Origin of the sequence: Curtobacterium sp. Curtsp57, from assembly GCF_047324335.1 — a bacterium.
Lineage (GTDB): Bacteria > Actinomycetota > Actinomycetes > Actinomycetales > Microbacteriaceae > Curtobacterium.
Genome location: NZ_CP168511.1, coordinates 230,687 through 288,357, shown reverse-complemented (window position 1 = coordinate 288,357; position 57,671 = coordinate 230,687). Strand labels below are relative to the sequence as shown.

Sequence of the window (57,671 nt, the reverse complement as noted above, 5' to 3'; positions counted from 1 at the left end):
GGACACCGGCACGGGAGGCTCGGCACCGTCCGCGTCGTCGGCCTCCGGTTCGTCCGTGGCCGGTTCCACCGCGGTGGTCGCGGTGGCGAGGTCGTCCTCCGTCGCGAGACCGGGCAGCGCAGCGAGCTGCACACGGGGGGCGACGTCGTCCGCCGCGAGCAACGCCACGAGTTCGTCGCGGGAGCGCTCGGCGGCGAGGGCGTCGCGGAGCGCCGACACGACCCAGGTCGGGTGCGACCACCTGGTCGCGAGGAGGGCGTCCCCGGACAGCCCGCGGGTGATCTCGGCGTCCCACTCGTCCGGCGTCTTCGCGGCGACCTTGCGCAGGACGGCGTTCACGAAGCCCGTGGCACGGCGGGCACCGACCTCGCGGGCGAGCTCGACCGTCGCGGACACCGCGGCGTGCACCGGGGTGCGCATCGCGAGGAGCTGGTGGACACCGAGGCGCATGACGTCGAGCACGTCCGCCTCGATGTTCGCGACCCGCCGTGCTGAAGCCGCTTCCACGATGGCGTCGTACCGGCCGATCATCCGGATCGTGCCGTACGTCAGCTCGGTGGCGAACCCGGCGTCGCGAGCGGAGAGCGCGGCTCGACGGATGCGGGTCGGGAGGAGCAGGTTCGCGTACGCGTCGTCGACCTGCACGGCGCGGATGACGTCGAACGCGACGCGACGTGCACTCGGTCCGCGGACGGTGCGCGCCGGCTGCTGGTGCTGCTGGTGGGGGCTCATGCGAGGGTCTTCCCGTCGAGTTCGCCGAGGCCGCGGGCCCAAGCGGCGGCGTCCATCGCCTTCTTGCCCGCCGGCTGCACCTCGGTGAGCACCAGCGGACCGTCACCGGTCCCGACGAACAGCCGACCGCCCTGGACGGCCAACGCGCCGGGGGCGAGCGACGGGGCGGGGTCTCCCGAGCCTCCCGACCGTGCCACGCGGAGCAGCTTGACGCGCGTCTCCCCCAGGTGCGCGAACGCTCCTGGTTCCGGCGTCACGCCGCGGATGCGGGCCTGCACGGCGGAGGCGGGCTCGGCGAAGTCGATCCGGCCGTCCTCGATGGTGGTCTTCGGGGCGACGGTCGGCTCGCCGACCTGCTCGGTGGCGGTGGCGGTCCCGGCGGCGATGCCGTCGACGACGCGGGCGACGACCTCTGCGCCCGTCTCCGCCATCGCGGCGAGGACCTCGCCCGACGTGGCCTCCGGTCCGATGACGAAGGGTTCGGCGGCGAAGACCGGCCCGGCGTCGAGCGCCTCGACGAGCTGGAACACGGTCGCGGCGGTCGTCGTGTCCCCCGCCATGACGGCACGCTGCACGGGGGCCGCGCCGCGGTACGCCGGCAGGTCGGAGAAGTGCAGGTTGATCCAGCCGTGCCGCGGCGCGTCGAGCGCCGGACGGCGGAGCAGCGCGCCGTAGGCGACGATGACGCCGAGGTCGACGTCGAGGCCGACGAGCTGCCGGGTGACGTCGTCGTCGACGCGGGACGCCTCGATGACGGGGAGGCCGAGCTCCTCGGCGACCCGCGCCACCGGGGTCGGGGTGAGCACGCGCTTCCGGCCCTGCGGCGTCGGCGGACGCGTCAGCACCGCGGCGATCTCGTGGTCGGAGGCCGCGAGCCGGCGGAGGGTGGGGACGGCCGCAGCGGGGCTGCCGGCGACGACGAGACGCATGGGTTCGATCCTCCCATGCCTCAGGTCGTCGTCGCCGCGTCCCGCGACTCGGTGAACGCCTGCACGCACGCCTCGATCTGCTCCTCGGTGTGCGCGGCGGAGAGCTGCACGCGAATGCGGGCACGCCCCTTCGGCACCACGGGGTAGCTGAACGCGGTGACGTAGACTCCTCTGCTCTGCATCTCGTCGGCGATCCGTGCCGTCAGGGCCGCGTCGTGGAACATGACCGGCACGATCGGGTGCTCACCGGGGAGCAGGTCGAACCCGGCGTCGGTCATCCGCGTCCGGAACAGCTCGGCGTTCCGCACCAGGCGGGCCCTGGCGTCGTCGGAGCGTTCGATCAGGTCCAGCGCCGCCACCGTCCCCGCTGCGATGACCGGCGCGAGCGAGTTCGAGAAGAGGTAGGGACGGGAGCGCTGCCGGAGCAGGTCGACGATCTCCTTCCTGCTCGACACGTACCCGCCGGACGCGCCGCCGAGTGCCTTGCCGAAGGTGCCGGTGTAGACGTCGACCCGGTCCGTGACCCCGCAGTGCTCCGGCGTTCCGCGACCGTGCTCCCCGATGAAGCCGACGGCGTGCGAGTCGTCCACGATGACCAGGGCGTCGTAGCGGTCCGCGAGGTCGCAGATCTCCGCGAGCGGTGCGATGAAGCCGTCCATCGAGAACACGCCGTCCGTGACGATCGCCCGGAAGCGCGCGTCCCCCGCGGCGACGAGCTGCGCCTCGAGGTCCTGCATGTCCCGGTTCCGGTAGCGGTAGCGCTGCGCCTTGCAGAGTCGGACGCCGTCGATGATCGAGGCGTGGTTCAGCTCGTCGGAGATGATCGCGTCCTCGGGACCGAGCAGCACCTCGAACAGCCCGCCGTTCGCGTCGAAGCACGACGAGTACAGGATCGTCGCCTCGGTGCCGAGGAACGACGACACCCGGCGTTCGAGGTCGAGGTGCAGGTCCTGCGTCCCGCAGATGAACCGGACGCTCGCCATCCCGTAGCCCCAGCGGTCGAGCGCGTCCTTCGCGGCGCCGACCAGGTCCGTCGAGTCGGCGAGCCCGAGGTAGTTGTTCGCGCAGAAGTTGAGGAGCTCGCGCCCGTCCGCGTCGATCGCGGCGCGCTGGGGACCAGCGATCCCCCGTTCGTGCTTGGTGAGGCCAGCCTCCTCGATGCCCGCGAGTTCGCTCGCCAGGTGGTCCTTGATCGCGCCGTACATCAGTGCTCCGTCCAGTCGATGACGACCTTGCCGCCGTCTGCGGTCGCTGCCGCGTCGAATGCCTGCTCCCACGCGCTCGCGGGGAACCGTGCCGTCACGAGTGAGCCGATGCGGTCCCGCAGCACCGTGCTCGTCTGCAGCATCGAGCTCATGGCCTGCCAGGTCTCGAACATCTCGCGGCCGTAGATGCCCTTCACGGTGAGCATGTGCGTCACGACGAGTCCCCAGTCGACGGCGATCGTGCTCGACGGCAGGCCGAGCATCGCGATCCGACCGCCGTGGTTCATGTTCGCGACCATCGAGGGCAGTGCGTCCGGCGCTCCGGACATCTCGAAGCCGACGTCGAACCCCTCGCGCATGCCGAGGTCGTGCTGCGCCGCTCGGATCGCCTCGGCACCGCCGGCCCGGACGTCGACCGCGGCGTCGGCGCCCATCTCCGTCGCCATCGCCAGGCGGTTCGCGCTGACGTCGGTCCCCACCACGAACCGGGCTCCGGCGTGGCGGGCGACCGCGATCGCCATGAGGCCGATCGGTCCGCACCCCGTCACGAGCACGTCCTCGCCGATGACCGGGAAGGCCAGCGCGGTGTGCACGGCGTTCCCGAGCGGGTCGAACAGCGCGCCGACCTCCGGCTCGATCGTCTCGTGGTGGACCCAGACGTTCGCGCCGGGGAGCGTCAGGTACTCGGCGAAGGCGCCGTCCCGCTGCACGCCGAGCCCCTTCGTGCGGATGCACATCTGACGGCGACCGGCGCGGCAGTTCCGGCAGGTGCCGCACACGATGTGCCCCTCGCCGGAGACCTGGTCCCCGACCGAGACGTCCCGGACGGCGGCGCCCACCTCGACGACCTCGCCGAAGAACTCGTGCCCGGGGACCAGCGGCGCGGTGACGGCGGAGGCTGCCCAGTCGTCCCATCGTCTGATGTGCAGGTCGGTGCCGCAGATGCCGGTCCGGAGCACCCGGATCAGGACCTCGTCCTCGGTGGGGACCGGCACGGGACGGTCGACCATGACCAGTCCCGGGGCGGCATCGGGCTTGTACAGCGCTCGCATGGCGTTCACCTCGTCGTGAATGTCGTCTGGCGGCGACTCGTGGTCACCACCCTCCACCCTGGCACAGGTCGCGGCAGGGGCGGGACGCGGGCGCGGGCTGTCGCGGGCTGTCGCGGGCTGTCGCGGGCTGTCGACTCGGAACGACACGACCGCTGTCGTACGACAGCGAGGTCGTCGCTCGTTGCACACGCGCACAGTTCTTCCCTGCAAGCAGCGACACGAGCGTTGTCGTACGACAGCGGCGTCGTCGTACGGGGTCGGCGCGAGAAGTCGTCGCGCGAGGGCGCGGGCGCGACCAGCCGCCGCGCGTCAGACCTCGGAGAAGGGCTCGGCGTCGTCGAGCCGCGCACGGAGCGCAGGAGCCGCACGCCGCTTCTCGCCGCCGGGGAGCACCCGGCGGGTCGAGGAACGCCGGATGACCTCGGCCTTGAGCGTCGCCGCGACCTCGGTACCGTGCGCGTACGGGAAGCGCACGATCGCGCGGACCGTGCCGGGGACCGGGTCGTCGACGGGCACGGGACCGAGCACGGGGCCGACCGGGGCGTCCCCGAGCGCCTCGACCGCCGCGGTCACCGCCTGCTCGGTCCCGGTCAGCGTCGCCACCCGGACGGCCGGCGGGAAGAGCAGCTCGCGGCGGTCGACGAGCTCGTCGTGCGCGGGACCGTCGAGCTGCCACAGGGCCATCGCGGTCGCGAGACGGCCACCGATGCCGACCAGGTAGACCTCGGTACCAGGAGCACCCTTCGCGGCGGCGTTCGTCCAGAAGCGCAGCACTTCCTCCTGCACGCGGAGCCCCTCCCGCGCGAGCATGCGTTCGCCGTCGAGCAGCAGCACGCAGGCGTACCCACCCGGTGTCGACGGTTCCGCTCCCCGCGTCGCGACGACCACCGCGGGTCTCGCGGGGACCTCGTCGATCGGCCGTGACCCGTCCGCGACGATGATCCGGGTGCCGGGGAACGCCCGACCGAGCTCGTCCGCGGTGCGCTGGGCACCCTGACCGACGGGCTTCAACTTGCCCCCACCGCACGTCGGGCAGCGGTACCCGACCGCGAGGGCGCCGCAGAACCGACACTGCGGGACGGCACCGTGCGTGGGGCTGCCGAGCGGCCCGCCGCACACCCGGCAGTGCGCCCGCTCGCCGCAGTCGGCGCAGACGAGCCCGGTGCCGAACCCCGGGTTCGCGACCTGCACGAGCACCGGGCCCGTCCGGCTGGCCTCTCGCGCGGCACGCCACGCGCTGCTCGGGATCCGGGCCTGGGCGGCCGGACCGTCGGCGTTCACCTGCTGTGCGGTCGGGATGACGTTCGGCACGGGCTGGCGGTACGGCACGACGTCCTCGAGCCACTGCAGCTCGACGAGCCGCTGGACGTCGGTGCTCCTGGCGTGTGCGGCGAGCAGCAGCGCGGCGCCGGACTGCGCTGCCCGGACGAGGGCGACGTCGCGCGTGTGCACGTAGGGCGCTCGCGGCTCGATGAACGACTGGTCGCCGTCGTCCCACATCGCGATCAGCCCGAGGTCGTCGGCGGGCGCGTACATCGCCGTCCGGTTCCCGATCGCCACCACCGGGTGCGTCCGCGCCTGCAAGAGCGCCTTCGCGCGCTGACCGTTCGTCTGCTTGGCGTCGAACCGGACCACCCGTTCGACGGGGACGAGCGCGTGCAGCGCCCGTTCCAGGTCCATCACGTCGCGGAAGTCCGGGACCGCGATCACCGCAGACCGCTCGGTGGCGAGGGTCCGCGCGGCGGCCTGCGCGAGCGTCGCGGCCCAGCCGGGGACCCAGACCGGTTCATCGGCGGACCCCAGGTCGACGGGGTGAGGGACCGCTGCGACCGCCGCACGGCCGTCCTTCGCCAGGACGCCCTCCAGCACGCCGTCCCCGTAGCCCGTCACGGTCGGGGCGACGACCACGGGTGGCACCGCAGACGTGTCCCGCGCGAGCCAGGCCTTCTCGGCCCGGACCTGCCGCGTCGGCACGGCCAGGCGCAACACGTCCGATGCCACCCCTGCTGCCCGGTCGGACACCGCGCGCGCGAGCTTCCAGATCTCCGGCGCGAGCACCGGCACCGGGCTGACGAGCGTCTCGATCGCGCTGAGCTCTCCCGGGTAGCCGCCCTCGTGCAGCACCTCGACGACGTACGCGTCGGACATCCGTGCCCCGGTGCGCAGTGGCACCTTCACGCGGACCCCCGGCACGCAGTCGTCCTCGAGCTCAGCCGGCACCCGGTAGTCGAACAGACGGTCGAGCTGCGGGAGCGGCGAGTCGAGGACGACGCGCGCGACGGTGGTCACGCGTGCCCTCAGACGGCGACGGAGACGAGTCCTGCCGCCTGGCGGAGTTCCTCGACGCGGTCGAGCTGCTCCCAGGTGAACCCGGGGAGCTCCCGGCCGAAGTGGCCGTACGTCGCGGTCTGCGCGTAGCGCGGCTTGAGCAGGTCGAGGTCCCGGATGATCGCGGCCGGACGGAGGTCGAAGACCTGTCGGATGGCGGCTTCGATCGTGGCGTCGTCGACGTGCCCGGTGCCGAACGTCTCCACGTAGAGCCCGACGGGCTTCGCGCGGCCGATCGCGTAGGCGACCTGGACCTCGAGCCGGTCGGCGAGGCCGGCGGCGACGGCGTTCTTCGCGACCCAGCGCAGGGCGTAGGCGGCGGAGCGGTCGACCTTCGACGGGTCCTTGCCGCTGAACGCGCCACCACCGTGCCGGGAGGCACCGCCGTACGTGTCCACGATCACCTTGCGGCCGGTGAGTCCGGCGTCGCCCTGGGGACCGCCGATCTCGAAGCGACCGGTCGGGTTCACGATGACCTCGACGCCGGACGAGTCCAGTTCCGACAGGGCCAGGACCGGTCGGATGACGTGCTCGGTGATCGCCGCGGTCAGTTCGTCGAGCGTGACGCTCGGCGAGTGCTGCGTCGACACGACGACGGTCTCGACGGTCTTCGGGACGACGCCGTCGTACCCGACGGTGACCTGGGTCTTGCCGTCGGGACGCAGGAACGGCAGTTCACCGGACTTGCGTACGGCGGCGAGACGCTCGGCCAGCCGGTGCGCGAGCCAGATCGCGACGGGCATGTACTCGGGCGTCTCGTTCGTCGCGAAGCCGAACATGATGCCCTGGTCACCGGCGCCCTGGCGGTCGAGCGGGTCGACGCCCGCACCCGAGCGGGCGTCGAGCGACTCGTCGACGCCCTGCGCGATGTCCGGGGACTGCGCGCCGATGGAGACCTCGACACCACAGGTGTGGCCGTCGAAGCTCACCTCTGACGAGTTGTACCCGATGCCCGTGATGACGTCACGGACGATCTTCGGGATCTCGACGTAGCCCGACGTCGTGACCTCGCCCGCGACGTGCACGAGCCCGGTCGTCACCATCGTCTCGACGGCGACGCGCGCGTGCGGGTCCACCGCGAGGAGGGCGTCGAGGATGCTGTCCGATATCTGGTCGCAGATCTTGTCTGGATGCCCCTCGGTGACCGACTCGGACGTGAAGAGGCGCAGGGTGCTGGACGTCACCGGGGTCAGACGGTGGGCTGCGGCTGCTGCTTGGTGGCGGTGAGCTTGTCCTCGTTGATCTCGTGGAGGGCCACCGACAGCGGCTTGTCGTCGATCGTGGAGTCGACGAGCGGACCGACGTTGTCGAAGAGCGAGCCCTCGTGCAGGTCGGCGTAGTAGTCGTTGATCTGGCGCGCGCGCTTCGACGCGAAGATGACGAGCGCGTACTTCGACTCGACCTTGGACAGCAGGTCGTCGATGGGCGGGTCGATGATGCCCTGGGGGTTGGCCATGGTGTCTCCTGTCGACGGAAGTTCGGTCGCACCCGGCGGGGCGCAGTCGCGCCCGAGCGGGCGCAGTGGCACCCGGCTAGGGCGCAGTGAACAAGTCTACGACTTCCTGTGCCGCGGTGCTGACATCGGAGTTCACGATGCGCACGTCGAACTCGTCCTGCGCGGCGAGTTCGACCTTCGCGGTCTCGAGCCGACGGGCCTGTTCCTCTGCGGATTCCGTGCCGCGACCGATCAGCCGGCGGACGAGTTCGTCCCACGTCGGCGGCAGCAGGAACACGAGCACCGCCTCGGGCATGGCGTCACGGACCTGCCGAGCGCCCTGCAGGTCGATCTCGAGCATCACCTTGTCGCCGGCGTCGAGCGCGCGGTCGATCGGCGGACGCGGGGTGCCGTAGCGGTACGAGTTGTGCACGGTCGCCCACTCGAGGAGCTCGCGGTCCCGGATCATCCGGTCGAACTCGGCGTCGTCGACGAAGTAGTAGTGCACGCCGTCGACCTCGCCGGGACGGGGCTTCCTCGTCGTCGCGGACACGCTGAGGTTCACCTCGGGGTACTGCTCGCGGATGTACGCGCTCACGGTGCCCTTGCCGACGGCGGTCGGACCCGCGAGCACGACGAGCTTCGACACGCCACGCTTGCGGCCACGTGCGACGAGCCAGTCCGACAGCGCGGTCCGCTGCCGGGTCCCGAGCCCGCCGAGCCGCTTCGACGGGGCGATCCGGAGCGTTCCCATGATCCCCTCGGCCCGCGCCGGACCGATCCCGCTCAGGCTGGTGAGGAGGTCACGGACGCGCAGGGACTTCTCGGCCGGTGCGTCCTCGTCGCTCCATGCGGTGCGCGCGACGTCGAGTGCCGACCGCTCCCCCGACGCGACGGCGGCCTTCACCGCGGCCCGGGCGCGACGCGCGGCGACCGCCGCACGTGCGGCCGCGACCCGGTCCACCTCCGGTGGATTGCGGTGCGCGGGCAGCTGGCTGCGGTCGTCGGTCATGCCCCTGCCCCCACCAGCGCCGCCGCGATCCGGTCGGCACGGTCGGTGACGAGTGCGGCGACGCCGTCCGGCCCGTCGGTGAGCAGCCCGCGGGACTCGCTCACGAGTACCTGCTCGGCGCGGGAGCCGTACAGGGACCTGAGGTCCTCGATGCGAGCGCCCTGCGCACCGAACCCCGGAGCCAGGATCGGCGAGGTGCCGATCTCGTCCGCGCCGATGCCGAAGTCCTGCAGGGAGAGGGTCGCGCCGAGCACGAGCCCGACGTCGCCGATGGCCTGGTCGCCCACGGCCGGGTTGTCGTCTGCCACGTCGAGAACGATACCGGCAGCGACGGAGCGCCCCGCACGCGGGCCCTCCGCCAGCACTGCGGTCTGCAGGACGCGGGCCTCGGGGTTGCTCGTCGCCGCGAGCACGAACACGCCGGCGCCGTTCCGGCGCGCGACGTCGACCGTGCCGGCGAGCGAGCCGTAGCCGAGGTAGGGCGAGACCGTCATCGCGTCGGCGGCGAACGGCCCGTCGCGGTCCAGCCACGCGAGTGCGTAGTCGTCCCCGGTGGATCCGATGTCGCCGCGCTTCACGTCGGCGACGACCAGGAGGCCCGCATCGCGTGCCCGGCGGATCGTCGCGTCGAGTGCACGGTACCCGTCCACCCCCGCGGCCTCGAAGAAGGCGATCTGCGGCTTCACGACCGCGGCGCGGCCGGCGGCCGCGTCCACCAGGACGCGGCCGAACTCGGTCAGACCCGCTTCGTCACGACCGAGCCCCCACGCCGCCAGGGTGGCGGCATGAGGGTCGATCCCGACGCACAGCGCGGACCGCGACCCGATGGCGGCCGCGAGCCGGACGCCGAACGGCTCCGGGCCTCCCGACCGGTCTGCGGCGTCGGAGCGGTCCGTCACCAGCCCGCCCGCTCGAGCGCGTAGTCCTGCAGGCTGCGGACGCTGTGCTGCGTGCCGATCGTCTCGATCGCCGCGACGGCCGCACCGAGCTGCGCGATCGTGGTGAACAGCGGCTTGTCCGCGGCGACGGTGGCCGCGCGGATCTCGTAGCCGTCCGCGCGACCCGACGCGCCCGACGGGGTGTTGATCACGATGTCGACCTCGTCGCGGGCGAGCATCTCCACGACGCTGTCGCCGCCCTGGCTGTACTTGCCGACGACCGACACCTGGATGCCGTTGCGGCGGAGCACCTCGGCGGTGCCCTCGGTCGCGGTGATCGTGAAGCCGAGCTGCTGGAGGCGGTGCACCGGCAGCACGATCGCGCGCTTGTCGGTGTCGGCGACGCTCACGAAGACCGTGCCGGAGGTCGGCAGTCCGCCGTACGCGGCTTCCTGCGACTTGAGGAACGCCCGCGGGAAGTCGCGGTCGATGCCCATGACCTCGCCCGTGGAGCGCATCTCCGGGCTGAGGACCGAGTCGACGACCTGGCCGTCCGCGGTGCGGAACCTGCGGAAGGGCAGCACGGCCTCCTTGACCGCGACCGGCGCCTGCGCGGGGACGAACGCGCCGTCCCGCTCGGGCAGCAGTCCCTCGGCGACGAGCCCGTCGACGGTGGTCCCGGTCATGATGCGGGCAGCGGCCTTCGCCAGCGCGATGCCGAGCGCCTTGGAGACGAACGGGACGGTGCGGCTGGCACGCGGGTTCGCCTCGAGCACGTAGAGCACGCCGGCACCGATCGCGAACTGCACGTTGAGCAGCCCTCGGACGCCGATGCCGCGCGCGATCTTCTCGGTCGCGTCGACGACGGCCTGGATCTCGCCGCGGCCGAGCCCGACCGGCGGGAGCGTGCAGGACGAGTCGCCGGAGTGGATCCCGGCTTCCTCGATGTGCTCCATGATGCCGCCGATGTAGAGCCGCTCACCGTCGAAGAGCGCGTCGACGTCGATCTCCACGGCGTCGTCGAGGAACCGGTCCACCAGGAGCGGCAGATCGGGGCCGATGATCGCCTGGTCGGCCATCCGGTCGAAGTAGTCGGCCATCGCGGTGGAGTCGTAGACGATCTCCATGCCGCGGCCACCAAGGACGAACGACGGGCGGACGAGTACCGGGTACCCGATCTCCTCGGCCACCGCGGTCGCGCTGGCGAGATCGTGCGCGGTGCCGTTGCGCGGGGCGAGCAGCCCGGCCTCGTCGAGGATCGCGGAGAACTGGCCGCGCTCCTCGGCGGAGTCGATCGCCGTCGGGCTGGTGCCGAGGATCGGGATGCCGGCTGCCTCGAGCGGCTTCGCGAGCCCCAGGGCCGTCTGGCCGCCGAGCTGCACGACGACGCCGACCAACTCGCCGGACGCCGCCTCGGCCTCGATGACCTCGAGGACGTCCTCGGTGGTCAGCGGCTCGAAGTACAGGCGGTCGGAGGTGTCGTAGTCGGTGGAGACCGTCTCCGGGTTGCAGTTGATCATGATCGTCTCGAACCCGGCGTCCGAGAGCGCGAAGGACGCGTGCACGCAGGAGTAGTCGAACTCCACGCCCTGGCCGATGCGGTTCGGGCCGGAGCCGAGGATGACGACCTTCTTGCGGTCGCTGGGTGCGACCTCGGTCTCGGTGTCGTAGGACGAGTAGTGGTACGGCGTGAGTGCCGGGAACTCGCCGGCGCAGGTGTCCACCGTCTTGAACACCGGACGGATGCCCAGCGCGTGACGCACGTCGCGGACGTCCTGCTCGGTGGTGCCACGCAGCGCCGCGATCTGGATGTCGCTGAAGCCGTGCTCCTTGGCCCACCGGATCGTGTCGGCATCGAGCTCCGCTGCCGCGGCGACCTCGGCGGCGACCTCGTTGATGAGCACGATCTGGTCGATGAACCACGGGTCGATCTTCGTGGCGTCGAAGACCTCTTCCGCGGTGGCGCCGGCGACCAGGGCCTGCTGCACCGTGACGATGCGGCCGTCGGTCGGGATCGCCGACTTCGCCAGCAGTGCGTCCTTGTCGAGCTCGGCGGCCGGGGTGTCCCAGTGGAAGCTCGAGCCACGCTTCTCCAGCGAGCGGAGCGACTTCTGCAGGGCGGTGGCGTAGTTCCGGCCGATGGCCATCGCCTCGCCGACGCTCTTCATCGTCGTGGTCAGCGTGGCGTCGGCGGCCGGGAACTTCTCGAACGCGAAGCGCGGGGTCTTCACCACGACGTAGTCGAGCGTCGGCTCGAAGCTCGCCGGGGTGACCCGCGTGATGTCGTTCTGGATCTCGTCGAGGCGGTACCCGATGGCGAGCTTCGCGGCGATCTTGGCGATCGGGAAGCCCGTCGCCTTCGACGCGAGGGCGCTCGAGCGGGACACACGCGGGTTCATCTCGATCACGATGACGCGGCCGTTGGACGGGTCGATCGCGAACTGGATGTTGCAGCCGCCGGTGTCGACGCCGACGCGACGGATGATGTCGATGCCGATGTCGCGGAGGTTCTGGTACTCGCGGTCGGTGAGCGTCAGCGCCGGGGCGACCGTGATCGAGTCGCCGGTGTGCACGCCGACCGGGTCGACGTTCTCGATGGAGCAGACCACGACGGTGTTGTCGTAGTTGTCCCGCATGAGCTCGAGCTCGTACTCCTTCCAGCCGAGGATCGACTCCTCGAGCAGGACCTCGGTCGTCGGGCTGGACTGCAGCCCGTCGCCGACGAAGCGGACGAGCTCGTCCTCGTTGTACGCGAAGCCGGAGCCGAGGCCGCCCATGGTGAAGGACGGACGGACGACGAGCGGGTAGCCGAGGTCGGCCGCGAACGCCTTCGCCTCCTCCAGGGTGTGCGCGATGTGGCTGCGGGCCACGTCGGCGCCGGACTCGAGCACGAGCTCCTTGAAGAGCCACCGGTCCTCGCCGCGCTGGATCGCGTCGACCTTGGCACCGATCAGCTCGACGCCGTGCTTCTCGAGGATCCCGGCCTCGTCGAGCGCGATCGCCGCGTTCAGGGCGGTCTGGCCGCCGAGCGTCGGCAGGACGGCGTCCGGCTGCTCGATGCGGATGATCTCCTCGAGCGAGGCGTTCGTGATCGGCTCGATGTACGTCGCGTCGGCGAAGTCGGGGTCGGTCATGATCGTGGCCGGGTTCGGGTTCACGAGGATGACGCGGATGCCCTCTGCACGGAGGACACGGCAGGCCTGGGTGCCGGAGTAGTCGAACTCGGCGGCCTGGCCGATGACGATCGGACCCGAGCCGATGACGAGGACGGAGTTGATGTCGGAGCGCTTGGGCATCAGTTCGCTTCCTTGGTGATGTCTGCTGCGGGAGTCGTCGCGTCGGCGGTGGCGGCGTCCAGCGGACGGCCTTCCGCACGCGCCACGACCATGTCCCGGAAGCGGTCGAAGAGGTACATGCTGTCGTGCGGTCCCGCGGCGGCCTCCGGGTGGTACTGCACGCTGAACGCGGGGATGTCGAGCGCACGGAGGCCCTCGACCACGTTGTCGTTGAGGGAGTAGTGCGAGACCTCGACGCGGCCGAAACCGGCGGGCGACTCGAGGACCTCGCCGACGGGGGCGTCGACCGCGAAGCCGTGGTTCTGGCTCGTGATCTCGACCTTGCCCGTCGTGGTGTCGAGGACCGGCTGGTTGATCCCGCGGTGGCCGAACGGCAGCTTGTACGTGCCGAAGCCGAGCGCGCGGCCGAGGAGCTGGTTGCCGAAGCAGATCCCGAAGAACGGGCGGCCGTCGTGCAGGCTCTCCTGCAGGAGCGTCACCTGGGCGTCGGACGCAGCGGGGTCGCCAGGGCCGTTCGAGTAGAACAGGGCGTCGGGGGCGAGCGCTCGGAGCGCCTCGATCGTGACGTCCTGGGGCAGGACGTGCACCTCGAAGCCCCGCTCGGCGAGGTAGCGCGTGGTCGACGCCTTGACGCCGAGGTCGAGCACCGCGAGGGTGCCGATCTGCTCGCCGACGGCGGGCACGACGTAGGTCTCTGGGGTGGACACCGTCGCGGAGAAGCTCGCGCCGGCCATGTCGGCCTGCTCGCGGACGAGGCGCGCCTGCTCCTCGGGCGCCAGCGCGGCGTCCTGGCCGCTGAACACGCCGCCCTTCATCGCGCCGGCGTCCCGGATGCGCCGGGTGAGCGCGCGGGTGTCGATGCCGGAGATGCCGACGATGCCGTCCCGCTCGAGGTGGTCGTCGAGCGACGCGTTCGCGCGGTGGTTCGACACGACGCGGCTGGGGTCGCGGACGACGTACCCGGCGACCCAGATGCGGCGGGACTCCGGGTCCTCGTCGTTGACCCCGGTGTTGCCGATGTGCGGCGCGGTCTGCACCACGATCTGCCCGGCGTACGAGGGGTCGGTCAGGGTCTCCTGGTAGCCGGTCATCCCGGTCGCGAAGACCACCTCGCCGAGTGTGCGCCCGCGGGCGCCGTAGGCCCATCCGTCGTACCGGGTGCCGTCCTCGAGGACCAGCACGGCCCGTTCGCGTGTCATCAGTTCGTCCCTTCGCCCGCGTGGTGCGGGTGGTTGTGCTTCGTCGCCAGCTCCTGGAGCGCGTGCAGCACTGCTGCGTCGCCCTCCGGGAACCGGAAGTAGGTGTCGAGGTCCGTCGCACCCGCGGCGCCGGTCGCCGTCCATCGCAGACGGACCAGTCCCCCGGGTTCGACCACGCGGTCGATGGCCCAGGTGGCGCGGTCGGCGCCACGGACGGCGTCCCGGGCGACCCAGCGGTCGTCGGCTCCGGCGAGGTGCAGGACCACGCCGTCACGGTGGACGGTCACGCCGCCGCGGCCGCGGAAGCCGAGTCCGCCTGCGGTGATGCGTTCGAGCGGGGTGTCGGCCCGGGTCGTCGCGACGGTGAACCCGTCCCACGACCCGGCTTCCGGCCCGGGGTCGGCCGGCACGCTGACGGGAGGCACGGATTCCGCCTGCTTGCGGGCCCGCGTCCGCCAGGTGCGTGCCATGGCGACGAACAGCGCGGCCACGGCGAGCAGGATCACCCCGCCCAGCAGCCAGCGTGCGGCGTCACCGCTCATGCGGTCGCCGCCGTCCCGGCCGTCGCCGCCGCTGCGGCTGCGGCGGCGACGGTCTCGGTGTCGACCAGGACGCCGTCGAGGAGCGTCGGGTAGCCCTGGTGGAAGGTCGCGACGACCCGCCCCGGGAGCCGCATGCCGAGGTACGGCGAGTTCTGCGACTGTCCGGCGAGGTCGGTCACCGCGAACTCGCGGACCGCGCTCGGGTCGTACAGCGTGATCTCCGCGGGGGCACCGGCAGCGATCGCGTGCCCGTGACCGGCGACCTGCCCGATCCGGGCAGGGGCGCTGGAGAGCACGCGGGCGACGTCCGCCCAGTCCAGTCGGCCGTCCTCGACCACCGCGGCGTGCACGACGCTCAGCGCGGACTCGAGGCCGACCATGCCGTTGGCGGCCGCCGGCCACTCGCAGCACTTGGCCTCTGCCGTGTGCGGCGCGTGGTCCGTCGCGACGATGTCGATCGTCCCGTCGGCCAGTGCGGCACGCAGGGCGTCGACGTCCTCGCGGGAGCGGAGCGGGGGGTTCACCTTGTACTTGGCGTCGTACCCCGGTGCACCGTCGACCCCGGCGATGAGGTCCTCGGTGAGCACGAGGTGGTGCGGTGTGACCTCCGCGGTGACGTCGATCCCGCGGGACTTCGCCCAGCGGATGACCTCCACGCTGCCGGCGGTCGAGACGTGGCACACGTGCAGCCGCGCACCGACGTGGTCCGCGAGCAGGACGTCGCGGGCGATGATCGCCTCTTCCGCCACGGACGGCCAGCCGGCGAGCCCGAGTTCCGACGACAGCCGCCCCTCGTTCATCTGCGCGCCGATCGTCAGGCGGGGTTCCTGCGCGTGCTGCGCCAGGACACCGCCGAAGCCCTTGATGTACTCGAGCGCGCGCCGCATCAGCAGCGGGTCGGACACACACGAGCCGTCGTCCGAGAACACCCGGACCTTCGCCCTGGACGTCGCCATCGCGCCGATCTCGGACAGGTGCGTGCCCTGCAGCCCCTGCGAGACGGCGCCGATCGGACGGACCGTGACGTAGCCGGCGTCGTCGCCGAGGGCCTGGACCTGCTCGACGACCCCTGCCGTGTCGGCCACCGGGCTCGAGTTCGCCATCGCGTTGACGGCGGTGAAGCCGCCGGCGGCCGCGGCGCGCGAGCCGGACAGGACCGTCTCTGACTCCTCGAAGCCGGGCTCGCGGAGGTGGGTGTGCAGGTCCACGAGACCGGGCATGGCGATCAGGCCGTCCGCGTCCACGGCCGTGGCACCGGCCGCGTCGAGACCGGACCCGACCGCGGTGATGCGCCCGGCCTCCAGTCGGATGTCGGCACGGGTGCCGTCGACCAGCTGCGCGCCGCGGATGAGGTGGGCGGTCATGCGATGGTCTCCTTCGCTTCGTTTCCGGTCAGTGCCAGGTACAGCACCGCCATGCGGACGCTCACGCCGTTGGCGACCTGCTCGACGACGGTCGAGCGGGCGTCGTCCGCGGCGACCCCGGCGATCTCGAGCCCGCGGTTCATCGGGCCGGGGTGCATCACGAGCGTGCGCTCGGACAGCCGCTGGAACCGGGCCGCGGTGAGCCCCCAGTGCCGGGTGTACTCGCGGGGGTTCGGGAAGAACGCGTCGTTCATCCGCTCCTGCTGGATGCGCAGCGTCATCACGACGTCAGGGTCCTCGGCGAGGGCTGCGTCGAGGTCGTGGTGCACGGCGGCCCCGAACGGGGTCGTGGTGGCGGGCAGCAGCGTCGGCGGCGCCGCGAACGTGACGCTGGCACCGAGCGTGCGGAGGAGCCACGCGTTGGACCGTGCGACGCGACTGTGCAGCACGTCGCCGACGATCAGCACGCGCACACCGTCGAGGCCCTGGCCGCGTGAGGCACTGCCGTGCAGGCGGCGGCGCATCGTGAAGGCGTCGAGCAGGGCCTGGGTCGGGTGCTCGTGCGTCCCGTCGCCGGCGTTCACCACCGGGACGTCGATCCAGTCCGCGTCGGCGAGCACCCTCGGGGCGCCGGACGCGCCGTGTCGCATGACGATGCCGTCGATGCCCATCGCGCCGAGTGTCTGCACGGTGTCCTTGAGCGACTCGCCCTTGGAGACGCTGGAGCCCTTCGCGGCGAAGTTGATGACGTCGGCGGACAGGCGCTTCGCGGCGGCCTCGAACGAGATGCGGGTGCGCGTGGAGTCCTCGAAGAAGAGGTTCACGACGGTCTTGCCGCGGAGGGCAGGCAGCCGCTTGACCTCTCGCGTGTTGACCTCGGCCATCTCCTCGGCGACGTCGAGGATGTGGATCGCCTCGGCGCGGGAGAGGTCCGCGGTGGAGAGGAGGTGCTTCACGAGGCGGCCCCCGGCGTCTCGCCCTGCTGCTCGCTCTGTTCGATGACGACCTCGTCGGTGCCGTCCGTCTCCGTCAGCCGGAGCGTCACGCGCTCGTCGGACGCCGTCGGCAGGTTCTTGCCGACGTGGTCGGCACGGATCGGGAGCTCGCGGTGCCCCCGGTCCACGAGCACGGCGAGCCGGACGGCGCGCGGCCGGCCGATCCCCTGCAGCGCGTCGAGCGCCGCGCGGACCGTGCGGCCCGAGTACAGCACGTCGTCGACGAGCACGACGACCTTGCCGTCGATGCCGGTCGTCGGGATCGTCGTGCGGTGCGGCGCACGACCGATGCCGTGGCCGAGGTCGTCGCGGTGCATCGTGACGTCGAGCGTGCCGACGCGCTGGTCGCGCTGATCCGCCCAGTCGGGCTCGATGCCGGCCAGGATCGTCGCGAGACGATCGGCGAGCACGGCTCCGCGCGTCGGGATGCCCAGGAGCACGAGATCCGAGCCGCCGTGGTTGGCCTCGAGGATCTCGTGGCCGATGCGTGTCAGAGCACGCGAGATGTCGGGGTGCTGCAGGACCGTTCTGGTACCCACGCCGACCTCCTTCCCCGCCTCTCAGGACGGCATTTAAAGGATGCTGACGTGGTCAACCCTACCGGGACTCCTGGTCCCCTGCGACCGTCCGGCCGGACGGTGCACGGCCCCCGGCGACGGCCCCCAGGACGCCGTTGACGAACCCGGCCGACTCCTCGGTCGAGAGCGACTGCGCGAGCTCGACCGCCTCGGCGATGGCGACGCCGTCGGGCACGTCGGCGTTGAACCGGATCTCCCAGACGCCCATGCGCAGGATGCACCGGTCGAGGACCGGCATCCGCGCGATCGACCAGCCCTGGGCGTGGTCGACGATCACGGCGTCGATCTCGGCGCGCGCTTCCTCGACGCCGGTGACGACCTGCCTGGCGTAGTCCCAGCTGGACGCACGCTCGGGCTGGTCCAGGTGCCGGACGGTCTCCGTGGCGAGGACGTCCGCGATCGGGAGATCGCGGACCTCCGCCACGTACAACATGTCGAGGGCGCGCTTGCGGGCCTTGGAACGAGCGCTCATTCGTTGACGCGGCCGAGGTAGTTGCCGTCGCGCGTGTCGATCTTCACCTTGGTGTCGGTCTCCAGGTACAGCGGCACCTGGATCTGGTAGCCGGTGGCCTTGATCGTCGCGGGCTTGGTGCCGCCGGACGAGCGGTCGCCCTGCAGGCCGGGCTCGGTCTCGATCTCGGTGACGATCGAGGTCGGGAGCTCGATGTAGAGCGGGTTGCCCTCGTTCATCGCGATGGTGACCATCGCGGACTCGAGCAGGAAGTTCTTCGCGTCGCCGACGACCGTCGCGGGGACCGGGATCTGGTCGTAGGTGTCGGTGTCCATGAACACGTACGAGTCGCCGTCCTCGTAGAGGAACTGGTAGTCGCGACGGTCGACCGTCGCGGTCTCGATCTTGGCGCCCGCGTTGAACGTGCGGTCGACGACCTTGCCGGAGACGACGTTCTTCAGCTTGGTGCGCACGAACGCACCGCCCTTGCCGGGCTTGACGTGCTGGAACTCGACGACCGACCAGAGCTGCCCGTCGATGATGAGAACGGCGCCGTTCTTGATGTCAGTGGTACTGGCCATGAGTCTTCGATGTCCCGTTCGTATTGATGAGTGAAGTGTTCGGGCGGCTGGCGCCCGGTGTCGGGCGCGCGCCCCGGTCGAGTGTAGCCGACGGCGTCACTCCCGCCGTCGTGCCCGCCACGCGTCGATCGCCGCCCAGACCAGCAGCACCACCGCGGCGCCGCCGAGCAGGCCACCGGCCGCTGCGGTGCTCAACGCCGCAGTCGGCCGCGCGGGCGACGCCAGGTAGACGATGGCGAGCACGCCCGCTCCTGCGCCGAGCAGCACGAGGAGCACCCGGCGGATCAGACCGGACAGCGTCCGGCGGTCCCGCTGGTCCGCGAAGAGCCGGATGTTGACGGTCAGCTTCCCGGTCTCGATCGCCTCGCCGATCCGGTCGACGCGGCGCGGCAGGCGCCGTGCGGTGGACACGAGCCCGAAGAGCTCCTTCAGCGCGACGTCCCGCAGCTTGCCGGGGCGCAGCTGGTCGCGGATCTGCTCACGAGCGAGGTTTCGCGATTCGTCGAGCAGGTCGAAGCTCGGCACCAGGGTCCGGAGCGTTCCCTCGAAGATCGCGAGCGCCCTGGCCGCGGCCACGAAGTCCGGCGGGGCCTTCAGCCGGTACTGCCCGAACACCTCGACCGCACGGTCGACGGTCTCGACGCCGATGCGCGCGCCCGGCCCGAGCTCCTCGGCCACGAACCGGGCGATGTCCCGTCGGAAGTCCGGCTCGTCCTGCGCCCGCCGAACCGGGGCCATCCGCAGTACCGCGTCCGCGATCCGGGAGGTGTCGTCCTGCAGGTAGGACGCGAGCAGTTCCTGCACGATGTCGCGGAGCCCCGGGTCGAGCCGTCCGACCGACCCGAAGTCGATCAGTGCCGGCCGACCGTCGGGGAGCAGGAGCACGTTCCCCGGGTGCATGTCGGCGTGGTAGATGCCGTCGAAGACCACCTGCCGGAGGAACACACGCAGGATCGCCCGCATCGGCTCGTCCAGGTCGCGGTCGGACCTGGCGGCCCGGATCGCGCTCAGGGTGTCGCCCTCGAGGAACTCCATCACGAGCACGCGGCGGCCGGACAGCTCCGGGTACGAGTCGGGGAGGCGCACCTCGTCCGGACGCGCGCTCCGTGCCTGCGCCGCGCGGAGTGCCTCGAGGTTGCGGAGCTCCGACGTGAAGTCGACCTGTCTGACGAGGTCGGCCGCGTACTGCGCCGCGACGTCCTGCACGCCGATCTGCCGGGCTTCGGTCGAGGTGCGGGCCATGAACCGCACGACCCGGAGCGCGATGTCCACGTCGCGTCGGACGGCGTCGTCGATGCCGGGTCGCTGGACCTTCACGGCGACCGCCGTGCCGTCGTGCAGTCGGGCACGGTGGACCTGCGCGATCGACGCGGCCGCGACGGGTGTCGTGTCGAACGACTGGAAGACCTCGTCGAGGGGCGCGTGCAGATCGGTGGCGAGCAGCGCAGCGACGGCAGCGGGGTCCGCCGGCGTCACGTTGCGCTGCAGGTGCGCGAGGCCCTCCGTCCACTCGTCGGGCAACAGGTCGTCCCTGGTCGACAGCAGCTGCCCCATCTTCACGAACCCGCCGCCGGCTTCTTCGAGCGCGCGGCGGAGGTGCTCCGCCTGATCGCGGCGTTTGTCGGACGTCTCCGGGTCGCGTGAGAAGTCGAGCCGCCGGAACGGCACCAGGCCGTGTCGACGGGCGATGGACAGGAGCTCGGCGAACCGGCGCGCACGGGTGCGGAGCGTTCCGGGCTCCGCCGCCGGCCCGGCGCCGAGGTCGCTCAGGCGGGGTGGGTTGGGCACTCGGCCAGCATGCTCCCCCGGGCTGGGCTTCCGCAGACGGCCCCTCCACAGCCGGGAGGCTCGGCGCGCGTCCCACAGATCGGCCGACCGCCGCCTGGTGGCTCGGTCCGCCGCACCCGTCCAGACCGCCGGCGGGCATTCGCCAACGGCGCCACGCCCGAGGAATGGGCCGAGTTCCACCGCACCAACATCATCACGGTGTCGATGCGCGTGAAGTGGTGGTGGCGGAGGACGCTCCACGTCCTCCGATGAGCTCGGGCTAGACGCCGACCTCCTGGTAGGCGGTGAAGAGCAGGTGGTCCTCCGGCCCCTCGAGCGTGACGGGCTTGCCGACCCCGTCGAGGATGATGAAGCGCAACATCCCGGCACGTGCCTTCTTGTCGCGGCGCATCGTGGCGAGGAGCCCCTCCCACCGGCCGAGCGGGTACGTGGTGGGGAGCGACAGCGAATCGAGGACGGCACGGTGCCGGTCCACCGTCGCGTCGTCGAGGTGCCCGGTCAACCGGGCGAGTTCCGCAGCGAACACCATGCCGACCGAGACCGCCGCACCGTGCCGCCACTGGTACCGCTCGGCGTGCTCGATCGCGTGCCCGAGCGTGTGCCCGTAGTTGAGGATCTCGCGGCGGCCCTGCTCGGTGAAGTCGTCCGACACCACCTGCGCCTTCAGTTCGATGGCGAGCTCGACCACTCGGCGGAACTCCGGCGTCGTGGGATCGGTCGCGCGGTCGACGTCGGCTTCGACGATGTCGAGGATCTCCGGCACGGCGATGAACCCGGCCTTCACGATCTCCGCGAACCCGGTGAGCACGTCGTTGCGCGGCAGCGTCAGCACGAGGTCGATGTCCGCGACGACCGCCTTCGGCGGATAGAACGCGCCGACGAGGTTCTTGCCCTCGTTCGTGTTGATGCCGGTCTTGCCGCCGACACTCGCGTCCACCATGCCGAGCACGCTCGTCGGGATCGCGATGTACGGCACTCCGCGGAGCCACGTCGCAGCGACGAACCCGGCGAGGTCGGTGACGGCTCCCCCACCGAGCCCGATCACGGCGTCGGTCCTGGTGAAGTCCGACTGCCCCATGATCTGCCAGCAGAACGCCGCGACCTCGATGCGCTTGGCGGCCTCGGCGTCCGGGACCTCGGCGATGAGCGCCTCGAGGCCGGCGTCGACCAGTTGCACGCGGAGCTCCTCAGCGCGTGCACCGAGGGTCGGCGCGTGCACGATGAGCACCTTGGCGACCCGCGGTCCGAGGAGCGCAGGCACGGAGCCGAGCAAGCCGTTGCCGACCGCCACGACGTACCCGTCGTCGCCCCCGACGCGGATCTCGGTGGTGCCCTCTGGCAGGATCGACTCGGTCACGGTGTTCCTCCTGTTGTCCCCCGCACCCACGCGACGACGTCGTCGACGACGTGCGACATCGGGCGGCGGGAGGTGTCGACGACGATGTGCGCCAGCTCCGCGTAGGTCGCGGCGCGCTCGTCCATGATGGTCTGCCAGGCGTCGATGCCGCCGGACGCCAGCAACGGCCGGTCCGAGCCGTTGATCCGCTCGGCGACGGCTTCGGGTGAGACGGTGAGGAGGACGACGCGCGCCCCGGCCATCGCGTCACGGGTGGCCGCGTGGGTCACGGCTCCCCCACCCACGGCGATCACGCCACCCGACGCCATCGCCGCGGCCACCGCATCGGCCTCGAGCGCCCGGAACGCCGGTTCGCCGCGGTCCGCGAAGATCCCGGGGATCGGTCCGTGCTCTCGGACGATCACCCGGTCGGTGTCGGTGAACGGCACGCCGAGCTGCTTCGCGACGCGCTTGCCGACGCTCGACTTGCCGGCGCCCATCGGTCCGATGATGACGACGGGAGCCGCGGCGTGCTCGTCGCTCACCAGGTGCTGGACGGCTCAGCCGGCTCGGTGCGGCGTGAACGCAGGGTCTCCGGGATCGACGCGAGGTACGACTCGAGGTTGCGCTTGGTCTCCACGACGTTGTCGCCACCGAACTTCTCGAGCACGGCGTCGGCGAGCACGAGCGCGACCATGGCCTCGGCGACCACACCGGCGGCCGGGACGGCGCAGACGTCCGAGCGCTGGTGGTGCGCGGAGGCGTCCTCACCCGTGGCGACGTCGATGGTGTGCAGCGCGTGCGGGACCGTGGCGATCGGCTTCATCCCCGCGCGGACGCGCAGCACGGTCCCGGTGGACATGCCGCCCTCGGTCCCACCGGCGCGGTCGCTCGTGCGGATGATCTCGCCGTCCTCGCGGAACAGCTCGTCGTGCGCCTCGGAACCGCGGCGGGCAGCCGTCTGGAACCCGTCGCCGATCTCGACGCCCTTGATCGCCTGGATGCCCATGATCGCGGCGGCGAGACGCGCGTCGAGACGACGGTCCCACTGCACGTGCGAGCCGAGCCCCGGCGGGACGCCGTAGAACAGCACCTCGACGACACCGCCGAGGGTGTCGCCGTCCTTCTTCGCCGCCTCGACCTCGGTGACCATGCGGGCAGAGGTGTCGGCGTCGAAGCAGCGCAGCTGGTCCTCGTCGAGCCGGTCGACGTCGTCGGGCTGGGGCAGTGCGGTGCCGTCGGGAACGCGGACGGTCCCGACCTGCAGCGTGTGCGCGACCGACCGGATGCCGAGTTCGGCGAGGAACGACTTCGCGACGGCACCGAGGGCGACGCGCGCCGCGGTCTCGCGAGCCGAGGCACGTTCGAGGATCGGGCGGGACTCGTCGAACCCGTACTTCTGCATGCCGACCAGATCGGCGTGCCCCGGACGCGGGCGGGTCAGCGGGGCGCTGCGACCACGCGAGAGCTCGGTCTGCTCGACCGGCTCCGGGTTCATCACCTCGACCCACTTCGGCCACTCGGTGTTGCCGATGCGGATCGCGATCGGGCTGCCGAGGGAGTACCCGTGCCGGACGCCACCGGACACGTGCAGCTCGTCCTGCTCGAACTTCATGCGCGAGCCGCGGCCGTAGCCGAGCTTGCGCCGTGCGAGGTCGGTACGGATGGACTCGAACGACACCGGGACGCCGGCGGGCAGGCCCTCGAGCATCGCGATCAGTTCGGGTCCGTGGGACTCACCAGCGGTCAACCAACGAAGCATGGTGTCCATCCTCCCACAGCGCCGGGGCCCGAGTCGTTACTGGTACGAGGGGTTCGCGCGGAGCCACGCCTGGAACTGCTTCACCGCCTGCTGGTGCTCGGCGTAGGTGTCCGAGAAGACCGTCTCGCCCGTCTCGAGGTTCACCGTGACGAAGTACAGCCAGTTGCCGGTGGCCTCTTGGGTGACCGCCTTGATGGCGATGTCACCGGGGTTCGAGATCGGCGCGGGCGGCAGTCCCTCGTGCTGGTAGGTGTTGTACGGGTTCGAGGCGTCGTTCCGCTCGGCGTCGGTGGTGGTCACCCGGTGGGTGTTCCCCGTGCCGTACGCGACGGTCGCGTCCGACTGCAGCTTCATGCCCTGGTCGAGGCGGTTCTGGAACACGCGCGCGACCTTCGGGTAATCGGCTGCCAGGCCGGCTTCCTTCTGCACGAGGGACGCGAACACGATGACGTGCTCCTGGTCCGCCTCGGCCACGCCGGCGTCCTTCAGGTGCTGCTTCATCGTGTCGACCATGGACTGGAAGTACTGCTTCGCGGTCCAGCCCGGGTTGATCGGGTACGTCGCCGGGAAGAGCCAGCCCTCGAGGGTGGTCACGCCGCTCGGCAGCCCGTAGGCGGAGACGTCCTTCGCGGCCGACGACACCTCGGCTTCGCTCAGCCCGGCCTTCGAGACCATGCCGGCCTCGATGTCCTTGAGCGCGGTGCCCTCCGGGATCACGATGGACGCGGTGACCTTGTTGTCCTTGTCCTGCAGCGCCGCGAGCGCGGCCTTCGAGCTCATGTGCTTCTTCAGCGCGTAGGAACCCGGCTGGAACTGGACGTCGCCGGATGCCAGCAGGAGCTTGTAGAACGCGGTCGACGTCTTCACGACGCCGCTCCGCTGCAGGGTCTTCGCGACGTCCTCGCCGATGTCGCCCTGTTTGATGGTGATGGTGACCTTCGAGGTCCCGTTCCCGGTGTAGTCGTCGGTCTCCTTCGCGCCGGTGAGCGCTCCGATGACCTGCTGCACCTTCGGCGCAGCGAACGTGTACGCGCCGATGCCGGCCGCCAGCACGACGGCGACGATGACGATGCCGGCGATCAGTGCGCCGCGCGACCGACGACGCGGCTCACGGGGCGGCCTGGAGGCTCCACCGCGTCCGCCTCGACGCCCACGTCCGCGGCCTCCCGCCGATCCGCCACCGGTGCTGCCGCCACCGGTGCTGCCGGCACCGTCGCCGTCGCCTGGCGCAGGCGCTGCCGCCCCCTCGGTGAGCAGGCCGTGCACCTCCGGGTGGAGCTCGTCGACGGACCGTGCCACCGGAGCGTCGGCCGGTGAGACCGGCCGCTCCGCGTCGTCCCGGGGCGACCCGGCGGCCGCGCGAGCCGACGTCGCTTCCCGGGCACGAGCCTCCCGTCTAGACAGCGGGCGCGCTGCGGCACCGTCGGCGGAGCGGACGTCGTCGCGTCCATCGGGTGCACCGTCGGCGGGCTTCGCCCGCCGCTCGGCGTCGTTGCCGGGCGCGATGATCGCGTTCCAGTCCAGGTCGTCTGCCAACGGTCCTCGGTCTCTCGGTCGGGAAGACTCCGCGGGGGCTCCGTCGCTGCGGTGGCGACGGGAGGGCAGCCCTACTCGGGGAGCGTGGCCCCGGGTGGGGCGCCGGACGCGCGCTCGTGGTCGAGCGCATGTTGCAGAATGATAACAGCGGCCGCTTGGTCGATGACGGACCGCGACTTCTTGGCGTTGCGTCCCGCCTGCCGCATCCCCCGCTGGGCGGTCACCGTCGACAGTCGCTCGTCGACCAGACGGACGGGTCGGTGCTCGGCGATCCTGGCCGCGAACCCCCGTGCGTCCGTCGTGGACGGCGTGTCCGCGCCGGACATCGACAGCGGCAGCCCGACGACGATCTCGAGCACGTCGTACTCCTCGGCGATCGTCAGGATCCGCCGCAGATCAGCGTCGTCGTCGCGCGCGACGGTCTCCACCGGCGTGGCGAGGAGTCCGTCGCGGTCGCAGACGGCGACACCGATCCGGGCGCGTCCGACGTCGACGCCGAGCCGGCGTCCGGATCGGATCGTCATGGTCAGGCCGACAACCGCGCGGTCACCGCACGGAGCGCTTCTGGCAGTGCCGCGGCGTTCGTGCCGCCACCCTGTGCGAGGTCGGGCTTCCCGCCACCCCCACCGCCGAGGACACCGGCGGCTTCCTTGGCGAGGGGTCCGGCCTGGATCCCGGCCGCACGGGCGGCGTCGTTCGTCGCGACGATGACGGCCGGCTTGTCGTTGACCACGGCGCCGAGGACGACCACCGCCGCGCCGTCGCCGAGCTGGGCGCGGACACCGGTGGCGAGCGACCGCAGGTCGTCCGCGGACCCGAGGTTCTCGACCGACTCGGCGACCACGGTGGTCCCGCCGATCGTCGTCGCCTGACGGGCGATCGCCGGTACCCGCTGCTGGAGCCCGGCCGACTCGAACTCCGCGATGCGCTTCTGCGCGACACGGAGGTCCTCCATCAGGGACTGGACACGGGTGGGGAGGTCGGCGCGGGGGGCCTTCAGCGCGCTCGAGAGCTGCGACACGATCGTGCGCTCGACCGCGAGGTCGCGGAAGCCCTCGAGTCCGACGAGGGCCTCGACACGACGGTTGGTGGAACCGACGCTGGATTCGCCGACCAGGTTCACGAGACCGACCTGCGAGCTGGACGCGACGTGCGTCCCACCGCAGAGCTCACGCGACCACGGGCCACCGATGTCGACCATGCGGACCTCGGCGCCGTACTTCTCGCCGAACAGCGCCTGCGCACCGAGTTCCTTCGCCTGGTCGAGCGGCATGATCCTGGTCGAGACCTCGAGGTCGGAGCGGATCGCGGTGTTCACGACCTCTTCGATCTCGGAACGGGTCTCGAGCGAGACGGGCTGGCTCCACGAGAAGTCAAGGCGCATGTAGCCGGACTTGTTGTACGAACCGGCCTGCAGCGCTTCCGGCCCGAGGATGTCGCGGAGCGCCGCGTTCACGAGGTGGGTGGCGGAGTGGGCCTGGGTCGCGCCCCTGCGGTACTCGGCGTCGACCACGGTGGTGGCTGCGTCGCCGACGCCGACCTCACCGGAGCGGACCTGCACCTTGTGGCTCCACAGTCCGGACACCGGTCGCTGCACGTCGAGGACCTCGAGGTCGAAGCCGTTGCCGACGATCGAGCCCTGGTCGGCGTCCTGCCCGCCGGACTCCGCGTACAGCGTCGTCTCGCTGAGGACGACCTCGGCGATGTCGCCGGCGACCGCACGGTCGACGCTCTGGCCGTCGACGATGAGGCCGAGCACGCGGGACTCGGCTTCGAGGGCGTCGTACCCGAGGAACGTGGTCTCGCCGGAAGCACGGAACGCGCTATAGACACTGAGGTCGGCCAGCGCGGTCTTCTTGCTCTTGGCGTCCGCCTTGGCACGCGCACGCTGCTCCGACATCAGGGTGTCGAACGCGGTGCGGTCGACGTGGACGCCGGCTTCCTCGGCCATCTCCATCGTCAGGTCGATCGGGAAGCCGAACGTGTCGTGCAGCAGGAACGCGGTGTCCCCGCCGATCGACGGCTGGTTGTCCTGCTTCGCACGGTCCACCGCGACGTCGAGGATCGTCGTCCCCTGTGCCAGGGTGCGGAGGAAGGTCTCTTCCTCCGCGTAGGCGATGCGCGAGATGCGGTCGTAGTCGGACGCGACCTCGGGGTAGGCGTCACGCATGGCGTCACGCGACGCAGGGAACAGCTCGGGGAACGTCGCGCCCTCGACGCCGAGCAGACGCATCGCCCGGACCGTGCGGCGCAGCAGACGGCGGAGGATGTAGCCGCGTCCCTCGTTCGACGGCGTGACGCCGTCGGCGATGAGCATGAGCGAGGACCGCACGTGGTCGGCGATGACGCGCATGCGGACGTCGTCCTCGTGCACCGCGCCGTAACGACGACCGGAGACCTCAGCCGCCTTGTCGAGGACCGGGCGAACCTGGTCGATCTCGTACATGTTGTCGACGCCCTGCTTGATGAAGGCGACGCGCTCGAGCCCCATGCCGGTGTCGATGTTCTTGTTCGGCAGCTCGCCGGTGATCTCGAAGTCGTACTTCGACCGCACGTCGGCGATCTGGTACTGCATGAACACGAGGTTCCAGATCTCGACGTAGCGGTCGTCGTCCGTCGCCGGACCACCGTCGATGCCGTACTCCGGGCCGCGGTCGAAGAAGATCTCCGAGCAGGGGCCGGCTGGGCCGGGCTGGCCGGTCGACCAGTAGTTGGTGTCCTTGCCGAGTCGCTGGATGCGTTCGTCGGGCAGGGACGAGTGCTGCTTCCAGAACGCGATCGCCTCGTCGTCGTCCTCGTACACCGTGACCCACAGGTCGTCAGGCGAGAAACCGAGCCCTCCGTCGGGCTCCGGCGAGGTGAGGAACTCCCAGGCGTACTGGATCGCCTGCTCCTTGAAGTAGTCGCCGAAGGAGAAGTTGCCGTTCATCTGGAAGAACGTGCCGTGCCGCGGGGTCTTGCCGACCTCTTCGATGTCGTTGGTGCGGATGCACTTCTGCACGCTCGTCGCGCGGGGGTACGGCGCGGGGATGAGTCCGGTCAGGTACGGGATGAACGGGACCATGCCGGCCACCGTGAACAGCAGCGACGGGTCGTCCGAGACGAGCGAGGCGGACGGGACGACGGTGTGGCCGCGGTCACCGAAGTACTGGAGCCAACGGCGGCGGATCTCTGCGGTCTGCATGGTGCTTCCTGATGACGTGGAACGGGTACGGGCGCTGGGGCTGTGCGGTGCGACGGTGTCGCCGCGTGTCGGTGCGACGGTCAGTCGTCGGTGCGGAGCTCGGCTTCACGGGAGCGGTACCCGTCGGCCACGGCACCGGTGAAGGCCTTCGTGCGGGCATCGACCTCGGCGAAGAACTTCGCGCCCGACGAGGTCCTGCTGACCCTGTGGGCGACGAGGAACCCGATGACGACGCCAACGGCGACGGCGAACAGCTGCTTCACGGTGCCTCCCTCTCGCACGCGCCGTGGCGCGCGTCCGACCAGCTTAGTCGTCGCTCCGGGAACGCAGAACGGCGGGCCGTCCGATGTGGACGACCCGCCGTTCAGGCGGTGCAGTGGATCAGCGAGCCGCGTAGTACTCGACGACCAGCTGGACCTCGCAGGTCACGGGGACCTCGGCGCGCTTCGGGCGACGCACGAGGCGGGCCTGGAGCTTGTCGATCTCGACCTCGAGGTAACCAGGGACCTTCGGGAGGACTTCCTGGTGGCCACCGGCAGCGGCGACCTGGAAGGGCTCGAGCGACTCGGAGCGCTGCTTGACGTGGATCAGCTGGCCCTCCTTGACGCGGAAGGAGGGGCGGTCGACGAGCTTGCCGTCGACGAGGATGTGGCGGTGCACGATCAGCTGACGGGCCTGCGCGGTGGTGCGGGCGAAGCCGGCACGCAGCACGAGGGCGTCGAGGCGCTGCTCGAGCAGCTCGACCAGGTTCTCACCGGTCAGGCCGTTGGTCTTGCGGGCCTCTTCGAAGACGATGCGCAGCTGCTTCTCGCGGATGCCGTACTGGGCGCGCAGACGCTGCTTCTCACGGAGGCGGACGGCGTAGTCGCTGTCGGCACGACGACGCGTGCGGCCATGCTCACCGGGGCCGTAGGGGCGCTTCTCGAGGTACCGGGCCGCCTTCGGCGTCAGCGGGATGCCGAGCGCGCGAGACAGGCGGGTCTTGCTGCGGGTACGTGACTTGGTAGACACAGGGTCCTTTTCTCTGTTGTTGCTGAACTGAACACGGGTCCCGGCACGCGCACGTGCCGACGAACCCCGTGAAGGGATCCAGAGGGATGAGCCTGTGGGATCGGACGGCTACAGTCCGAACCTCTGCCCCCGTGCCGACACAACGCTCTGCGCTGCGTGGCACTCTGTCCCCGACGCAGCCGCACGCGGGGACCAGGACGTAGGCCCGTCAACGATAGCAGGCTTCAGGCGTCCCCAGAAGTGCCGCGCGTGATCTTCCGGAGCCGGTCGAGCCGCGGCCCGACTTCTCGCTCGTAGCCGTTCGCGGTCGGCGTGTAGTACTCGGTGCCCTCGAGCGCGTCGGGGAGGTACTGCTGCTCCGCCACACCGTGCTCGGCGTCGTGGGAGTAGATGTAGCCCTTGCCGTGCCCGAGCCGCTTCGCACCGGCGTAGTGGGCGTCCCGGAGGTGGTTCGGCACGACGCCCATCCGGCCGGCCTTGACGTCGGCCATCGCCGCGTTGACGCCGTTGTACGCGGCGTTCGACTTCGGCGCCGTCGCCAGGTACACGACCGCTTCTGCCAGGGGGATCCGTCCCTCCGGCATGCCGATCAGCTGCACCGCCTGTGCCGCGGCGACGGCGATCGGGAGCGCCTGGGGGTCTGCCATGCCGATGTCCTCGGACGCGGAGATGATGATGCGCCTGGCGATGAACCGGGAGTCCTCTCCTGCCTCGATCATCCGGGCCAGGTAGTGCAGCGCGGCGTCGACGTCGCTCCCCCGCACCGACTTGATGAACGCGCTGATGACGTCGTAGTGCTCGTCGCCCTGCCGGTCGTAGCGGAGCAGCGCGCGGTCGACGGCGGCCGCGACCGTGTCGGCGTCGACCACCGGCACACTGTCGTCGTCGTCGTCCTGTGCAGCCCCGGCCGAGGCGGCGGCGGCTTCCAGCGCCGTGAGCGCACGACGGGCGTCGCCGGATGCGAGCCGCACGATGGCGGAGCGTGCTTCGTCGCCGAGGACGACGGACCCACCGAGGCCACGGGGGTCCTCCACCGCACGGTCGACGAGCATGCCGAGGTCGGCGTCGGTGAGCGGCTTCAGGGTGAGCAGGAGCGACCGGGACAGCAGCGGCGAGATGACCGAGAACGACGGGTTCTCGGTCGTGGCCGCGATGAGGATCACCCAGCCGTTCTCGACCCCGGGGAGCAGCGCGTCCTGCTGCGCCTTGCTGAAGCGGTGGATCTCGTCGAGGAACAGCACCGTGGTCGAGCCGTAGAGGTCACGGTGCGTGAGGGCCTTCTCCATCACCTCTCGCACGTCCTTGACGCCGGCGGTCACCGCGGAGAGCTCGACGAACTCGCGTCCGGACTGGCGGGCGATCGCCTGCGCCAGGGTGGTCTTGCCGGTGCCGGGGGGTCCCCAGAGGATCACGGAGACACCGCCGGGGTTCTCACGCGTGCCGGTCGCGAGCTGCACGAGCGGTGAACCGCGCCCGAGGAGGTGCTGCTGACCGGCGACTTCGTCGAGGCTGGTCGGACGCATCCGGACGGCGAGCGGCACGGAGCCCTGCGCCAGACCGACACGCCCACCGGTCGTGGGCGCGGTCATGCCCGATCGATCCGATGCCATGCCCCCAATCGTAGGTGGAACCACTGACAGCCGACTCATGGGAGCGGGTCCGATACGCTCGCAAGCACACTGCGACGAGAGGGCAGACCAGCACCGTGGCACCGAAGAACCAGGCGCGTGACAACCGTGAGGCGCGCGAGCGGCTCCGTCTCTACGAGGCTCGACAGGGCCTCCACGACCGGCAACGCCGCCGACGTGTGCGGGACAACGTCATCGGGATCAGCGCGCTCGTGGCCGTCGCGGCACTCGCGACGGGGTCCCAGCTCGCCTTCGCCGGCTCGCGGCCCGACGCGAAGCCGAGTGCGAGCGCCAGCGCCAGCGCCAGCAGCACGCCGACTCCCTCGGCCAGCGCCACCCCCGCGAACACCGGGGACGTCCCGAGCAAGTCCATCGCGAAGGACTCGACGTGGACGGGGTCGCTCACGCTGAACAAGGACGTGAAGCTCGGGATCGAACTCGACGGGAAGAAGGCGCCGCAGGCCACGAGCGTCGAGATCGACCTGATCCGCAAGCAGTTCTACGAGGGCACGACCTGCCACCGGCTCGCCGACAGCGACGGGTTCGAGTTCCTGCAGTGCGGTTCGGCGAACGGCGACGGCACGGGCGACGCTGGATTCCAGTACGGACCGATCGAGAACACGCCGAGCGACGACGTCTACGACAAGGGCACGATCGCGATCGCCCGCAGCTCGTCCACGTACTCCCAGTCGACGCAGTTCTTCATCGTCTACGGCGACACCACGCTCGACGGCTCGACCGGCGGCTACACCGTGGTCGGCAAGGTCACCAGCGGCCTGTCGGACCTGGTGTCGAAGATCACGTCGAAGGGCATCTCGGACGCCGGTTCTGACGGCACCGGGGAGCCGAAGGTGAAGACCACGATCACCGGCGCGACGATCAAGCAGGAGCAGTAGTCCACAGACCAGCACACTGGCGGGTCGCGGGGCTCGCCAGTGCAATAGGGTGGCTTCCTGACCGTACCGACGGTGACGTCGGTGATGCACGACCACGATCGAGGCGAGACCTGTGGGATCTGACGAAGCAACGACCTGGGGGCGGGTCGACGATGACGGCACCGTGTACGTCCGGTACCAGGACACCGAGCGTGTCGTGGGTGAGTACCCGGACGCCACCCCCGAAGAAGCACTCGCCTACTTCGCGCGCAAGTACGCCGACCTCGAAGGTCAGGTGAAGATCGCGGAGCAGCGCGTGCAGCGCGGCGCGTCCGCGAACGACGTCGCCAGGACGGTCGAGCACCTGACCGCGCTCGTCGGCGAAGCCCGCGTCGTCGGCGACGTCAAGTCCCTCGAAGACCGCGTCGCAGCGCTCTCCGAGCAGCTGGGGTCGCTGACCAAGGAGCAGGCGGAGCAGGCCCAGCAGGCCCTCGCCGAGGCACTCGCGTTCCGCACCGCCCTCGTCGAGGAAGCCGAGGCACTCGCAGCGGTCGACCCGGCACGCGCGCAGTGGAAGCAGATCACCGCGCAGCTCGACGACGTGTTCGCGCGGTGGCAGCAGCACCAGCACGACGGGCCGCGGATCCCCAAGAACGAAGCGAACGAGCTGTGGAAGCGGTTCCGTGCCGCACGGTCCACGGTGGACCAGCACCGTCGCGCGTTCTACTCCGAACTCGACGCGCAGCACCGGGACGCCCGCACCCGCAAGCAGGAGCTCGTCCAGCAGGCCGAAGCGCTCGCGCCCCGTGGTTCGGACGCCATCCCGACCTACCGCCAGCTCCTCGACGACTGGAAGCGCGCCGGGCGTGCGGGCAAGCGCCACGACGACGCGCTCTGGGCACGGTTCAAGGCCGCGGGTGACGTGCTGTTCGAACAGCGTCACGCCGAGAGCGCCGCGGAGAACGAGGAGTACTCCGCCAACCTCGAAGCGAAGCTCGCCGTCCTGACCGAGGCCGAGCCGCTCCTCCAGCAGAACGACCGGGTCGCGGCCCGCAAGACCCTCACGGACATCCAGCGCCGGTGGGACGAGATCGGCAAGGTCCCCCGCGGGGACGTCCGCCGCATCGAGGACCGCCTCCGCGCGGTGGAGGACCACGTCCGCGGGCTCGAGGAGGCGCACTGGCGCGAGTCGAACCCGGAGCGCAAGGCCCGTACGACCGGGCTCGCGAGCCAGCTCGAGGACGCGATCGGCAAGCTCGAAGCCGAACTCGAGTCCGCCAAGGCCTCCGGGGACGCCCGCAAGATCAAGGACGCCCAGGAAGCCCTCGACGCCCGCAAGATCTGGCTCGACGCGCTCGGCAGCTGACCCAGCGCGACGGCTGACACTGCAGCACCACGACGAAGCCCCGGCGGATCCGCCGGGGCCTTCGTCGTGGTGCGGGACCCGGTGGTCAGACGGGCGCCGGGAGCCCGAGCAGGGTCCTGATGTCCCGGTCGTCCTGTCGCATCTGGGCAGCGAGCTCGTCCATCGACGAGAACTTCACCATCCCGCGCACGTAGGAGACGAACAGCACCGAGATCGTCTCCCCGTAGAGGTCGATGTCGACGTCCAGCAGGTGCGCCTCGATCTGCTTCGCGGGCACGCCCTCGAACGTCGGGTTGTTCCCCACTGACACCGCGGCCGGGTACACCGTGCCGTCGTGCAGCACCCGGGCGGCGTACACACCGTCGGCCGGCACGAAGCCCTCGCACGACGGGTCGAGGTTCGCCGTGGGGTACCCCATCGCGCGACCACGCTGGTTGCCGTGCACCACCACGCTGCGGACCGCGTGCTCGCGGCCGAGGAGCCTGGCGGCCTCCGCGACACGACCCTCGCCGAGGAGCTCGCGGATCCACGTCGACGAGACACGCCGTTCCCCGTCGGGGCGGACGTCGTCGACCAGGTCCACGTCGTCGATGAGCTCGACGGAGAACCCGTGCTGCGCACCGAGGGTCCGCAGGAGTGCGACGTCGCCCGCCCCCTTCGCACCGAACCGGAAGTCGCTCCCGACGAAGACGAGCTCGGCGTGCAGTGTCTCGACGAGGATCCGGGACACGAAGGTCTCCGGCGTCCACGACTGCAGTTCCGCGTCGAACCGGAGCAGCAGGGTGGCGTCGACCCCGACGTCGTCGAGCAGTTCGCGGCGTTGCGCGATGCTCGTGAGCGCCGGCGGCACCTTGCCTGGGTCGATGATGCTCAGCGGGTGCCGGTCGAACGTCACGACGGTGGACACCAGCCCGTGCTGCCGAGCGGCCCGCTCGAGGTGGGCGATCACGGCACGGTGACCGACGTGCACGCCGTCGAACTTGCCGATCGTGACGGCACTCGGCCCGAATCCCTCTGCGACGTCGTCGACGTCCTCGTAGTACTGCATGCTGCTCCCCCGCCTACTCGCCGGCCGTCACGACGGGCTCGGCAACTGGTCGGCCGGCGGTGCGGTGGTGCTTGCGGAGCCACCACAGACCGGCGATCGGCAGGACGAGCGGCGCGAAGGCGTACCCCATGCCGTAGTACGACCAGATGGTGTCGTCCGGGAAGAGCTGACGGTCGAACAGCGACAGCGTGCCGATCACCAGGACACCGGTCATCTCGAACACGATGGTGACGCACGCCACCCGGTACCAGAACCGACCGGGGACGATCAGGGCGATCATCGCGACGATGTACACGACCGCGGCGATCGCACTCAGCGTGTACGCGAACGGGGCGAACGAGAACTTCTCCGCGATCTGGACGACGCTCCGCCCGGTCGCCGCGAGCGCGAGGATGCCGTACACGGCGATGAGGACGCGACCGATGCCGGTCGCGAGTGAGGTCTTGGTCGCCATTGCACCGATTCTACCGACGCCGGAAGCCCACCGCGGCACACCTCGTCCCCCGGTGACGCGGACCGACCGACCTCAGTTCAGCGCGAACCAGATCTGGTACATCCGGTAGAGCATCACCGCGACGGTGAAGGCCCCAGCGCCCAGGACCACGGTGCTCCACCGCGTGCGGTCGACGAGCGCCCACACGATGGTGGCTGGTGGCACGAGCAGGACGGACACCGCGTAGACCCAGAACTCGAGGACGTTGCCCTGCGGTGGGTTGCCGACCGCGGGTGCGACCAGCGAGACGACCAGCTGCGCGATGAGCAGCAGTTCGACGAGGACGAGCGATCCGACGGTGTAGTCGTTCGGCTTCCACCCGATGAACCCGACCACCACCGCGAAGATGCCGATCACGACGGCGAGCACGAACTGCACCCACATGAACCACTCGATCACGCGTTGGCTCCGGTCGTCGTCGGGAAGTTGGTGATGACGCGCAGCAGCCCCTTGCGCACCGACACGAGGCCGATGAGCCGGTCGTCGCGCGCGGTGACCGCGGCAACGGGTCCGTCGGTGTCCGGGTGGTCGGCGCCGATCCGCTTGCCGTCCGCGAGGTCCTTCGCGTCGACGGCGTCGAGCGTCACGACCGGGAACAGGGTGCGGGCGATGTCGGCCGGTCGCACGAGTGCCCCGCGGACGTCCACCGAGTCGTCCTCCAGGTCGACCGCGTCGTCGACCGAGAACGGGCCGACGAGGGTGCGACGCAGGGCTGTCAGGTGCGCGCCGGTACCGAGCGCTGCCCCGACGTCACGGGCGAGTGCCCGCACGTACGTGCCCGACGAGCACGAGACCACGACGTCGAGGTCGACGACGGGCACCGACGTGTCGAGCGCGGACACGACACGGTCGTTCCGGCCGGTCACGTCGAAGCGCGAGATCGTCACCGCCCTCGCCTTGAGGGTCACTTCCTCGCCCTTCCTGGCCAGGTCGTACGCGCGCCGACCGTCCACCTTGATGGCGCTGACCGTCGAGGGCACCTGCGAGATCGGGCCGCGCTGCGTGGCGACGGCCGCCTCGATCGCAGCATCGGAGACGTCGGCAGAGCCGACTCCGTCCACTGCGACCGGCGTGCCGTCAGCGTCGTCGGAGTCGGTGGAGACTCCGAGGCGGATCGTCGCGGTGTAGGTCTTGTCGAGCCCGACGAGGTGCGTCAGGAGCCTGGTGGAGGGGCCGGCGCCGAGGAGCAGCAGCCCCGTCGCCATCGGGTCGAGCGTGCCGGCGTGGCCGATCTTCTTCAGGTCGAGCCGTCGACGCGCGATGGACACGGCACGGTGGCTCGAGATCCCCTGCGGTTTGTCGACGAGGAGGATGCCGTCGGGAGCGGTTGCGAGCACCGCAGCAGATTACCAGCGCGGCGGGACGCCAGCGGCGTCAGCAGGCGTCGTTCCACTCACGCCGCGGGTGCGCCGGATCGGTGACGTCGAGCACGGCGGACGCCGCGATCTTGACGTCGGCGCGGCGCTCGAGCCGGCCGGACTCCTGCTCGACCCACATCGACCACCGCCACAGTGCACGTGCGCCGGCGCCGAGGACGCCGTGCCCGTGCACCACCAGCACGCCGGGACCTTCGCCCGTCGACCGGAACGGCGCCACCAGGTCGTTCCGCAACGCGTCGGCGTCGGCCGAGCTCGCGGCGGCCGCCATGGCGGAGACACCATGCTGCTCGAACCCCGCGACGAGCGCAGCGGCCACCCGCTCGAGGTCGACGCCGTCCTGCCCGTCGATGCCGACGACGGTGCGGTTCGTGCCGACCTGCGCGATCACCTCGTTCGCGATCGCGGCCATCGTGTCGGTCTCTTCTGGTGCCCAGCGTGCCATGCACCCACCGTAGGCTGTCGTGGTGAACGCGAGTCGAGCCTCCAGGCAGCCTGTGGAGAACTCGACCGATCCGGACATCGCGACCCCGCTGATCGCCTGGTACCGCGCCGAGGCGCGCGACCTGCCGTGGCGACGCCCCGGGTTCCCGGCCTGGGGCACGCTGGTGAGCGAGATCATGCTCCAGCAGACGCAGGTCGCGCGGGTGGTCCCCCGACTGGAGGCATGGCTCACCCGGTGGCCGACGCCTCGCGACCTCGCCGACTCGCCTCCCGGCGACGCGGTGCGGGCCTGGGACCGGCTCGGCTACCCGAGACGCGCGCTCGCGCTGCACGCCGCGGCGACGGCCATCGCCGAGCAGCACGACAACGTGGTGCCCCGCGACGTCGACGCGCTGCTCGCACTCCCGGGGATCGGCGACTACACGGCCAGGGCGGTGGCGGTCTTCGCGTACGGTGACCGGCACCCGGTGGTCGACGTCAACGTGCGCCGGGTCCTCGCCCGAGCGGTCCTCGGCGAGGGCGAGCCAGGACCGGCGAAGGCCAAGCAGGACCTGCCGCTGATGGAGTCGGTGCTGCCGGAGGACCGCGATGACGCGGCGACGACGAACGCCGCCGTGATGGAGCTCGGCGCACTCGTGTGCGTCGCCCGCTCCCCCGCGTGCGACGCGTGCCCGATCGCGGACCGCTGCGCCTGGCGAGCGGCCGGGTACCCGGAACACGACGGACCGCGCGCGCCGAGACAGGCGAAGTTCGCCGGGAGCGACCGACAGGTCCGCGGGCTCGTGATGGCCGAGCTCCGTGCGAGCGACGTGCCGGTCACCCCCGACGAGATCCGGATGGTGTGGCCGGACGACGACCAGCGGGACCGGGCGCTCGCGTCGCTCCTGCGGGACGGACTGGCCGTCGGCGACGACGCGAGCGGCTACCGGTTGCCGGACGGGTCAGACTGAGCGTCGGGACCGACTAGGCGCGTTCCTCGGCGTCGTCGTCGTCCTCGTCGTCGTGCTTGTACGGGTCGGCGTCGCCGGCGTACGTCGCGCCGGCCGAGGCGTTCCGGACCGCTTCGTCGCGCAGCTTGGCCTGCACCAGCAGGTCCTCCATGTGCGCCGAGGTGTCCGGCAGGGCGTCGGCGATGAACTCGAGCGACGGCGTCAGCCGAGCGGTGATGTTCTTGCCGACCTCGGTGCGGAGCATGCCGGTCGCGGCCTTGAGCGCCGCGGCGGAGTCGGCACGCTCCTCGTCGGTGCCGTACACGGTGTAGAAGACCGACGCGTGCTGCAGGTCACCGGTGACGCGGACGTCCGTGATGGTCACGAACCCGAGTCGCGGGTCACGCAGGCCCTTGTCGATCCGTCGGGCGACGACTTCCTTGATGCGGTCCGCCATCTTGCGTGCGCGCTGCGGATCAGCCATGGGTGCCTCCTGGGGCGGTGGTGGAACGGGGTCGGGCCCCGGCTCCTCCCGCGAAGGAGAGGCCGGGGCCCATGGTGGTCACACGATCAGTCGCGCGGCTTCTCGACGAGCTCGGTGGTCTCGATCTCGTCACCGATCTGGATGTCGTTGTACTTGCCCAGACCGATACCGGCCTCGAAGTCCGTGCGGACCTCGGTGACGTCGTCCTTGAAGCGACGGAGCGACTCGATGGCCAGCCCGTCCGCGAGGACCACGCCGTCACGGATGACGCGCGCCTTGGCGTTGCGCGTGATCGTGCCGGAACGGACGATGACACCGGCGATGTTGCCGAACTTCGAGGACCGGAAGACCTCGCGGATCTCGGCGACACCGGACTGCACCTCTTCGTACTCGGGCTTGAGCATGCCCTTGAGGGACTGCTCGATGTCCTCGAGTGCGTTGTAGATGACCGAGTAGAACCGGACGTCGATGCCTTCACGGGCAGCGCGTTCGCGGGCCTTGACGTCCGGACGGACGTTGAAGCCGACGACGATCGCGTTGTCGATCGTGGCGAGGTCGATGTCCGACTCCGTGATCGCACCCACACCGCGGTGCAGGATGCGCAGCTGGACGCTGTCGTCCACCTCGATGTCGAGGAGCGACTGCTCGAGTGCCTCGACGGCACCGGAGACGTCACCCTTGATGATGAGGTTGAGCGAGTCGACCTTGCCCTCTTCGAGTGCGCGGGTGAAGTCCTCGAGCGAGATGCGCTTGCGGGCCTTGGCCAGCTGGGCGTTGCGCTCGGCGGCTTCACGCTTCTCGGCGATCTGGCGTGCCGTGCGGTCCTCTTCGGTGACGAGGAACGTGTCACCGGCGCGGGGCACCGACGACAGACCCTGCACCTGGACCGGGCGGCTCGGCGTCGCTGCTGCGACCGCGTTGCCGTCCTCGTCGGTCATCGCACGGACGCGGCCGTAGGCCGTGCCCGCCACGATGGCGTCACCGACGTGGAGCGTGCCCGACTGGATGAGCACGGTCGCGACGGCACCGCGGCCCTTGTCGAGGCGCGCTTCGATCGCGACACCACGGGCGTCCTTGTCGGGGTTCGCACGCAGGTCGAGCCCGGCGTCCGCGGTGAGCAGCACGGCGTCCAGGAGCTCCTGGATGCCGATGTTCTGCCGCGCCGACACGTCGACGAACATGACGTCGCCGCCGTACTCCTCGGCCACCAGGTTGTACTCGGTGAGCTGCTGGCGGACCTTGGCGGGGTTGGCGCCTTCCTTGTCGATCTTGTTCACCGCGACCACGATCGGCACGTTCGCCGACTGCGCGTGGTTCAGCGCCTCGATCGTCTGGGGCATGATGCCGTCGTCCGCCGCGACCACGAGGATCGCGATGTCCGTCACCTGCGCACCACGGGCACGCATGGCGGTGAACGCCTCGTGTCCAGGGGTGTCGATGAAGGTGATCGGGCGCTCGATGCCCTCGTGCTCGGTGGTGATCTGGTACGCACCGATGTGCTGCGTGATCCCGCCGGCTTCGCCCTCGACCACCTTGGAGTTGCGGATGGCGTCGAGCAGTCGGGTCTTACCGTGGTCGACGTGACCCATGACGGTGACGACCGGGGGACGCTGCTGGAGGACGGAGTCGTCTTCCTCTGCGTACTCGGCGTCGATGTCGATGTCGAAGCCCTCGAGGAGCTCGCGGTCTTCGTCTTCCGGCGACACGATCTGGATCTTGTAGCCGAGCTCGTCGCCGAGGACCTCGAAGGTCGCCTCGTCGAGGGACTCCGTGGCGGTCGCCATCTCACCGAGGTGGAACAGCACCGTCACGAGGTTGCCGGGGCTGGCGTCGATCTTGTCCGCGAAGTCCGAGATGCTCGCACCACGACGGAGTCGGACGACCGTGTTGCCGTCACCACGAGGGACCTGCACACCGCCGAGCGACGGGGCCTGCCGCATCTCGTACTCGGCGCGCTTCGTCCGCTTCGACTTGCGGGCACGGCTCTTGCCGCCACCACGACCGAACGCACCAGCGGTACCGCCACCGGGGCCACGACCGCGGCCACCGCCACCGGCGGGACGCGGGCCGCTGAACGCCGGACGCGGGAAGCCGCCACCGGCGCCACCACCGGCACCCGGACGACCACCGGGGCCGCCACGACCACCGCCACCCTGGCCCGGGCGCTGCCCGAAGCCGTTCGGACGGTTGCCCTGACCGGGACCACCCGGACGCGGAGCACCCGGTCGGGGCGCGCCGGGACGCGGGGGCTGCGGACGCGGGATCCCACCGCCTCCGGCACCGCCGGCGGGGCGCTGGCCCATGCCCTGGTTCGACGAGTAGGGGTTGTTGCCCGGACGGGGCGGGCGCGAGCCCATGCCCTGGCTGGACGCGTAGGGGTTGTTGCCCGGTCGTGCACCAGGCTTCGGGCCACCCGGCTTCGGGCCGGCAGCCGCTGCGGGCTTCGGGCCACCCGGCTTCACGGCGTCGGTCTTGGCGGGGCCGTCAGCGGAACCGGAGCTCTTCGACTCGGCTGCCGCCTTCCTGGCTGCTTCTGCCTCGGCCTGTCGCTGTGCGACGGTCTTCGGGGCCGGCGTGACGGGCACGTCGGAATCGTCCGAAGGTGCTGCCGCGGCGGGTGCTGCGGCCTCGGGCTCCGGTGTCGGCGCCGGACGCTTGGGTCCGGGCTTCGGGCCACCTGGCTTGGGCGCTGCGGACGTCGCCGCCGGCGCGGGTGTTGCTGCAGCGGGCTTGGCGGACGCCGAAGCACCTTCTGCCTGCAGGGCAGCACGGAGCTTCCGTGCCACGGGGGGCTCGACACTCGAGCTCGGTCCCTTGACGAACTCGCCCAGCTCCTTGAGCTTCTCGAGTGCGGTCTTGCTGTCGACGCCGAGCTCGCTTGCGATCTCGTGTACGCGTGGTTTCGCCACTGTTCTCCTTCACGGGTCCCACCCCGTCAAGGGGCAGGACTCACTGGATGATGGGTCTCATTTCGAGCCGCTCATCAGTTGTCCATAAGCCGTTCAGCCTGTTCTGTCGTGTCCGGGCGCTCTTCCGCGAGGTCCCTCGGGTGAGGGAGACTCCGCAGGTAGTCGAGCACCGCAGACGTGTCCGGTTCGCGATCCAGCCGCAGCGCCCGGCGGAAAGCCCTGCGCTTGACGGCCAGCTCGTAGGCTTCGACGGTCGGTGTGAGCCACGCTCCCCGGCCCGGCATGACTGCCTTCGGATCCGCCACCACACGTCCGTCACCCAGGGCGACGACTCGGAGGAGGGAGGATCGGGATGCGCGACGACGACTGCCGATGCACGTTCTGACGGCGACCACTCTACTCCTTGCCTCCGACGACCGCGATCCGGCGCGCCCGGACGGGGCACGCCGAGCGCGAAACGCGCCCGTCAGGACTCGTCGTCGTCTCAGGACTCGTCGTCGTCCAGGATCGAATCCGGCTGGATGTCGATGCGCGCACCCGTGAGCTTCGCGGCGAGTCGGGCGTTCTGCCCTTCCTTGCCGATCGCGAGCGACAGCTGGTAGTCCGGTACCAGGGCACGGACCGCCTTCGTCGACGCGTCGAGCACGAAGGCGCTCGTCACCTTCGCCGGCGACAGCGCGCTCGCCACGAAGGTCGCGAGGTCGGGCGACCAGTCCACGATGTCGATCTTCTCGGCACCGAGCTCGGTCGTCACGGCGCGCACGCGGGCACCGAGCTCGCCGATGCACGCGCCCTTCGCGTTGACGCCAGGCTCGTTCGCCTTGACCGCGATCTTCGTGCGGTGACCGGCTTCACGAGCGAGCGAGGTGATCTCCACGACACCGGAGGCGATCTCCGGGACCTCGAGCGCGAACAGCTTGCGGACCAGACCCGGGTGCGTGCGCGACACCGTGATCTGCGGGCCCTTGTTGCCGCGGCCGACGCTCGTCACGTAGACGCGGAGGCGGGAGCCGTGCGTGTACGTCTCGCCAGGGACCTGCTCTTCGGGCGGCAGGATGGCCTCGACGGTGCCGAGGTCGACGTGCACCATCTTCGGGTTCGGGCCCTGCTGGACCACACCCGCGACGATGTCGCCCTCCTTGCCGCGGAACTCGCCGAGGATCTTGTCGTCGCCGATGTCGCGGAGTCGCTGGTTGATGACCTGCTTCGCCGCGAACGCCGCGATGCGGCCGAAGTCGCTCGGCTGGTCGACGGCCTCGCCGATGACGGTGCCCTCGTCGTCGCGCTCCGGCACGAACACGCTGACCTCGCCGGTCTTCCGGTCGAGCTCGACGCGGGACTGCGCGTCGGCCGGCTCGCCGTTCTCGTCGGTGTGCTTGTGGTACGCGGTCAGGATGGCCGACTCGATGATCTGGACGAGTTCTTCGAACGGGATCTCCCGTTCACGCTCCATGAGTCGCAGGACTGCGAGATCGATCTTCACCGAGGGCCTCCGTATTCAGCTGAGTCGCTCCCGCGCACTGGAACCGCGCAGAAGTCGGCGTCCAGACTACCGCACTGCTGGTGGCCGCCCGCGCCTGCTAGATCGCGCGGACCGCCTCGAGCAGGTCGGCGACCGGCACCTCGGTGCGCTCACCGCTCGCACGGTTCCACAGTTCGACGATGCCGTCCGCGGCACCACGACCGGAGACGATCACGATCGGCATGCCCAGCAGCTCGGCGTCGCGGAGCTTGACGCCGGGAGAGACCTTCGGACGGTCGTCGTACAGCACGTCGTAGCGGTCGTCCTCGAGCGAGGCGACGATCGACGTGGCGAGGTCGTACGCGGTCTCGTCGCGGCCCGTGGCGACGACGTGCACGTCGAACGGCGCGACGTGCTTCGGCCACGCGAGGCCCTTGTCGTCGTTGTGCGCCTCGGCCAGGATCGCCAGGATGCGGGTGACGCCGATGCCGTACGAGCCCATCGTCACGGTGGCGAGCTTGCCGTTCTCGTCCTGCACCTTGAGCCCGAGGGCCTCTGCGTACTTGCGGCCGAGCTGGAACACGTGGCCGATCTCCATGCCGCGGGCGGTCTCGAGCGGGCCGGAGCCGTCGGGTGCGGGGTCGCCGGCACGGACGTCGGAGACCTCGACCACGCCGTCGGCGACGAAGTCACGCCCGGCGACGAGGCCCGAGACGTGGAGGCCGCGCTCGTTCGCGCCGGTCACCCACGCCGTGCCGTCGACGACGCGCGGATCGACGAAGTACCGGATGCCCGTCGCGCTCTCCTCGCCGAGGACCTGCGGGCCGATGTAGCCCTTGACCAGGCCCTTGTGCTTCCGGAAGTCGTCGTCACCAGCGGCTTCGACCTCTGCGGGGGCGAACGAGACCTCCGCCCGCTTCATGTCGACGTCGCGGTCGCCGGGGAGCCCGACGACGACGATCTCCCGCGTGCCGTCGAGGTGCGTCAGCGCGAGCACGACGTTCTTGAGCGTGTCGGCGGCCGTCCACGGTGCACCGTCACGCGGAGCGACCTGGTTGGCGTGCTCGACGAGGGTGTCGATCGTCGGGGTGTCCGACGCCGGCAGCAGCACGGGCTCGGGCTGGCCGTCGATCGGCAGGGCGTCGGGGACCGGGGTGACGTACGCCTCGACGTTGGCCGCGTACCCGCCGGCACTGCGCACGAAGGTGTCCTCGCCGACCGCGATCGGGTGCAGGAACTCTTCCGACTTGGAGCCGCCCATCGCGCCGGCGTCGGCCTTGACGATCACGTACTCGAGGCCGAGGCGGGCGAAGATCCGCTCGTAGGCGTCGCGCATGACCTGGTAGCTGGCGTCGAGGCCCTCGTCGGTCACGTCGAAGGAGTACGCGTCCTTCATGGTGAACTCACGGCCGCGCAGGAGCCCGGCACGGGGACGCGCTTCGTCGCGGTACTTGTCCTGGATCTGGAAGAGCGTGACGGGGAGGTCCTTGTAGGACGAGTACAGGTCCTTCACGAGCAGCGCGAAGAGCTCCTCGTGCGTCGGGGCGAGCAGGTAGTCGGCACCCTTGCGGTCCTTGAGCCGGAAGATGCCGTCGCCGTACTCGGTCCAGCGGTCGGTGGCCTCGTACGGCTCACGCGGGGCGAGCGCCGGGAGGAGGACCTCTTGTGCGCCGGCGGCCTCCATCTCCTGCCGGATGATGCCCTCGATGCGGGAGCGAACGCGGAGACCGAGCGGCAGCCAGGCGAAGATCCCCGGGGCTTGGCGACGGATGTACCCGGCGCGGACGAGCAGCTTGGCGCTCGTCACCTCGGCGTCGGAGGGGTCGTCGCGGAGCGTGCGGAGGAAGAGATGCGAAAGCCGTGTGACCACGGACGCAAGCCTAGCGGCGGTGGAACCGGTCGTGCGACGGGCCGGGACCGGCGTGGAGAAGCCGCCGCGGGCCTCCAGGCCGGGACTACGCGGTGATGACCTCGGGCTTGCCGGTCGCGGCCGCAGGACCCATCTCGTCGGCCAGGCGGTTCGCCTCCGCGATGAGGGTGGCGACGATCTCGGCCTCCGGCACGGTCTTGATGACCTGGCCCTTGACGAAGATCTGGCCCTTGCCGTTGCCGGACGCGACGCCGAGGTCGGCCTCGCGGGCTTCACCGGGGCCGTTCACGACGCAGCCCATCACGGCGACGCGGAGCGGCACGGTCATGCCCTCGAGCCCCGTCGTGACGTCGTTCGCGAGCTGGTAGACGTCCACCTGGGCGCGGCCGCAGCTCGGGCACGAGACGATCTCGAGCTTGCGCTCGCGGAGGTTCAGCGACTGCAGGATCTGCAGGCCGACCTTCACCTCTTGCGCGGGGGGCGCGGACAGGGACACGCGGATGGTGTCGCCGATGCCCTCGCTGAGCAGGATGCCGAACGCGGTGGCGCTCTTGATGGTGCCCTGGAACTCGGGACCGGCCTCGGTCACGCCGAGGTGCAGGGGCCAGTCGCCGCGCTCGGCGAGCTGCCGGTAGGCCTTCACCATCACGATCGGGTCGTTGTGCTTGACCGAGATCTTGAAGTCGTGGAAGTCGTGCTCCTCGAACAGGCTCGCTTCCCAGACGGCCGACTCGACGAGCGCCTCCGGGGTGGCCTTGCCGTACTTCTGGAGCAGGCTCGGCTCGAGCGACCCGGCGTTCACCCCGATGCGGAGGCTGACGTTCGCCGCCTTGGCCGCCGCGGCGATCGCGCCCACCTGGTCGTCGAACTTGCGGATGTTGCCCGGGTTCACGCGGACGGCGGCACATCCGGCGTCGATCGCCTGGAAGACGTACTTCGGCTGGAAGTGGATGTCGGCGATCACCGGGATCTGCGACTTCTTCGCGATGATCGGCAGCGCGTCGGCGTCGTCCTGGGTCGGCACCGCCACGCGGACGATGTCACAGCCGGACGCCGTGAGCTCGGCGATCTGCTGCAGGGTCGCGTTGATGTTCGTGGTCGGCGTCGTGGTCATCGACTGCACGGAGACCGGCGCGTCGCCACCGACCAGCACCTTGCCGACCCGGATCTGCCGGGACTTGCGACGGGGGGCGAGGGTTTCCGGGGCCTTGGGCATACCGAGATTCACTGCGGGCACGCATCGAACTCTACGCGCTCCGGGTGCGCGCGAACCTCAGAGCGTGTCGACGACCGTGATCAGTGGGGCGTACAGGCGCATGGTGTCGAGGGCACGCTCGTGGTCCGCGTCACTCGCGCCGGCGCAGGCGTCCGCGACGACCGTCACGCGGGCGCCGGCGTCCGCCGCCGCGAGCGCGGTCGACAGGACGCAGCAGTCCGTCGACACGCCGGTCAGGACCAGGTGCGGCTGGTCGCCGACGACGGACTGGAGGCCCGTTCCCCACTTGCCGAACGACGTCTCGGTGACGACGGGGCCGTCCAGGTCCGCGAACGGCTCCGTCAGGTCGTACAGCGGATCGTCGGCGGGGACGAGCGCGAAGGGCCAGTCCCGGTAGTAGTCGCCCCATGCACCCTGTGGGTGCTCCGGCGCGACGAAGCGGGTACGGACCGTCCGATCCGTGAACCGCGGGAGCAGGCGCTGGATCCCCGCAGCTGCGTCGTCGTAGCGCGGCGCGGCCCACTGGCTGTCGCCGGTGAAGACGCGTTGCATGTCGATCACGACGAGCCACGCGTCGCCGGTGTCCGGTGCAGGAGTCACGGGTGCAGCTCCGTCGCGGGGACGCTGTCGATCGGCTCGGTCACCGGCAGCGCCTCCTGCTCGCGGATCGACCGGCGGGCGAAGAGCAGCGTCCCGAGGAACCCGACGACCAGGGCCACCAGCACACCGAGGTTCGCGTACGCCCATGCACCCGTGCGACCGCCGAGTCCGAACGGCTCCAGCAGGTACCCCTGCCAGTTGAGCCACGACGGGACGCCGTACGTGTTCGTCACCAGTCCCCAACCGAGGGCGGTCCCGAGCACGACGAGCCCGATCGCTCCCCAGCGGACGTCACCGTACCGGCCGGTCGTCGCGTGCAGCTCCCCCTCGGCGTAGGCCTTCCGGCGCAGGACGACGTCGGCCACGAAGACGCCGCACCACGCCGCGATCGGGACGCCGAGCGTCACCAGGAACGCCTGGAACGGCGAGATGAAGTCGGTCGCGAAGAACACCACGTAGATCGCACCGGCGACCATGAAGACGCCGTCCACCCCCGCGGCGACCGGGCGCGGGATGCGGATCCCGGCACTCAGCAGCGCGAGTCCGGAGGAGTAGATGTCGAGGACCGCGCCGCCGACCAGGCCGAGGATGGCGACGATCGCGAACGGCACGAGGAACCAGACCGGCAGCAGCGTGGTGAGCGCGCCGATCGGGTCGGCACTGATGTCGGTGTTCAGCTGCTTCGACGACCCGGCGAGCAGGACCCCGGTGACGACGAGCACCACCGGAGCGAGCGCTCCCCCGAACGTCGTCCACCACACCACCCCGCCCGTCGAGGCCGACCGCGGCAGGTAGCGCGAGTAGTCGGCGGCGGCGTTCACCCAGCCGAGGCCGAACCCGGTCATCACGAGGACCAGTGCGCCGACGACGTTCTGCGCGCTCCCGGACGGCAGCGCCGCGAGTGCCCCGAAGTCGATCGACCCGGCGACGAGCACGATGTAGACGACCGTCAACACGGCGGTGATCACGGTGATCCACGCCTGCAGCCGCATGATCACGTCGAACCCGGCGATGCCGGCGCCGATCACCAGGGCGGCGACGACCACGAGCGCGACGAGCTTCGTCACGACGCCGTCGTCCCAGCCGAGCTCCCGGAACACCGTCGACGTCGCGAGCACCGCCAGCGCGGCGAGCGAGGTCTCCCATCCGACGGTGAGGATCCAGCTCAGGAACGACGGCAGTCGGTTGCCCCGCACGCCGAAGGCCGCGCGGCTCAGGACCATCGTCGGCGCAGAACCGCGCTTGCCGGCGATCGCCACGATGCCGCACAGCAGGAACGAGAACACGACCCCGACGACGGACACCACGGTCGCCTGGACGACGGAGATCCCGAAGCCCAGCACGAACGAGCCGTAGCTCAGCCCGAGGACGGAGATGTTGGCGGCGAACCACGGCCAGAACAGCCCGCGGGGCCGCCCCTTCCGCTCGGACTCGGCGATGACGTCGATGCCCTGCCGTTCGACGGCACGGACCTCGGGCGCTGTGCTCATGCGCTGAGCGTAGTGCTGGCGGGGCCTATCCGAACAGGTTCACCGGCCGCACGATGTCGGCGTAGATCAGCAGTGCGCTCATGCCGGCGAGCAGCACCACGACGACCATCGTGAGCGGCATGGTCTTCGCGAGGTCGATGGGACCTGGGTCCGCCTTGCCGACGAGCGTGAACGCGCGACGCTTGATCGACTCCCAGAGGGCGCCGGCGATGTGTCCGCCGTCGAGTGGCAGGAGCGGCACCATGTTCAGCACGAACAGGCCGATGTTCAGCGACGCCAGCAGCCCGAGGATCGTGTAGATCTTGTCGACCACGGGGACACCGCTCATCGACGACACCGTGCCGATCGCTCGACCGACACCGACCACGGACACCGGGCTGTCCGACGAACGCTCCTGGGCGCCGAAGGCCGCGTTCCAGACCGCGACGAGGCGCTGCGGGAGGTCGATGATGAGGTGGGCGGACGCCCCGATCTGCGCCCCGGTGGCCGGGAGCACCGCAGCGGGCGACTGCCGCACGAGCGTCTGGCCGATCGAGACCCCGACCACACCGACCTGCTGGGTCTTCGCGGTGCCGTCGTCGTTCTTCACGACCTTCCCCTGCGCGTCGTAGACGTCGCGGGTGGCCAGCGCCGGCGTGACCTCGAGGGTCTTCCGTGCACCGTCGCGCTCGACGACGACCTCGACCGCCCTGCCAGCCGACTCCTGGAACGTGTCGGAGACCTCGGTGATCGTCGGGTCCTCCTTGCCGCCGACGGCGAGGACCACGTCGCCGGAGCGGATCCCCGCCTCCCTCGCCGGGGAGACGGCGTCCCCCGGTGAACACGTGGTCGTCGCGGTCGTCGGGAGCACGCAGTCGACGCTCGACGTGAAGGTCGTGGTCGGCGCGCCGAACCCGACGAGCAGCACACCGAACAGGACGATCCCGATCACGAGGTTCATCGCCGGACCGGCGACCATCACGATGATGCGCTTCCACGGGGTCAACCGGTAGAACGCCCGCGAGTCGTCGCCGCCGGACTCCGCGATCTGCTCGGCGCTGGCCTGCCTGGCGTCCTGCACGAACGCGCTGTACATGCCCGTGTTCGTGATGGCGCGGCCGGAAGCGCGGGGCTTCAGCATGCCGACCATCGAGATGTAGCCGCCGAGCAGGATCGGGCGGATGCCGTACTCGGTCTCGCCCCGACGGAACGACCAGAGCGCCTTGCCGAAGCCGAGCGAGTACTGCGTCACCTTCACGCCGAAGAGCTTCGCGAACGCGAGGTGACCGAGCTCGTGGAGCCCGATCGAGATCAGCAGGCCGACGATGAAGACGACCACGCCGAGGACGAAGAGGAGCACGGTTCCGACGGTCACCGGAGAAGCGTACGGGACGCTGGCAAAGAAGCAGCCGAGCGTGTCCTGGGTGGTGACCCGTGCCTCTCCCCACCGGCACGGCCCGTGCGCCGCTGGCGCGTCGCCCGGGAACCGGCGGCGTGGGCCCTGCCCGTCTCCGCGTCAGCGGGCCAGCGCGCGGTCCGCAGCGGTGCGTGCCCACCGCTCCGACGCGAGGACGCCGTCGAGCGACGGCTCCGTGGGCTCGTGCGACTCCACCACCCGCTCGATCGTCTCCACGATGTCGAGGAAGCCGATCGCGCCGGCGTGGAACGCGGCGACGGCCTGCTCGTTCGCGGCGTTGAACACGGCCGGGTACGTACCGCCGAGTTCGCCGACCCGCTTCGCCAGCGCCACCGCACCGAACGCCTCGTCGTCGAGCGGCTCGAACGTCCACGTGCTCGCCGAGGTCCAGTCGAGCGGGACCCCGACACCGGGCACACGGTGCGGCCACGCGAGGCCGAGCGCGATCGGCAGCCGCATGTCAGGGGGCGATGCCTGCGCGATCGTGGACCCGTCGGTGAACTCCACCATCGAGTGCACGATCGACTGGGCGTGCACGGTGACGTCGATGCGGTCGTACGGCACGCCGAAGAGCAGGTGCGCCTCGATCACCTCGAGGCCCTTGTTCACCAGGGTGGCCGAGTTCGTCGTCACCACGAGGCCCATGTCCCACGTCGGGTGCGCGAGTGCCTGCTGCGGCGTCACGTCGAGGAGGCTCGCACGGGACCTGCCGCGGAACGGGCCGCCGCTGGCCGTCAGGACCAGGCGGTGGACCTCGGCGTCGGTGCCCGAGCGGAGGGCCTGCGCGATGGCGGAGTGCTCGCTGTCGACCGGGACGATCTGGCCGGGTGACGCTGCCGCCTGCACGAGCGGGCCGCCGACGATCAGGCTCTCCTTGTTCGCCAGGGCGAGGGTGGCGTCCGTCTCGAGCGTGGCGAGCGTCGGGCCGAGGCCCACGGAGCCGGTGATGCCGTTGAGCACGACGTCCGCCTCGACGCTGCGGATCAGGCGCTCGGCGTCGGCGGCGCCGAGCGCGGTGTCGCGGACGCCGAACGCGGCAGCCTGCTCGGCCATCGTGGCGGCGTTCGTCCCCGCGGTGAGGCCGACGACCTCGAAGCGGTCGGGGTTGCGGGCGACGACGTCGAGCGCCTGCGTGCCGATCGAGCCGGTGCTGCCGAGGACGATGATGCGGCGGCGTTCGGGCTCCGTCTCCGGGACCGCGGTCACGGGATCAGCCCTTTGCGAGGATGTCGACGACGAAGACCAGGGTCGCGTTCTTCGGGATGTCGGATCCCTCCGGCGGGTTGGCGCCGTAGCCGTCCTCCGGGGTGACGACGATCATGACCTGGGAGCCGACCTTCTGGCCGACCAGTCCGGTCACGAAGCCCTTGATCAGGGAGCCCTCGGCGATGGTGAAGGTCGTCGGCGCGCCCTTCGACCACGAGGAGTCGAACTCCTTGCCGCCGTCGTAGAGGACGCCCTTGTACTGCACCAGCGCGGTGTCCCCCTCGGCGATCTCGTCGCCGTCGCCCTGCTTGATGACCTCGGCGGTCGTCTTGGTCGGAGCCGTGGTGTCCGGGATGGTGATCTCCGGTTCACCGTCGGACTTGTCCTTGACGGTCGGCAGGTCGGGGTTCTGCGTCTGAGCCGCCCCCGTGGACTTCGTCGGCGTCTGCGCGATGACGTCGGCCACGACGACGATGTTGCCGCCGGTGTTGAACCCGAGCGCGGACGAAGCGCCGACGGCAGCGATGCGGTCGCCGACGTGCGAGCACGCGAGGAGCGCGCCGAAACCGCTGCCACCGACGGACAGGACCTGGGCGTTGCCCTGGTCGAACCCGACCGTCCCGAGCTTCTTCGCGTCCGACGCCTGGTAGACGCTGTAGGCGACCTGCGTGTAGTCGCCGTTCTTCAGCGCCGCGCCGGACCCCTTGGTGACGGTCGTCGCCTGCGGCGGCGTCGCCTTGATCCCCTTGGAGAACGTCACGGTCGGGGCCGTCTTGCCGCCGAAGTCACCGGAGACGTCGATCGCAGCCGAGGCCTTCCCTGGCTTCGGGCAGCTGGTGATCGCCGACGCGGTCGCGCTGGACGACGCGGACGGGGTCGCCGACGAGTCGGTGGAACCGGAACCGGAGCAGGCGGCCAGTCCGAGGACGACGGCGGGCACCAGGGCGATCGGGAGCAGGCGGAGACGCTTCACGGGCACCTAGTCTGCCTCACTCGTCGATGAGTCGGCTCCGAGTCGGGGCTCACCCGGTCGACCGGCCGGATCGGCGACGATGGTCGTTGCGTCGTGGTGCACCGGGAAGGCCACCGACCGGGCGATGAAGCAGAGGGCGTTCGCTGCCGCGTGCGCCGCCTCGGCATCTGCGACGCGGTCGGCTTCGGCGATCGTCACGACCGGGTGGAGCGTCGCGCCGGTCAGTTCCCCGGAGCCGTCGCGGTTCAGGTTCATCGAGGCGGTGGCACGGTCCTCGTACGCGAGGACGGTGAACCCCTGCGTCACCGCGACGTGCAGGTAGCTGAGCATGTGGCACTGGGCGAGCGCCGCCGTCACCATCTCCTCCGGGTTCCAGCGATCGCGGTCGCCACGGAACGTCGGGTCGGCGGACCCGAGGACATCGGGCTTGCCGGTGGCGGAGACCACGTGGTCGCGTCCGTACTCGCGGTACCCACTGGTGCCGGTCCCACGGTCGCCGGTCCAGCGGACCTCGACCTCGTAGGTGTGGTCGTGCATGCCTGCTCCCCTTCCAGGGCGATCCGGTGCCGTGCGGCTCGGTACGATCTCGGTATGACGGAGAGCACCGATGTCCGCACCGACCGCCATCCTCTCACCGCCGACGGCTCCGTCGAGCTCGCGGTGCTCGAACGCTCCGGCTTCGACGAGAGCCGGCACATCGGAGCCGGTGTCGTCGTCGACGCGTCGGGCACGGTGATCGACTCCGTCGGGGACGTCTCCGCGAGCATCTACCCGCGCTCCACGATGAAGCCGTTCCAGGCGCTCGCCATCCGACGGGCCGGCGCCCGGTTCTCGGACGCGGAACTCGTGATGACGACGGCGAGCCACGCCGGAACGCCGTCGCACCAGGCGCTGGCCGAGCACATGCTCGCTGCCTTCGACCACGTCGAGGCCGACCTCGGGTGTCCGCCGGACATGCCGTACGACCGGGCGACGGCGCGGACCATGACCGAGCCCCGCCGGCTCGCGATGAACTGCTCCGGCAAGCACGCCGGCATGCTCGCCGCCTGCCGGGTGAACGGGTGGGACGCCGCGACCTACCTCGACATCGACCACCCGATGCAGCGCGCCGTCCGGGCCACCGTCGAGGACGCGACCGGTGAGGTCGTCGACGTGGTCGGCGTCGACGGGTGCGGGGCGCCGGTGTTCCCGCTGACGTTCACCGGCATGGCCCGTGGCATCGCGGGAGTGGTGCAGCGCGGCGACGCCGACACGGCGGCCCTCACCGACGCGATCCTCGCGAACCCCTGGGCGATCGACGGGGTCGGGCGAGCGAACACGGTCACGATCGAGCGGCTCGGGCTCGTCGCCAAGCTCGGCGCCGAGGGGGTCATGGTCATGGCTGCGCCCGGCGGTGCCGCGGTCGTCGTCAAGGTCCTCGACGGAGCACTCCGCGCCGGCACGCTGGCAGCGCTCACGCTGCTCGAGCGGAACGGCGTCGTGTCGGCGGACGGTGTCGCCGACGTGCTCGGCGCCACCGGCGAGAAGGTCCTGGGCGGCGGCGTCCCGGTCGGGTCGATCCGCCCCGGTGCCGGGCTCCGCTAGACCGCAGGCGGGTCGAGGCCCGGGAGCACCGGGGCCAGTGCCATCCCGACGGATTCGTCCGGGTCGCCGCGGAGCGTGCAGCCGTACCGGGTGACCTCGATGGTGGGACAGGGGCGGCGTGGTCGGAACCGCAGATCGGGAACGAGCACGACGGACCCGCCCCTGCTGCCGTCTGCGCCGACAAGCACGGCCACCGCGAACCCGGACGGCAACGTCGCGACCGGCGCGCAGGCCAGCTCGGGCAGGACGACGTCGGCGCCGTGGGCGACCCGGAGCTCCTGATCGGCGGTCGCCGTCGCCCCGAGGGCTGCCGTGACCGCCGCGAAGACACCGGCGGCCAGTGCGCCACGACCGACGACCAGCACGCCGTCGAGGCGGTCGATCGACACCGGTCCTCCCCCGATCACCCGGCCGACGTGCAGTGCACCGCCGTCGAGCGCACGGCCATCGGGCGCCGGCTCGGCGACCACCTCGTCCATGGGGAAGCGCGCCTCCACCGGCGCGGGGCGGTCGGTGTCCGCCGACCGCGACCGCACGACCGACGCGATCGCACCGAGGACGACGGCCGCTGACAGGGCAGCGGTTCGCTGTCCTGGTGGGCCCGGGAGCGACGCGGCAGCTCCGGCCACGACGGCGACGGCCAACACGGACCATCGAACGGCTGGTGCTCCCATGTCGTCGAGTCCATCGCACCACGACGACGAACGAGAGCGGGCGCCGGAGCCCGTGGAGAACCCGGGCGCCCGCCGTCGTGTGCAGGGAGGTGCTACTGCACGAGGAAGAACTGCTCGCCGATGTCCACGCGGGCGCCGCGCTCGACCCGGTACCGACGACCCGGCTCGCATCGGCGGATCGATCCGTCGATGTGCCGGATGACGGACCCGTTGCCGGAGAACCGGTCGGACACCCAGAGGTCGGCGTCATCGCGCCCGAGCTCGAGGTGCGTCTTCGACACGGACTTGCCCGGGTCGTGGATCGTCAGCAGGTCGTCGAACCGTTCGCCGGGCTCGGGGCGGGGCAGACGCCCGAGCAGTCCGGTCCCGTGGACGCCGATGCGCTCACCGGTGCTGAAGTGCAGGACGAAGGGCGCACGCGTCGGGGTCTTGGTGACGATCCGTGTCTCGTCCACGTCCTCGTCGAGCTGTGCGGACTCGTCGGCGTCGCTGCTCGAGGGCACGGCGTCTGCGTCGGACAACGGTCGAGCAGGCTCCACACCGGGGATGGGCGGCAGGGGCGCGACGGTCGGGACAGGCGGGAGGGGTGCTGCGGTCGGGACGGATGCGTCCTCGCGCGCGGGCACATCCTGTCGCGAGACCTCGACGTCGTCCGTCGCCTCGACCTGGTCCGTCGGCTTGGCGTCGTCCGTCGGCTCGACGTCGTCCGTCGGCCCGACCTCGTCCGTCGGCTCGGGGTCGTCCGTCCGCTCGGCGTCGTCCGTCGGCGCGTCGACCGGGATCTCGTCGTCCGGTGCTTCCACCGGCGACCCGTCGTCGTTCGCCGCCCAGTCGGGACGGTCCATCGGCAACGGCATCACGGGACCGGTGAACGCGGCGGTGACCGCGGGACGGACCGCCCCGCACTCGCCGCAGAAGATGTCGTCGGGCTCGAGCCGGTGGCCGCACACGTGGCACGTCGTCGGCTGCAGCCCGGGCTGGACCAACGGTGTGGGACGCATCGACCGGCGGTCGACCAGCGGCTCGACGACCGCGGTGTCGCCCGGCCGGGCAGCGGTGTCGCCCTCGGGAAGAGCATCGGGCGTGGCCTCGTCCTGCACCGGCGCGGCCGTCGGCTCGGCCGGCGAGACTGCGTCGTCGCGGTCGGCGGACACCGACTCCGTCACCGGTTCGGCAGCGGCCGACTGCTCGTCGACGGCTCGACCGATCCACCAGGACGGCGCGCTCGGAGCGGTCGCGGGTGCGGGCTCCGGCGCCCAGAACGGCGCGGCGGCGGTCTCGGCCACGGGCTGCGACGGCTGGAACGTCGGCGGCACCGGGGTGGTTCCTGCGCCGGAGCGGGGTGCGACGCGCGTGACCTCCGGGTCGTCCTCGACGGCAACGGGCTCGGACGGGAACGCGTCCGGGTCGAGCGGCGGCTCCGTCGGCGCCTGCGTGCTCGGAGAACCCTCGCCGCCCGTCCACGCACCGAGGCCGCTGCCGGCACCGTGCACGTGGGTCGGCGCGGAGCGGGGCGCGTAGGCGTCCGGCGTCCGGACGGGAACGGGTGCGGTCGGACCGGCCTGCTGGCGATCGGCACCGGTGAGCCAGGCCCTGGTGGCGGGGTCGAGCGTCGACTCCGGCAGCCACGCCTCAGCGGCGGGGTCCTGGCGACGGCCGTGCTGGTCCGGCTGCTGGAGCGGCGGCGGTGTCGCACGGTCGACGGGCTCGGGCGCGACGGATCGTCGCCCGGGAGCCGCGTTCACCGCTCGACCGCACTCACCGCAGAAGATCGCTCCGTCCGGGAGCACCGATCCGCAGTGTTCGCATCTGATCACAGGTTGCCTCTGTCCTCGTCCGGCCCGCCGTGACGCTCGTCGGGCCTCCGGACATCGTAGTCACCGCCGGCTCCACCCCGTCGCTGGCCGGCACCCACACGCCGTCGGAGTGCGCCGCCGACACGTGCGACAGCCGCTCCCGGTGCGGTGCTGCGCAGCGACCTCGTCGACACGGCGGTCCGGATGCGCTCCCGCCGGGTCCGTCCGTCGCGGAGCTGCCCGATCGCGGTGTCGGTGGCCTCCCACATGCGGTCCGCAGTGCGGTCGTCCGCCTCGCTCGGGCCGAACACCGCTCGGTCCGCCAGCGCGGCGAGTCCGGTGCCGCCGTCCCCCGGGGCGCTCGACGCGACCTCTCGTCGTGTCGACTCCGCGCGGACGTCGTGTCCGCGGTCGAGCAACGCGTCCCGGTACTCGTCCCACGCGCCGACGATGCGGCCCCTGGCCGTCGCGGCGCGGCGACGGCGACGACGACGGATCCGCTTCAGCAGCACGATCACGCCGAACGGCAGCAACACCAGGGCGATGAACGCGAGGGTCCCGAGCACCCACGGCAGTGCCGCGAGCAGGATCTGCAACCAGAGCGGTGGCTGGTCCGGCGTGTTCCGGTCGCTCTGCGGCGGCGTCTGCTGGTCCTGGTCCTGCTGGTCGACGGGCGGCGGCGGCACCACCGTCTCGGGCCTGGTGACCGGTTGCGGGGTCTGCTCCTGCTCCTTCGGGATCTCCCGGACGGTCGGGTTGGGGTTCAGGGTGACCCATCCCCACTGCGCCGTGTCCACCTCGATGCGGGCCGTCACGTCGGAACCGCGGAAGGTCGTCGTGCCGGCAGCACCGGAGGAGGACGGCGTCGATCCGGAGTCACCCCCCGCTGCGAAGCCCAGCACGACCCTGGTGGGGAAGCCGATCGACTCGGACATCAGCGCCGCCGCGACGGCGTACTGCTCCTGGTCGCCGAGCATCAGCGGCGAGGTGAGGAGTTCCTGGATGCGGTCGGCACCGTGGCCCGAACGGCTGACCCGGTCGTCCCCCACACCGTGGCTGACGTACCCGTTCCGCTGCAGCGCCTGCACCACGGCCACGAGCTTCGCCCCGTCGCTCTGGGCATCGGTGGTCGTCGACTCGACGGTGTCGCGCACGGCGTCGGGGACGTTGCGAGCCGCAGGGACCGTTGCGGTTCCCGGACGCGCGGTCGCCAGCTGTTCCTCCGTCGGCTGGTCGGGGACCACCGCGGTGAGGTCGTACCGCGTCCCGTCCTGCACCCCGCCGACGACCGCTCCGGTGCGGGTCGATGCGTTGTAGAAGAACGCACTGCGCTCCCGCTCCGCCGCAGCGCCCGCGAACTCGACGCGTTCGAGGTCGCCGACGGTCGGGAGCCAGACCCCGGAGTAGCCGTCCACGGTCACCCCGACGTGCACGGTGGTCCCGCTCACGCCGCGGACGTCCACCGACGTCGGGACACGCTCGAAGGTGCCCGACGCCGACGCGCCGTCCGTCCCGCCGACGCGGTAGACCACGCCGTCGTACGTGTCCAGCGTGGCGATCCGGACGAACCCGTTCTCCGGCAGGCCGGTGACACGGAGCTGCGTGGTGTCCGCCTCGGTCGATTCCTCGTAGGCCCGGAAGCCGCTGAGCGGGCTGACGTAGTCGCGGGGATCGAACGGCTTGACGACGTCCGTCCTCGCGACGGTCCGCGCGGTGGTCGGTGGCGCGACCAGCCCCAGTCCGGTCGCGACGACCGCCGCAGCGACGATCGTCCCCGTCCCGACCAGGGCCGGCCGGACGACGGACCTGGTCACCGTGACACGGGCGCCGATCGTCTCGGCCACCGCGACCGCGCGGCGCGCGTGGCGCACCGTGAGCGCCCAGACGAGCGCGATGCCGGTGAGCACGACCGCGAGGGCGAGCGACGTGTCGAGACGGCTCGGCCCGACGACCACACCGGCGGCGAACAGCACCAGTGCCGGGATGCTCGCCAGTTCCTGCCTGGAGGCACGGGTCGCCACGCTCACGGACGTCACCGTCGCGACGAGGAGCGTCACGAAGAACGGCACCAGGAGGGCTTCGTAGGTCCCGACCGGCAGGCTGATGGTGACGAGCCGCTTCCAGCCGAGCGCGACGCCGGACAAGAGGTCCAGGAGGCCCTGGCCGGTCGGGAGCACCCCGTTCGCCTCCCCCGGCACGGCGGCGGGGACACCGGTCACCGTGAACGCCGCGACCGTCGCGATCGCAACGACCGCGGTCGGCAGACGGAAGACGGCCCCGAGCAGCGCGACGAGCGAACCGACGAGCACCGCGGTGACCGCGGCGACGACCATACCGTCGTCGCGGTACACCGGCCACCACGCGACGCTCGCGACCGCCAGGAGCAGCCACACGACGAGCGTTCCGCCGACGAGCCGGAACGCCGGCACCCGTCGGGCCCGACGTCGCGTGTCCCGCCGTGCGCGCGACGGCACCACCGCGGGGGCGCTCATGCGGCGGCCGATCGGTGCAGCGCGTGACGGAGGTCGTCGAGGTAGCCGATCGTCATCACGGTCAGTCCTGGCACTCGCACGAACCGCGGGACGGCCTCGGGCTCGCAGATCACGGCGACGACCTCGACGCCGATCGGGAAGCGGGTGGCGGCGAGGCGGAGCGCGG

General features: G+C 71.1%; 52 protein-coding genes (2 of these 52 running past the window's edge). 4 read left to right on the top strand and 48 right to left on the bottom strand.

Translation table 11 applies throughout. From position 1 onward, the window contains the following. The 27 genes from ACEN9V_RS01280 to ACEN9V_RS01150 form a co-directional block, all read right to left on the bottom strand. Positions 1 to 732: the beginning of an RsmB/NOP family class I SAM-dependent RNA methyltransferase gene (locus tag ACEN9V_RS01280; RefSeq protein ID WP_413601817.1), read on the bottom strand. The gene continues 768 nt to the left of window position 1, outside the view; the window shows 732 of its 1,500 coding nt (coding positions 1–732); it begins with the start codon at positions 730 to 732; its stop codon lies beyond the left edge, outside the window. Further along, positions 729 to 1,661, bottom strand: a complete 933-nt coding sequence (gene fmt / locus ACEN9V_RS01275) for a methionyl-tRNA formyltransferase (RefSeq protein WP_413601816.1) — start codon at positions 1,659 to 1,661, stop codon at positions 729 to 731. Before fmt ends, ACEN9V_RS01280 begins: the two co-directional genes overlap by 4 nt. Before the next feature lie 20 nt (positions 1,662 to 1,681). Next, positions 1,682 to 2,866 (bottom strand): glycine C-acetyltransferase, encoded by a 1,185-nt coding sequence (locus tag ACEN9V_RS01270; RefSeq protein ID WP_413601815.1) that lies wholly within the window; start codon positions 2,864 to 2,866, stop codon positions 1,682 to 1,684. Further along, a complete protein-coding gene (gene tdh / locus ACEN9V_RS01265) occupies positions 2,866 to 3,918 on the bottom strand; it encodes an L-threonine 3-dehydrogenase (RefSeq protein ID WP_413601814.1) in 1,053 nt (350 codons plus the stop codon). Before tdh ends, ACEN9V_RS01270 begins: the two co-directional genes overlap by 1 nt. Before the next feature lie 309 nt (positions 3,919 to 4,227). Beyond that, on the bottom strand, positions 4,228 to 6,207 hold the full coding sequence (locus ACEN9V_RS01260) for a primosomal protein N' (RefSeq protein WP_413601813.1): 1,980 nt from the start codon (positions 6,205 to 6,207) through the stop codon (positions 4,228 to 4,230). An 8-nt stretch (positions 6,208 to 6,215) separates the two neighbouring features. Then, complete coding sequence (gene metK / locus ACEN9V_RS01255) at positions 6,216 to 7,430, bottom strand: methionine adenosyltransferase (RefSeq protein WP_413601812.1); 1,215 nt, start codon at positions 7,428 to 7,430, stop codon at positions 6,216 to 6,218. Positions 7,431 to 7,435: 5 nt separating this feature from the next. Then, positions 7,436 to 7,702 carry a DNA-directed RNA polymerase subunit omega gene (rpoZ, locus tag ACEN9V_RS01250; protein WP_281264696.1) on the bottom strand — a complete coding sequence of 89 codons (267 nt, stop codon included), beginning with the start codon at positions 7,700 to 7,702 and terminating at the stop codon, positions 7,436 to 7,438. A gap of 76 nt (positions 7,703 to 7,778) precedes the next feature. Continuing rightward, complete coding sequence (gmk, locus tag ACEN9V_RS01245) at positions 7,779 to 8,693, bottom strand: guanylate kinase (protein WP_281264697.1); 915 nt, start codon at positions 8,691 to 8,693, stop codon at positions 7,779 to 7,781. Then, positions 8,690 to 9,592, bottom strand: coding sequence for an orotidine-5'-phosphate decarboxylase (pyrF, locus tag ACEN9V_RS01240; RefSeq protein ID WP_413601811.1), 903 nt, complete (start codon positions 9,590 to 9,592; stop codon positions 8,690 to 8,692). The genes gmk and pyrF overlap by 4 nt, the downstream gene beginning before the upstream one ends. Continuing rightward, on the bottom strand, positions 9,589 to 12,867 hold the full coding sequence (carB, locus tag ACEN9V_RS01235) for a carbamoyl-phosphate synthase large subunit (protein WP_413601810.1): 3,279 nt from the start codon (positions 12,865 to 12,867) through the stop codon (positions 9,589 to 9,591). The genes pyrF and carB overlap by 4 nt, the downstream gene beginning before the upstream one ends. After that, on the bottom strand, positions 12,867 to 14,066 hold the full coding sequence (gene carA / locus ACEN9V_RS01230; protein WP_413601809.1) for a glutamine-hydrolyzing carbamoyl-phosphate synthase small subunit: 1,200 nt from the start codon (positions 14,064 to 14,066) through the stop codon (positions 12,867 to 12,869). The genes carB and carA overlap by 1 nt, the downstream gene beginning before the upstream one ends. Next, positions 14,066 to 14,608: a hypothetical protein gene (locus tag ACEN9V_RS01225; RefSeq protein ID WP_413601808.1), complete on the bottom strand. Its 543-nt coding sequence runs from the start codon at positions 14,606 to 14,608 to the stop codon at positions 14,066 to 14,068. Before ACEN9V_RS01225 ends, carA begins: the two co-directional genes overlap by 1 nt. After that, a complete protein-coding gene (locus ACEN9V_RS01220; protein ID WP_413601807.1) occupies positions 14,605 to 15,972 on the bottom strand; it encodes a dihydroorotase in 1,368 nt (455 codons plus the stop codon). Before ACEN9V_RS01220 ends, ACEN9V_RS01225 begins: the two co-directional genes overlap by 4 nt. Continuing rightward, the gene (locus ACEN9V_RS01215; protein ID WP_402728846.1) at positions 15,969 to 16,928 is read right to left on the bottom strand and encodes an aspartate carbamoyltransferase catalytic subunit; all 960 of its coding nucleotides are present in this window, start codon (positions 16,926 to 16,928) and stop codon (positions 15,969 to 15,971) included. Before ACEN9V_RS01215 ends, ACEN9V_RS01220 begins: the two co-directional genes overlap by 4 nt. Continuing rightward, positions 16,925 to 17,506: a bifunctional pyr operon transcriptional regulator/uracil phosphoribosyltransferase PyrR gene (pyrR, locus tag ACEN9V_RS01210; RefSeq protein WP_413601806.1), complete on the bottom strand. Its 582-nt coding sequence runs from the start codon at positions 17,504 to 17,506 to the stop codon at positions 16,925 to 16,927. Before pyrR ends, ACEN9V_RS01215 begins: the two co-directional genes overlap by 4 nt. Before the next feature lie 58 nt (positions 17,507 to 17,564). Next, positions 17,565 to 18,017 carry a transcription antitermination factor NusB gene (nusB, locus tag ACEN9V_RS01205; RefSeq protein ID WP_281264705.1) on the bottom strand — a complete coding sequence of 151 codons (453 nt, stop codon included), beginning with the start codon at positions 18,015 to 18,017 and terminating at the stop codon, positions 17,565 to 17,567. Beyond that, the gene (gene efp, locus ACEN9V_RS01200; RefSeq protein WP_144758338.1) at positions 18,014 to 18,577 is read right to left on the bottom strand and encodes an elongation factor P; all 564 of its coding nucleotides are present in this window, start codon (positions 18,575 to 18,577) and stop codon (positions 18,014 to 18,016) included. The genes nusB and efp overlap by 4 nt, the downstream gene beginning before the upstream one ends. Before the next feature lie 96 nt (positions 18,578 to 18,673). Then, positions 18,674 to 20,365, bottom strand: coding sequence for an ABC1 kinase family protein (locus ACEN9V_RS01195; protein WP_413601805.1), 1,692 nt, complete (start codon positions 20,363 to 20,365; stop codon positions 18,674 to 18,676). Positions 20,366 to 20,624: 259 nt separating this feature from the next. Beyond that, positions 20,625 to 21,707 (bottom strand): 3-dehydroquinate synthase, encoded by a 1,083-nt coding sequence (aroB, locus tag ACEN9V_RS01190; protein ID WP_281267587.1) that lies wholly within the window; start codon positions 21,705 to 21,707, stop codon positions 20,625 to 20,627. Between the two features lie 11 nt (positions 21,708 to 21,718). Next, the gene (locus ACEN9V_RS01185; protein ID WP_413601804.1) at positions 21,719 to 22,246 is read right to left on the bottom strand and encodes a shikimate kinase; all 528 of its coding nucleotides are present in this window, start codon (positions 22,244 to 22,246) and stop codon (positions 21,719 to 21,721) included. Continuing rightward, entirely contained in the window at positions 22,243 to 23,463 is a 1,221-nt protein-coding gene (gene aroC, locus ACEN9V_RS01180; protein WP_281264709.1) for a chorismate synthase, read from the bottom strand. The genes ACEN9V_RS01185 and aroC overlap by 4 nt, the downstream gene beginning before the upstream one ends. A gap of 36 nt (positions 23,464 to 23,499) precedes the next feature. Beyond that, positions 23,500 to 24,999 (bottom strand): endolytic transglycosylase MltG, encoded by a 1,500-nt coding sequence (gene mltG / locus ACEN9V_RS01175; RefSeq protein ID WP_413601803.1) that lies wholly within the window; start codon positions 24,997 to 24,999, stop codon positions 23,500 to 23,502. A gap of 71 nt (positions 25,000 to 25,070) precedes the next feature. After that, positions 25,071 to 25,523: a Holliday junction resolvase RuvX gene (gene ruvX / locus ACEN9V_RS01170; protein WP_413601802.1), complete on the bottom strand. Its 453-nt coding sequence runs from the start codon at positions 25,521 to 25,523 to the stop codon at positions 25,071 to 25,073. Positions 25,524 to 25,525: 2 nt separating this feature from the next. Next, positions 25,526 to 28,183: an alanine--tRNA ligase gene (gene alaS, locus ACEN9V_RS01165; protein WP_413601801.1), complete on the bottom strand. Its 2,658-nt coding sequence runs from the start codon at positions 28,181 to 28,183 to the stop codon at positions 25,526 to 25,528. A gap of 80 nt (positions 28,184 to 28,263) precedes the next feature. After that, positions 28,264 to 28,446 (bottom strand): hypothetical protein, encoded by a 183-nt coding sequence (locus ACEN9V_RS01160; RefSeq protein ID WP_281264713.1) that lies wholly within the window; start codon positions 28,444 to 28,446, stop codon positions 28,264 to 28,266. A gap of 118 nt (positions 28,447 to 28,564) precedes the next feature. Then, positions 28,565 to 29,194: a 30S ribosomal protein S4 gene (gene rpsD, locus ACEN9V_RS01155; protein ID WP_281264714.1), complete on the bottom strand. Its 630-nt coding sequence runs from the start codon at positions 29,192 to 29,194 to the stop codon at positions 28,565 to 28,567. Positions 29,195 to 29,418: 224 nt separating this feature from the next. Further along, positions 29,419 to 30,783, bottom strand: coding sequence for a replication-associated recombination protein A (locus ACEN9V_RS01150; RefSeq protein WP_281267588.1), 1,365 nt, complete (start codon positions 30,781 to 30,783; stop codon positions 29,419 to 29,421). Between the two features lie 116 nt (positions 30,784 to 30,899). Between ACEN9V_RS01150 and ACEN9V_RS01145 the strand changes: the two genes are divergently transcribed. Continuing rightward, positions 30,900 to 31,718 carry a peptidylprolyl isomerase gene (locus ACEN9V_RS01145; protein ID WP_413601800.1) on the top strand — a complete coding sequence of 273 codons (819 nt, stop codon included), beginning with the start codon at positions 30,900 to 30,902 and terminating at the stop codon, positions 31,716 to 31,718. A gap of 112 nt (positions 31,719 to 31,830) precedes the next feature. Next, positions 31,831 to 33,063 (top strand): DUF349 domain-containing protein, encoded by a 1,233-nt coding sequence (locus ACEN9V_RS01140; RefSeq protein ID WP_413601799.1) that lies wholly within the window; start codon positions 31,831 to 31,833, stop codon positions 33,061 to 33,063. 85 nt (positions 33,064 to 33,148) lie between these two features. Here the strand turns inward: ACEN9V_RS01140 and ACEN9V_RS01135 are convergent, their stop codons facing one another. The 5 genes from ACEN9V_RS01135 to ACEN9V_RS01115 form a co-directional block, all read right to left on the bottom strand. Then, positions 33,149 to 34,111: a bifunctional riboflavin kinase/FAD synthetase gene (locus ACEN9V_RS01135; RefSeq protein ID WP_413601798.1), complete on the bottom strand. Its 963-nt coding sequence runs from the start codon at positions 34,109 to 34,111 to the stop codon at positions 33,149 to 33,151. 13 nt (positions 34,112 to 34,124) lie between these two features. Next, positions 34,125 to 34,565 (bottom strand): hypothetical protein, encoded by a 441-nt coding sequence (locus ACEN9V_RS01130; RefSeq protein ID WP_413601797.1) that lies wholly within the window; start codon positions 34,563 to 34,565, stop codon positions 34,125 to 34,127. Between the two features lie 72 nt (positions 34,566 to 34,637). After that, positions 34,638 to 35,003: a hypothetical protein gene (locus ACEN9V_RS01125; RefSeq protein ID WP_413601796.1), complete on the bottom strand. Its 366-nt coding sequence runs from the start codon at positions 35,001 to 35,003 to the stop codon at positions 34,638 to 34,640. Further along, on the bottom strand, positions 35,000 to 35,941 hold the full coding sequence (gene truB, locus ACEN9V_RS01120; RefSeq protein ID WP_413601795.1) for a tRNA pseudouridine(55) synthase TruB: 942 nt from the start codon (positions 35,939 to 35,941) through the stop codon (positions 35,000 to 35,002). The genes ACEN9V_RS01125 and truB overlap by 4 nt, the downstream gene beginning before the upstream one ends. A 37-nt stretch (positions 35,942 to 35,978) precedes the next feature. Then, on the bottom strand, positions 35,979 to 36,425 hold the full coding sequence (locus ACEN9V_RS01115; RefSeq protein ID WP_413601794.1) for a hypothetical protein: 447 nt from the start codon (positions 36,423 to 36,425) through the stop codon (positions 35,979 to 35,981). A gap of 22 nt (positions 36,426 to 36,447) precedes the next feature. Here ACEN9V_RS01115 and ACEN9V_RS01110 point away from each other — a divergent pair, with 22 nt between their 5' ends. Beyond that, the gene (locus tag ACEN9V_RS01110) at positions 36,448 to 37,374 is read left to right on the top strand and encodes an A/G-specific adenine glycosylase (RefSeq protein ID WP_413601793.1); all 927 of its coding nucleotides are present in this window, start codon (positions 36,448 to 36,450) and stop codon (positions 37,372 to 37,374) included. 13 nt (positions 37,375 to 37,387) lie between these two features. Here ACEN9V_RS01110 and rbfA read toward each other — a convergent pair whose 3' ends face one another. The 12 genes from rbfA to ACEN9V_RS01050 form a co-directional block, all read right to left on the bottom strand. Further along, complete coding sequence (gene rbfA / locus ACEN9V_RS01105) at positions 37,388 to 37,837, bottom strand: 30S ribosome-binding factor RbfA (protein ID WP_413601792.1); 450 nt, start codon at positions 37,835 to 37,837, stop codon at positions 37,388 to 37,390. An 86-nt stretch (positions 37,838 to 37,923) separates the two neighbouring features. After that, entirely contained in the window at positions 37,924 to 40,746 is a 2,823-nt protein-coding gene (gene infB, locus ACEN9V_RS01100; protein ID WP_402728861.1) for a translation initiation factor IF-2, read from the bottom strand. Between the two features lie 74 nt (positions 40,747 to 40,820). Further along, a complete protein-coding gene (locus ACEN9V_RS01095; RefSeq protein ID WP_281264724.1) occupies positions 40,821 to 41,141 on the bottom strand; it encodes a YlxR family protein in 321 nt (106 codons plus the stop codon). An 89-nt stretch (positions 41,142 to 41,230) separates the two neighbouring features. After that, positions 41,231 to 42,229 (bottom strand): transcription termination factor NusA, encoded by a 999-nt coding sequence (nusA, locus tag ACEN9V_RS01090; protein ID WP_413601791.1) that lies wholly within the window; start codon positions 42,227 to 42,229, stop codon positions 41,231 to 41,233. Between the two features lie 97 nt (positions 42,230 to 42,326). Beyond that, positions 42,327 to 44,078, bottom strand: coding sequence for a proline--tRNA ligase (locus tag ACEN9V_RS01085; RefSeq protein ID WP_413601790.1), 1,752 nt, complete (start codon positions 44,076 to 44,078; stop codon positions 42,327 to 42,329). 85 nt (positions 44,079 to 44,163) lie between these two features. Next, the gene (ispG, locus tag ACEN9V_RS01080; RefSeq protein ID WP_402728989.1) at positions 44,164 to 45,294 is read right to left on the bottom strand and encodes a flavodoxin-dependent (E)-4-hydroxy-3-methylbut-2-enyl-diphosphate synthase; all 1,131 of its coding nucleotides are present in this window, start codon (positions 45,292 to 45,294) and stop codon (positions 44,164 to 44,166) included. Positions 45,295 to 45,351: 57 nt separating this feature from the next. Beyond that, on the bottom strand, positions 45,352 to 45,894 hold the full coding sequence (locus ACEN9V_RS01075) for a cysteine hydrolase family protein (protein WP_413601789.1): 543 nt from the start codon (positions 45,892 to 45,894) through the stop codon (positions 45,352 to 45,354). After that, positions 45,891 to 47,384 carry a purine-cytosine permease family protein gene (locus ACEN9V_RS01070; RefSeq protein WP_413601788.1) on the bottom strand — a complete coding sequence of 498 codons (1,494 nt, stop codon included), beginning with the start codon at positions 47,382 to 47,384 and terminating at the stop codon, positions 45,891 to 45,893. Before ACEN9V_RS01070 ends, ACEN9V_RS01075 begins: the two co-directional genes overlap by 4 nt. A 25-nt stretch (positions 47,385 to 47,409) precedes the next feature. After that, the gene (locus ACEN9V_RS01065; RefSeq protein ID WP_413601787.1) at positions 47,410 to 48,738 is read right to left on the bottom strand and encodes a M50 family metallopeptidase; all 1,329 of its coding nucleotides are present in this window, start codon (positions 48,736 to 48,738) and stop codon (positions 47,410 to 47,412) included. A gap of 141 nt (positions 48,739 to 48,879) precedes the next feature. Next, a complete protein-coding gene (dxr, locus tag ACEN9V_RS01060) occupies positions 48,880 to 49,986 on the bottom strand; it encodes a 1-deoxy-D-xylulose-5-phosphate reductoisomerase (RefSeq protein WP_413601786.1) in 1,107 nt (368 codons plus the stop codon). A gap of 4 nt (positions 49,987 to 49,990) precedes the next feature. Continuing rightward, a complete protein-coding gene (locus ACEN9V_RS01055; protein WP_413601785.1) occupies positions 49,991 to 50,965 on the bottom strand; it encodes an FKBP-type peptidyl-prolyl cis-trans isomerase in 975 nt (324 codons plus the stop codon). Then, complete coding sequence (locus ACEN9V_RS01050; RefSeq protein WP_402728869.1) at positions 50,966 to 51,496, bottom strand: OsmC family protein; 531 nt, start codon at positions 51,494 to 51,496, stop codon at positions 50,966 to 50,968. It abuts the gene before it with no gap. Positions 51,497 to 51,550: 54 nt separating this feature from the next. Here ACEN9V_RS01050 and ACEN9V_RS01045 point away from each other — a divergent pair, with 54 nt between their 5' ends. Continuing rightward, positions 51,551 to 52,543: an asparaginase gene (locus ACEN9V_RS01045; protein ID WP_413601784.1), complete on the top strand. Its 993-nt coding sequence runs from the start codon at positions 51,551 to 51,553 to the stop codon at positions 52,541 to 52,543. On the opposite strand, the gene ACEN9V_RS01040 is transcribed toward ACEN9V_RS01045, so the two are convergent. The 4 genes from ACEN9V_RS01040 to ACEN9V_RS01025 form a co-directional block, all read right to left on the bottom strand. Further along, positions 52,540 to 53,187, bottom strand: a complete 648-nt coding sequence (locus tag ACEN9V_RS01040) for a hypothetical protein (protein ID WP_413601783.1) — start codon at positions 53,185 to 53,187, stop codon at positions 52,540 to 52,542. The two genes, ACEN9V_RS01045 and ACEN9V_RS01040, sit on opposite strands and share 4 nt — an antisense overlap. 122 nt (positions 53,188 to 53,309) lie before the next feature. Continuing rightward, positions 53,310 to 54,962 (bottom strand): hypothetical protein, encoded by a 1,653-nt coding sequence (locus ACEN9V_RS01035; RefSeq protein ID WP_413601782.1) that lies wholly within the window; start codon positions 54,960 to 54,962, stop codon positions 53,310 to 53,312. 68 nt (positions 54,963 to 55,030) lie between these two features. Then, entirely contained in the window at positions 55,031 to 57,505 is a 2,475-nt protein-coding gene (locus ACEN9V_RS01030) for a transglutaminaseTgpA domain-containing protein (protein ID WP_413601781.1), read from the bottom strand. Then, positions 57,502 to 57,671, bottom strand: the end of a protein-coding gene (locus tag ACEN9V_RS01025; RefSeq protein WP_413601780.1) for a DUF58 domain-containing protein. 1,243 nt of this gene lie beyond the right edge of the window; only the last 170 of its 1,413 coding nucleotides appear in the window; its start codon lies off the right edge, out of view — the gene reads right to left on this strand; it ends in the stop codon at positions 57,502 to 57,504. Before ACEN9V_RS01025 ends, ACEN9V_RS01030 begins: the two co-directional genes overlap by 4 nt.

Coding starts and splice junctions, on each gene's coding strand:
- rpoZ (WP_281264696.1), bottom strand. CDS start 7,702: ATGGCCAACCCCCAGGGCATCATCGACCCGCCCATCGACGACCTGCTG.
- gmk (WP_281264697.1), bottom strand. CDS start 8,693: ATGACCGACGACCGCAGCCAGCTGCCCGCGCACCGCAATCCACCGGAG.
- ACEN9V_RS01045 (WP_413601784.1), top strand. CDS start 51,551: ATGACGGAGAGCACCGATGTCCGCACCGACCGCCATCCTCTCACCGCC.
- carA (WP_413601809.1), bottom strand. CDS start 14,066: ATGACACGCGAACGGGCCGTGCTGGTCCTCGAGGACGGCACCCGGTAC.
- ACEN9V_RS01030 (WP_413601781.1), bottom strand. CDS start 57,505: ATGAGCGCCCCCGCGGTGGTGCCGTCGCGCGCACGGCGGGACACGCGA.
- aroC (WP_281264709.1), bottom strand. CDS start 23,463: ATGCTTCGTTGGTTGACCGCTGGTGAGTCCCACGGACCCGAACTGATC.
- ACEN9V_RS01115 (WP_413601794.1), bottom strand. CDS start 36,425: ATGGCACGCTGGGCACCAGAAGAGACCGACACGATGGCCGCGATCGCG.
- ACEN9V_RS01150 (WP_281267588.1), bottom strand. CDS start 30,783: ATGACCGCGCCCACGACCGGTGGGCGTGTCGGTCTGGCGCAGGGCTCC.
- tdh (WP_413601814.1), bottom strand. CDS start 3,918: ATGCGAGCGCTGTACAAGCCCGATGCCGCCCCGGGACTGGTCATGGTC.
- ACEN9V_RS01135 (WP_413601798.1), bottom strand. CDS start 34,111: ATGCAGTACTACGAGGACGTCGACGACGTCGCAGAGGGATTCGGGCCG.
- ACEN9V_RS01070 (WP_413601788.1), bottom strand. CDS start 47,384: ATGAGCACAGCGCCCGAGGTCCGTGCCGTCGAACGGCAGGGCATCGAC.
- carB (WP_413601810.1), bottom strand. CDS start 12,867: ATGCCCAAGCGCTCCGACATCAACTCCGTCCTCGTCATCGGCTCGGGT.
- ACEN9V_RS01220 (WP_413601807.1), bottom strand. CDS start 15,972: ATGACCGCCCACCTCATCCGCGGCGCGCAGCTGGTCGACGGCACCCGT.
- ispG (WP_402728989.1), bottom strand. CDS start 45,294: ATGCCCAAGGCCCCGGAAACCCTCGCCCCCCGTCGCAAGTCCCGGCAG.
- alaS (WP_413601801.1), bottom strand. CDS start 28,183: ATGCAGACCGCAGAGATCCGCCGCCGTTGGCTCCAGTACTTCGGTGAC.
- ACEN9V_RS01050 (WP_402728869.1), bottom strand. CDS start 51,496: ATGCACGACCACACCTACGAGGTCGAGGTCCGCTGGACCGGCGACCGT.
- ACEN9V_RS01130 (WP_413601797.1), bottom strand. CDS start 34,565: ATGGCGACCAAGACCTCACTCGCGACCGGCATCGGTCGCGTCCTCATC.
- rbfA (WP_413601792.1), bottom strand. CDS start 37,837: ATGGCTGATCCGCAGCGCGCACGCAAGATGGCGGACCGCATCAAGGAA.
- ACEN9V_RS01225 (WP_413601808.1), bottom strand. CDS start 14,608: ATGAGCGGTGACGCCGCACGCTGGCTGCTGGGCGGGGTGATCCTGCTC.
- efp (WP_144758338.1), bottom strand. CDS start 18,577: ATGGCCAGTACCACTGACATCAAGAACGGCGCCGTTCTCATCATCGAC.
- nusB (WP_281264705.1), bottom strand. CDS start 18,017: ATGAGCGCTCGTTCCAAGGCCCGCAAGCGCGCCCTCGACATGTTGTAC.
- fmt (WP_413601816.1), bottom strand. CDS start 1,661: ATGCGTCTCGTCGTCGCCGGCAGCCCCGCTGCGGCCGTCCCCACCCTC.
- ruvX (WP_413601802.1), bottom strand. CDS start 25,523: ATGACGATCCGATCCGGACGCCGGCTCGGCGTCGACGTCGGACGCGCC.
- ACEN9V_RS01270 (WP_413601815.1), bottom strand. CDS start 2,866: ATGTACGGCGCGATCAAGGACCACCTGGCGAGCGAACTCGCGGGCATC.